The 56996-nt window shown below is 72.2% G+C and carries 52 protein-coding genes (1 of these 52 cut by a window edge); 27 read left to right on the top strand and 25 right to left on the bottom strand.

The genetic code is table 11. The features are described 5' to 3' along the window. Positions 1 to 624: RDD family protein (locus IEY91_RS09540; protein WP_229696827.1), on the bottom strand; the 624-nt coding region annotated here is incomplete at its 3' end. A gap of 614 nt (positions 625 to 1238) precedes the next feature. Between IEY91_RS09540 and IEY91_RS09545 the strand changes: the two genes are divergently transcribed. The 5 genes from IEY91_RS09545 (at position 1239) to IEY91_RS09565 (ending at position 8553) form a co-directional block, all read left to right on the top strand. Further along, positions 1239 to 3470: an MMPL family transporter gene (locus tag IEY91_RS09545; RefSeq protein ID WP_164326755.1), complete on the top strand. Its 2232-nt coding sequence runs from the start codon at positions 1239 to 1241 to the stop codon at positions 3468 to 3470. A gap of 109 nt (positions 3471 to 3579) precedes the next feature. Next, complete coding sequence (locus IEY91_RS09550) at positions 3580 to 4170, top strand: hypothetical protein (RefSeq protein ID WP_189173612.1); 591 nt, start codon at positions 3580 to 3582, stop codon at positions 4168 to 4170. A gap of 139 nt (positions 4171 to 4309) precedes the next feature. Next, complete coding sequence (locus IEY91_RS09555) at positions 4310 to 6697, top strand: PEP/pyruvate-binding domain-containing protein (RefSeq protein WP_189173613.1); 2388 nt, start codon at positions 4310 to 4312, stop codon at positions 6695 to 6697. Further along, positions 6694 to 7617 (top strand): hypothetical protein, encoded by a 924-nt coding sequence (locus IEY91_RS09560; RefSeq protein ID WP_189173614.1) that lies wholly within the window; start codon positions 6694 to 6696, stop codon positions 7615 to 7617. Before IEY91_RS09555 ends, IEY91_RS09560 begins: the two co-directional genes overlap by 4 nt. 201 nt (positions 7618 to 7818) lie before the next feature. Continuing rightward, positions 7819 to 8553 (top strand): fused DSP-PTPase phosphatase/NAD kinase-like protein, encoded by a 735-nt coding sequence (locus IEY91_RS09565; RefSeq protein WP_306309879.1) that lies wholly within the window; start codon positions 7819 to 7821, stop codon positions 8551 to 8553. Positions 8554 to 8641: 88 nt separating this feature from the next. Here the strand turns inward: IEY91_RS09565 and IEY91_RS09570 are convergent, their stop codons facing one another. The 4 genes from IEY91_RS09570 to IEY91_RS09585 form a co-directional block, all read right to left on the bottom strand. Beyond that, entirely contained in the window at positions 8642 to 9268 is a 627-nt protein-coding gene (locus IEY91_RS09570) for a GNAT family N-acetyltransferase (protein ID WP_229696828.1), read from the bottom strand. Continuing rightward, a complete protein-coding gene (locus IEY91_RS09575) occupies positions 9261 to 10007 on the bottom strand; it encodes a tyrosine-protein phosphatase (RefSeq protein ID WP_189173616.1) in 747 nt (248 codons plus the stop codon). Before IEY91_RS09575 ends, IEY91_RS09570 begins: the two co-directional genes overlap by 8 nt. A gap of 187 nt (positions 10008 to 10194) precedes the next feature. Continuing rightward, the gene (locus tag IEY91_RS09580) at positions 10195 to 10992 is read right to left on the bottom strand and encodes an arylamine N-acetyltransferase family protein (RefSeq protein ID WP_189173617.1); all 798 of its coding nucleotides are present in this window, start codon (positions 10990 to 10992) and stop codon (positions 10195 to 10197) included. A gap of 70 nt (positions 10993 to 11062) precedes the next feature. Further along, complete coding sequence (locus tag IEY91_RS09585; protein ID WP_373287913.1) at positions 11063 to 12013, bottom strand: helix-turn-helix domain-containing protein; 951 nt, start codon at positions 12011 to 12013, stop codon at positions 11063 to 11065. 101 nt (positions 12014 to 12114) lie between these two features. Here IEY91_RS09585 and IEY91_RS09590 point away from each other — a divergent pair, with 101 nt between their 5' ends. The 5 genes from IEY91_RS09590 (at position 12115) to IEY91_RS09610 (ending at position 17730) form a co-directional block, all read left to right on the top strand. Next, positions 12115 to 13080: an MBL fold metallo-hydrolase gene (locus tag IEY91_RS09590; RefSeq protein ID WP_189173618.1), complete on the top strand. Its 966-nt coding sequence runs from the start codon at positions 12115 to 12117 to the stop codon at positions 13078 to 13080. After that, the gene (locus tag IEY91_RS09595) at positions 13077 to 14639 is read left to right on the top strand and encodes a carboxylesterase/lipase family protein (protein ID WP_229696829.1); all 1563 of its coding nucleotides are present in this window, start codon (positions 13077 to 13079) and stop codon (positions 14637 to 14639) included. The genes IEY91_RS09590 and IEY91_RS09595 overlap by 4 nt, the downstream gene beginning before the upstream one ends. A 268-nt stretch (positions 14640 to 14907) precedes the next feature. Then, a complete protein-coding gene (locus tag IEY91_RS09600; protein WP_189173619.1) occupies positions 14908 to 16050 on the top strand; it encodes an epoxide hydrolase family protein in 1143 nt (380 codons plus the stop codon). Between the two features lie 130 nt (positions 16051 to 16180). Continuing rightward, positions 16181 to 17194 (top strand): hypothetical protein, encoded by a 1014-nt coding sequence (locus IEY91_RS09605; RefSeq protein ID WP_189173860.1) that lies wholly within the window; start codon positions 16181 to 16183, stop codon positions 17192 to 17194. A gap of 125 nt (positions 17195 to 17319) precedes the next feature. Then, on the top strand, positions 17320 to 17730 hold the full coding sequence (locus IEY91_RS09610; RefSeq protein WP_164326765.1) for a RidA family protein: 411 nt from the start codon (positions 17320 to 17322) through the stop codon (positions 17728 to 17730). Positions 17731 to 17751: 21 nt separating this feature from the next. Here IEY91_RS09610 and IEY91_RS09615 read toward each other — a convergent pair whose 3' ends face one another. Further along, on the bottom strand, positions 17752 to 18546 hold the full coding sequence (locus IEY91_RS09615; protein ID WP_189173620.1) for an SDR family NAD(P)-dependent oxidoreductase: 795 nt from the start codon (positions 18544 to 18546) through the stop codon (positions 17752 to 17754). Between the two features lie 44 nt (positions 18547 to 18590). After that, complete coding sequence (gene speB, locus IEY91_RS09620; protein ID WP_229696830.1) at positions 18591 to 19661, bottom strand: agmatinase; 1071 nt, start codon at positions 19659 to 19661, stop codon at positions 18591 to 18593. 433 nt (positions 19662 to 20094) lie between these two features. Here speB and IEY91_RS41690 point away from each other — a divergent pair, with 433 nt between their 5' ends. Genes IEY91_RS41690 through ulaA form a run of 3 tightly spaced genes read left to right on the top strand, consistent with a single transcriptional unit; the run spans position 20095 to position 22969 of the window. Further along, positions 20095 to 20565, top strand: coding sequence for an ArsR/SmtB family transcription factor (locus IEY91_RS41690; RefSeq protein WP_229696831.1), 471 nt, complete (start codon positions 20095 to 20097; stop codon positions 20563 to 20565). A 13-nt stretch (positions 20566 to 20578) separates the two neighbouring features. Further along, positions 20579 to 21382 (top strand): PTS sugar transporter subunit IIAB, encoded by an 804-nt coding sequence (locus IEY91_RS09630; protein WP_189173621.1) that lies wholly within the window; start codon positions 20579 to 20581, stop codon positions 21380 to 21382. 18 nt (positions 21383 to 21400) lie between these two features. Next, complete coding sequence (gene ulaA, locus IEY91_RS09635) at positions 21401 to 22969, top strand: PTS ascorbate transporter subunit IIC (RefSeq protein ID WP_189173622.1); 1569 nt, start codon at positions 21401 to 21403, stop codon at positions 22967 to 22969. A 31-nt stretch (positions 22970 to 23000) separates the two neighbouring features. Here the strand turns inward: ulaA and IEY91_RS09640 are convergent, their stop codons facing one another. The 6 genes from IEY91_RS09640 to IEY91_RS09665 are packed head-to-tail and all read right to left on the bottom strand — an operon-like array spanning position 23001 to position 28759. After that, positions 23001 to 23462, bottom strand: coding sequence for an ester cyclase (locus IEY91_RS09640; protein WP_189173623.1), 462 nt, complete (start codon positions 23460 to 23462; stop codon positions 23001 to 23003). A gap of 6 nt (positions 23463 to 23468) precedes the next feature. Further along, positions 23469 to 24467, bottom strand: coding sequence for an ABC transporter substrate-binding protein (locus IEY91_RS09645; protein WP_189173624.1), 999 nt, complete (start codon positions 24465 to 24467; stop codon positions 23469 to 23471). Between the two features lie 46 nt (positions 24468 to 24513). Then, on the bottom strand, positions 24514 to 25428 hold the full coding sequence (locus IEY91_RS09650; RefSeq protein WP_189173625.1) for an ABC transporter ATP-binding protein: 915 nt from the start codon (positions 25426 to 25428) through the stop codon (positions 24514 to 24516). A gap of 13 nt (positions 25429 to 25441) precedes the next feature. Further along, a complete protein-coding gene (locus IEY91_RS09655; RefSeq protein ID WP_189173626.1) occupies positions 25442 to 26296 on the bottom strand; it encodes an ABC transporter permease in 855 nt (284 codons plus the stop codon). Then, on the bottom strand, positions 26296 to 27687 hold the full coding sequence (locus tag IEY91_RS09660; protein ID WP_189173627.1) for a DoxX family membrane protein: 1392 nt from the start codon (positions 27685 to 27687) through the stop codon (positions 26296 to 26298). The genes IEY91_RS09655 and IEY91_RS09660 overlap by 1 nt, the downstream gene beginning before the upstream one ends. Before the next feature lies 1 nt (position 27688). Next, positions 27689 to 28759, bottom strand: a complete 1071-nt coding sequence (locus tag IEY91_RS09665; protein ID WP_189173628.1) for an LLM class flavin-dependent oxidoreductase — start codon at positions 28757 to 28759, stop codon at positions 27689 to 27691. Positions 28760 to 28939: 180 nt separating this feature from the next. Between IEY91_RS09665 and IEY91_RS09670 the strand changes: the two genes are divergently transcribed. Further along, positions 28940 to 29704: a Crp/Fnr family transcriptional regulator gene (locus IEY91_RS09670; protein WP_189173629.1), complete on the top strand. Its 765-nt coding sequence runs from the start codon at positions 28940 to 28942 to the stop codon at positions 29702 to 29704. Here IEY91_RS09670 and IEY91_RS09675 read toward each other — a convergent pair. The 5 genes from IEY91_RS09675 to IEY91_RS09695 all read right to left on the bottom strand — a co-directional run bounded on the left by IEY91_RS09675 (position 29632) and on the right by IEY91_RS09695 (position 35522). Continuing rightward, positions 29632 to 30159 (bottom strand): flavin reductase family protein, encoded by a 528-nt coding sequence (locus IEY91_RS09675; RefSeq protein WP_189173630.1) that lies wholly within the window; start codon positions 30157 to 30159, stop codon positions 29632 to 29634. The two genes, IEY91_RS09670 and IEY91_RS09675, sit on opposite strands and share 73 nt — an antisense overlap. Positions 30160 to 30400: 241 nt before the next feature. After that, a complete protein-coding gene (locus tag IEY91_RS09680) occupies positions 30401 to 31336 on the bottom strand; it encodes an AraC family transcriptional regulator (protein ID WP_189173862.1) in 936 nt (311 codons plus the stop codon). 110 nt (positions 31337 to 31446) lie between these two features. Beyond that, positions 31447 to 32373: an NADP-dependent oxidoreductase gene (locus IEY91_RS09685; protein WP_189173631.1), complete on the bottom strand. Its 927-nt coding sequence runs from the start codon at positions 32371 to 32373 to the stop codon at positions 31447 to 31449. Positions 32374 to 32521: 148 nt separating this feature from the next. Next, positions 32522 to 33337: a 2-oxo acid dehydrogenase subunit E2 gene (locus IEY91_RS09690; protein WP_189173632.1), complete on the bottom strand. Its 816-nt coding sequence runs from the start codon at positions 33335 to 33337 to the stop codon at positions 32522 to 32524. 1 nt (position 33338) lies between these two features. Further along, positions 33339 to 35522, bottom strand: a complete 2184-nt coding sequence (locus tag IEY91_RS09695; RefSeq protein ID WP_189173633.1) for an alpha-ketoacid dehydrogenase subunit alpha/beta — start codon at positions 35520 to 35522, stop codon at positions 33339 to 33341. Positions 35523 to 35636: 114 nt separating this feature from the next. Here IEY91_RS09695 and IEY91_RS09700 point away from each other — a divergent pair, with 114 nt between their 5' ends. Then, entirely contained in the window at positions 35637 to 36140 is a 504-nt protein-coding gene (locus IEY91_RS09700; protein WP_189173634.1) for a VOC family protein, read from the top strand. A gap of 30 nt (positions 36141 to 36170) precedes the next feature. Here IEY91_RS09700 and IEY91_RS09705 read toward each other — a convergent pair whose 3' ends face one another. The 3 genes from IEY91_RS09705 to IEY91_RS09715 are packed head-to-tail and all read right to left on the bottom strand — an operon-like array spanning position 36171 to position 39926. Beyond that, positions 36171 to 37628, bottom strand: a complete 1458-nt coding sequence (locus IEY91_RS09705) for an NAD-dependent succinate-semialdehyde dehydrogenase (protein ID WP_189173635.1) — start codon at positions 37626 to 37628, stop codon at positions 36171 to 36173. 16 nt (positions 37629 to 37644) lie between these two features. After that, the gene (locus IEY91_RS09710) at positions 37645 to 38883 is read right to left on the bottom strand and encodes a M24 family metallopeptidase (RefSeq protein WP_189173636.1); all 1239 of its coding nucleotides are present in this window, start codon (positions 38881 to 38883) and stop codon (positions 37645 to 37647) included. Then, entirely contained in the window at positions 38880 to 39926 is a 1047-nt protein-coding gene (locus IEY91_RS09715; RefSeq protein ID WP_268240856.1) for an NAD(P)-dependent oxidoreductase, read from the bottom strand. The genes IEY91_RS09710 and IEY91_RS09715 overlap by 4 nt, the downstream gene beginning before the upstream one ends. Before the next feature lie 158 nt (positions 39927 to 40084). Between IEY91_RS09715 and IEY91_RS09720 the strand changes: the two genes are divergently transcribed. The 4 genes from IEY91_RS09720 (at position 40085) to IEY91_RS09735 (ending at position 43899) form a co-directional block, all read left to right on the top strand. After that, a complete protein-coding gene (locus IEY91_RS09720) occupies positions 40085 to 41047 on the top strand; it encodes a substrate-binding domain-containing protein (RefSeq protein WP_189173638.1) in 963 nt (320 codons plus the stop codon). Then, complete coding sequence (locus IEY91_RS09725) at positions 41041 to 42069, top strand: LacI family DNA-binding transcriptional regulator (RefSeq protein WP_189173639.1); 1029 nt, start codon at positions 41041 to 41043, stop codon at positions 42067 to 42069. The genes IEY91_RS09720 and IEY91_RS09725 overlap by 7 nt, the downstream gene beginning before the upstream one ends. 30 nt (positions 42070 to 42099) lie before the next feature. After that, on the top strand, positions 42100 to 42969 hold the full coding sequence (locus IEY91_RS09730) for a Crp/Fnr family transcriptional regulator (RefSeq protein ID WP_189173640.1): 870 nt from the start codon (positions 42100 to 42102) through the stop codon (positions 42967 to 42969). A gap of 165 nt (positions 42970 to 43134) precedes the next feature. After that, entirely contained in the window at positions 43135 to 43899 is a 765-nt protein-coding gene (locus tag IEY91_RS09735) for a hypothetical protein (protein WP_189173641.1), read from the top strand. A gap of 25 nt (positions 43900 to 43924) precedes the next feature. Here the strand turns inward: IEY91_RS09735 and IEY91_RS09740 are convergent, their stop codons facing one another. Further along, a complete protein-coding gene (locus IEY91_RS09740; protein ID WP_189173642.1) occupies positions 43925 to 45295 on the bottom strand; it encodes an SLC13 family permease in 1371 nt (456 codons plus the stop codon). 308 nt (positions 45296 to 45603) lie between these two features. Further along, positions 45604 to 46371 carry an IclR family transcriptional regulator gene (locus IEY91_RS09745; RefSeq protein ID WP_189173643.1) on the bottom strand — a complete coding sequence of 256 codons (768 nt, stop codon included), beginning with the start codon at positions 46369 to 46371 and terminating at the stop codon, positions 45604 to 45606. Between the two features lie 99 nt (positions 46372 to 46470). On the opposite strand from IEY91_RS09745, the gene IEY91_RS09750 reads away from it, so the two are divergent. Together IEY91_RS09750 and IEY91_RS09755 are read left to right on the top strand one after the other, a co-directional pair. Further along, a complete protein-coding gene (locus tag IEY91_RS09750; RefSeq protein WP_189173644.1) occupies positions 46471 to 47637 on the top strand; it encodes a pyridoxal-phosphate-dependent aminotransferase family protein in 1167 nt (388 codons plus the stop codon). Positions 47638 to 47742: 105 nt separating this feature from the next. Further along, positions 47743 to 50667 (top strand): FAD-binding and (Fe-S)-binding domain-containing protein, encoded by a 2925-nt coding sequence (locus tag IEY91_RS09755; RefSeq protein ID WP_189173645.1) that lies wholly within the window; start codon positions 47743 to 47745, stop codon positions 50665 to 50667. A 77-nt stretch (positions 50668 to 50744) separates the two neighbouring features. Here the strand turns inward: IEY91_RS09755 and IEY91_RS09760 are convergent, their stop codons facing one another. After that, positions 50745 to 51365, bottom strand: a complete 621-nt coding sequence (locus tag IEY91_RS09760; protein ID WP_189173646.1) for a MarR family winged helix-turn-helix transcriptional regulator — start codon at positions 51363 to 51365, stop codon at positions 50745 to 50747. Between the two features lie 70 nt (positions 51366 to 51435). On the opposite strand from IEY91_RS09760, the gene IEY91_RS09765 reads away from it, so the two are divergent. Continuing rightward, the gene (locus IEY91_RS09765; protein ID WP_189173647.1) at positions 51436 to 52155 is read left to right on the top strand and encodes an SDR family NAD(P)-dependent oxidoreductase; all 720 of its coding nucleotides are present in this window, start codon (positions 51436 to 51438) and stop codon (positions 52153 to 52155) included. A 96-nt stretch (positions 52156 to 52251) separates the two neighbouring features. Here IEY91_RS09765 and IEY91_RS09770 read toward each other — a convergent pair whose 3' ends face one another. Further along, complete coding sequence (locus IEY91_RS09770; protein WP_373287921.1) at positions 52252 to 52929, bottom strand: TetR/AcrR family transcriptional regulator; 678 nt, start codon at positions 52927 to 52929, stop codon at positions 52252 to 52254. A 173-nt stretch (positions 52930 to 53102) separates the two neighbouring features. Here IEY91_RS09770 and IEY91_RS09775 point away from each other — a divergent pair, with 173 nt between their 5' ends. The 5 genes from IEY91_RS09775 to IEY91_RS09795 form a co-directional block, all read left to right on the top strand. After that, positions 53103 to 53669, top strand: a complete 567-nt coding sequence (locus tag IEY91_RS09775; RefSeq protein WP_189173648.1) for a GNAT family N-acetyltransferase — start codon at positions 53103 to 53105, stop codon at positions 53667 to 53669. 3 nt (positions 53670 to 53672) lie between these two features. Further along, a complete protein-coding gene (locus tag IEY91_RS09780) occupies positions 53673 to 54575 on the top strand; it encodes a LysR family transcriptional regulator (protein ID WP_189173649.1) in 903 nt (300 codons plus the stop codon). A gap of 108 nt (positions 54576 to 54683) precedes the next feature. Next, complete coding sequence (locus IEY91_RS09785; protein ID WP_189173650.1) at positions 54684 to 55517, top strand: SGNH/GDSL hydrolase family protein; 834 nt, start codon at positions 54684 to 54686, stop codon at positions 55515 to 55517. Then, positions 55507 to 56745: an acyltransferase family protein gene (locus tag IEY91_RS09790; RefSeq protein WP_229696833.1), complete on the top strand. Its 1239-nt coding sequence runs from the start codon at positions 55507 to 55509 to the stop codon at positions 56743 to 56745. Before IEY91_RS09785 ends, IEY91_RS09790 begins: the two co-directional genes overlap by 11 nt. 95 nt (positions 56746 to 56840) lie before the next feature. Then, positions 56841 to 56996, top strand: partial view of a response regulator transcription factor gene (locus IEY91_RS09795; RefSeq protein ID WP_189173651.1) — the 5' portion only. The gene runs 543 nt beyond the window's last position; only the first 156 of its 699 coding nucleotides appear in the window; its start codon is at positions 56841 to 56843; the stop codon falls past the right edge of the window.

Genomic DNA, 56996 nt, shown 5'->3' on the forward strand with positions numbered 1-56996 from the left:
TGTGAGGTCCCGTTGGGGCCGACCGGGCTCGCGCCGGGCCGACGGCAGCATTCCGGTGAAGCCGGGAGCGGTCACCGAGGTGCCGGCCACGCGGTCCGCGAGCGACCGCGACGAGCGCGAGAACACCGGGAGCGCGTTGAGCGTGAACAGGGCGACCGCCGCGATCCAGCAGATGACGGACAGGAAGATCCAGCCCTGTACGAGCATGCAGCACGCCAGTGAGTACACCGCCACGTCGGCGGCCGTGGTCACGGCGGCACGCAGCGCCGTGCGCGACCGCGTGTTCGGTGTGACGCGCAGTCCCATCACGGCCTTGCCCAGTGTGCGCCCGGTGAAGTTGAGCGTGAGCCACTGGTACAGGAACGTCACGAGGACCAGGGCCAGGAAGCCCTGCTGGATGTAGCCGACCGCGTCCCGCCACAGCGAGTCGACGAGGTCGTCGGTGGCACCCTGGGCATCGCCCCCGGACTTGACGAACTGCCAGCTGCCCTTGGTGACCAGCTCGGGCACGTCCGTGATGAGGGTGCCGATGCGGTTGAAGGTCAGGACCGCGAGCAGCCAGGCCGCCGCGACCACCAATGCGAAGTCAATGAGCCAGGCGCCGAAGCGCCGCAACTGCGGCACAGATGTTCCCCCAAGACTGCTACCCCCCGGTCTGACTGCGGTTCACGGTAGCAACAGCGGAGCCCGGTCACACACGTTCTCTTGAGACGATCTCGCGTTTTCGCCACCGCCAACTCCGGTGCAGGTTCCGGGAACCATCGGCTTCCGGGAACCACCGGCATCCGTGACCGGAAGAACACACTGCGTGACTGCTCATGTGTCGCGGGCGGGCGCGACCCGTAGGGGAGCCTGGCCCTGCTCCGTGGCGGCCCGAGCGTCAGCGGAATGGCACGTTCAGTGCAGGCGCCCTTCAGGTTCGGTGATCAACTACGGGGATTCTGTCGCGAATCGCCCCGTATTAGGGGTGAATTGACCCCCGCGAGACGCAGCTCACACGCGCCCTCTTCCCCCGGTACATGAGATCTACACCCATTCAGCCCGTCTCCTACCCGAGGATGAGGGGCCTCTCTCATGACTACACCGGTCGTGGGCCGATAGTCCGGCCCGCAGTCTGACTTCCGCGCCCCAACCGGACGGCACGATGGAGGGGATCCTGAAGACCTGTACCGACGAGCATCACCGTGCCGCCGGATGGTCACCCTTGCCTGCCAATCCCGACGGGGGTCTCTTTCGCCGTGGCTACGTTCCTCTACAAGCTAGGCCGTCTCGCCTTCAGACGACGCTGGTGGATGGCGCTCATATGGGTGCTGCTCTTCGTCGGCGCAGGCTTCGCCGCCTCGGCAGCCCCCGCAGCACCCGCCGACACGTTCTCCATGCCCGGCACGGAGTCGCAGAAGGCCTTCGACCTGCTCGACGAGCGGTTCCCGCAGACCAAGTCCGACGGTGCCACCGCCCGCGTGGTGGTCCGTGCCCCCGACGGCGAGAAGATCACCGCCTCGGAGAACAAGGCCAAGGTCGACAAGCTCGTCGGTGCCCTGGGCAAGGGCGCGAAGGTCTCCAAGGTCGACGACCCGTTCAAGTCGGGCACCGTCAGCAAGGACAAGACCACCGCTTACGCCACCGTGTCGTACAAGGTCACCGGCACGGAGCTGAGTGACAAGAACAAGGACGCGCTGGACAAGCTCCTCGAGGACACCCGCAAGGACGGCCTGACCGTCGAGGCGGGCGGTGACGCCGTTGCCACCGAGCAGTCGATGGGCGGCAGCGCCGAGATGATCGGCATCGCGATCTCCGCGGTGGTCCTGCTCATCACCTTCGGTTCGCTGATCGCCGCGGGCATGCCCATCCTCACCGCGCTCATCGGTGTCGGCATCGGCATCTCCAGCATCACGGCGCTCGCCAGCACCCTGGAGCTGTCCAGCACCACCTCGACGCTCGCCATGATGATCGGGCTCGCGGTCGGCATCGACTACGCGCTGTTCATCGTGTCGCGCTACCGGGCCGAGATCGCCGAAGGACGCGAACCGGAGGACGCGGTGGGTCGCGCGGTCGGCACGGCCGGGTCCGCCGTCGTCTTCGCCGGACTCACCGTCGTCATCGCACTCTCCGGACTCGCGGTCGTCAACATCCCGCTGCTCACCAAGATGGGCCTCGCCGCGGCCGGCACGGTCGTGATCGCCGTACTGATCGCGCTCACCCTGATCCCGGCGCTGCTCGGCTTCGGCCGCCGCAAGGTGCTGCGCCGCAAGGACCGCAAGAAGCCCTTCGGCACGTCGTTCGCCGACCCGCACGCCAAGCCGAAGCTCGGCACCCGCTGGGCCCGGTTCGTGCTGCGCCGCCCGCTGGTCGTGCTGCTCTTCGCCGTCGTCGGCCTCGGTGCCATCGCCGCCCCGGCCGCCAAGCTGGAGCTCGGCCTGCCCGACGAGGGCACGTTCGCGACGGACACCACCCAGCGCAAGGCGTACGACATGCTGTCGGACTCCTTCGGCAAGGGCTTCAACGGTCCGCTCACGGTCGTCGTCGACAAGGACGGCAAGGGCGCGGCGACCGCCGCGAAGGACGTCGGCGAGGCGCTCAAGAAGTTCAACGGCGTCGTCAGCGTCACCCCGGCCGCGCCGAACAAGGAAGACAACACGGCGACGATGACCGCCGTGCCGAAGACAGGACCGAGTGACGCCGACACCGAGAAGCTGGTCAAGCAGATCCGCTCGGACATCAGCGACGTCGAGTCCAAGACCGGGACCGAGGTCCTGATCACCGGCGCGACGGCCATGACGATCGACTTCTCGCAGACCCTCGACGACGCCCTGATCCCGTACCTGGCTCTCGTCGTCGGCCTGGCCTTCCTGCTCCTGATGCTGGTGTTCCGCTCCATCCTGGTTCCGCTGAAGGCGGCCCTGGGCTTCCTCCTCTCGGTGCTCGCGGCGCTCGGCGCGGTCGTGGCGGTCTTCCAGCAGGGCCACCTCGCGAGCGTCTTCGGTGTCGACCAGCCGGGTCCGATCATGAGCATGATGCCGATCTTCATGATCGGTGTGGTGTTCGGTCTCGCGATGGACTACGAGGTCTTCCTCGTCACGCGCATGCGTGAGGCGTACGTCCACGGGGCGCGCCCCGGCGAGGCCGTGGTCACCGGCTTCACCCACAGCGGTCGCGTCGTCGCCGCGGCGGCGGTCATCATGATCAGCGTCTTCTCCGGCTTCATCATGGAGAACGACGACATGATCAAGATGATGGGCTTCGGCCTCGCGTCGGCCGTCCTCTTCGACGCCTTCGTGGTCCGCATGGCGATCGTGCCCGCGGTGCTCGCGCTGCTCGGCAAGTCCGCCTGGTGGCTGCCGCGCTGGCTCAACGCGATCCTGCCCAACGTGGACGTGGAGGGCGAGAAGCTGCACAAGCAGCTCGGTGACGTGAACGGCGGAGCCGCGCCGTACTCCGACCCGGAGCGCGAGCTGCAGAACGTGCGCTGACCCGTCAGTGACAAGGCGGCCCGGTGACCTTCTCGGTCACCGGGCCGCCTTGCTGTGCGCCCGCGGCCCCGCTGGTGGAGACTGTCCTGGTCGCAACCTCGGAGGTGCCTTGCTGTTCACCCAGGACGCCCTGGCCCGGATCGCCGCGGGCGAAGTCGATCTGGCCTTCCGGCGCTGGCGCAGGCCCGCCGTCCGGCCCGGCACCGCGCTGCGTACCGCGGTCGGAGTACTCGCCGTCGAAGCGGTGGACGCCGTGGACGAGGTCGCCGTGAGCGACAAGGACGCGCGCCGCGCCGGATACCCCGACCGCGCGCACCTGCTCGCCGACCAGCGCCCCGGCGCCGACCGCACCCTCTACCGCGTCACCCTCCGCCCGGCGGGCGACGACCCCCGCGTCGGCCTCAGGCAGGACACGGACCTCTCCGCCGCCGAACTCGACGACATCGCCGCAGCCCTCGCCCGCATGGACGCCCGCAGCGGCCACGGCCCGTGGACCACCGCCACCCTCGAACTGATCGCCGCCCACCCCGCCGTCCGCGCCGCCGACCTGGCCGCCCGGATGGACCGCGAACGGCTCCCCTTCAAGGCGGACGTACGCAAGCTCAAGGAGCGCGGCCTTACCGAGAGCCTCGACGTGGGCTACCGGCTCTCGCCGCGCGGACGCCTGGTCCTTGACCATCTGCGCGGCCTGTCCGGCTGATCGCGCCTGTCCGGCTGATTCGGCCTATTTCGTACGTCGTCGGGCTCAACTTCAGCGCGATGTCACGCGTCCGTGCTAAGGGCTGGACGGTTTCAGGGCCCGATCGCCAGGTCCTCGTCCCGCGCGGAGGAGGTTGTCCATGACCGGATTCGACGCGGACGGGCACGCGGTGATCACCCTGGACGCCGGGCAGGCGCGGGACGCCCGGATCGCCGGCGCGAAGGCCGCCCACCTGGCACGGGCCGCGAGAGCGGGACTGCCCGTCCTGCCGGGATTCGTCGTGGTGCCGGCCGCGGTGGCGCCCGGGGCGCCACGCGGAGAGGTCGAACTCCGGCGCGCCTGGGGCGAGTTGAGCGGCGAAGGTGCCCTGTCGGTCGTCGTGCGGTCCTCCTCCGTGCACGAGGACGGCACCGAGTCGTCCATGGCGGGACTCTTCGAGACGGTCCTCGACGTCCGGGACTGGGAGGCGTTCACCGACGCCGTGCGGCGGGTGCTGCGTTCGGCGCGGCGCGTCCCCGTACGGCAGTTGGCGGGGAGTGCGAACGAAGCGGGCACGGAAGCGGGCGAGAGCGGCGCGTCCCCGTGGGAGGCGGGCGGTGACGGCATGGCCGTGCTCGTGCAGCCCATGGTGCGGGCCGTCGCGGGCGGGGTGATGTTCGGCGCCGACCCGCTCGCGGGGCGCCACGACCGGATGCTCGTCAGCGCCGTGCCCGGCGGCCCCGACCGCCTTGTCGACGGAAGCGTCCAGGGCGTGCGGTATCAACTCACGCGCCACGCCCGCCTGATGGGCACCGAACCCGCTGAGCCGCGCGGCACCCGCCTGCTCGACCGCGTACGGCTGCGCCGCCTCGCGCGTCTGGCGCGGCTCGCGCAGCGGGAGTTCGGCGGCCCGCAGGACATCGAGTTCGGCTTCGACGCCGACGACCGGCTGTGGCTGTTCCAGACCCGCCCCATCACGGCGATGCCCGCCGTGCCGCCGCGCCGCGCCCGGCTGCTCGGGCCGGGGCCGGTGGCCGAGACCTTCCCCGGCGTCCTGCAGCCGCTGGAGGAGGACCTCTGGCTGGCCCCCATGTCGTACGGCCTCACCCTCGCCCTGGACGTCACGGGCTCGGCCCCGCGCGGCAAGCTGCGGAACCTGCCCGTCGTCACCACCGTCGACGGCCGGGCGGCCGCCGACCTGGGGCTCCTCGGCGTGATACCCGTCCGCCGCCGCGGCGGTGCCTTCCTCGCCTTCCTCAACCCGGCTCCGGGCGCCCGGCGCGCCGCCGCGGCTTGGCGGACCGGACGCCTGCGGGCCGCCCTTCCGATGCTCGCCGTCGACCTCATGGCCGATGTGGACCGCCACTTGAGCGAACTGCCCGCCCCTGAGGACATGTTGACGGGGCGTCTGTTCGCCGCCGTGTCCTGGGGGCGCACGGTCCTGGCGCCGCTGCACGCACAGGAGTCCCTGGCCGGCGCCCTGTTGCCGCAGCGCTCGGGCGCCACGGCCGTCGGTGAGGCGCTGGCCGTGCTGTCCGAGGCGCGCGCCGCCGAACCCGACGACGGGCGCCTCATCGCCCGGCACCCCGTCCTGCTGTCCCTGCTGCCGCCGTCGCTCGGCCCGCGCGCACCGCTGCCCGCCCGCACGCCCTGGGCCGGGGTGGCGCGCGGCGCGGCCGCCCTGCCCGCCCGCGAGGGGCTGCGCCTGCGCATCCGCTGGGTGCAGGAGATGCAGACCGGCATGGTGTGCGAGATGGCCCGCCGTCTCACGGCGGCCGGGCTCGTCGACGATCCGTCCCGCGTCCCGCTGCTGCGCTGGGCCGAGTTGACGGCGGCGAGCGACGGCGCGGGCCTGCCCGCCGACCTGCCCGAGCGGCTGCCCCGGCCGCACCGCCCCGCCCTGCCCGCCGCGTTCCGCCTCGCGGCGGGGCGGCCGGTGCCCGAACCCGCCGGGCGCGCCACGAAAGGCGCCGGGCAGGGCGCGGGCGGCGGGTTCGGCTCGGGCACCGCGTGGCACGGCGCGGGCGAGCGCCCCCGATCCCCGGTCCTTGTCGTCCGCACCCTCGACCCGTCCCTCGCGTCCCTGCTGCCCGGACTCGCGGGCCTCGTCGCCGAGACCGGCAGCGTTCTGTCCCATCTCGCCGTGCTGGCGCGTGAGTTCGAGGTGCCGACGGCGGTCGGCGTTCCCGACGCGGTCGACCGGTTCCCGGAGGGGACGCGGATGTCCGTGGACGGGGGGACGGGGGCGGTGGAGGAGGTGCGGGTGACGGTTGTGGGGGAGGCGGCCGAGCGGGGCGAGGTCGTGGAGTACCCGAGGGCTTCCTCCGGGGACGGGGCGGGCGTGGACACCCTTGGACCCGCGGCCGGAACGCTGTCACCCGGGCCCGGATCCGGCCCCGACCCGCTCGGCCCCGGGACCAGGGGAGCCCCGAACGCGCCGTCCGGCCCCCGCGGCGGCGGCATCCCGCTGCCTTCCGACAGCCCGCTGCCGTCCAACTGTGTGCTGCCTTCCGACTGCCCCGACTACCGGGAGGGCATGGCGTCATGAGGTACGTGAACTATCTCTTCGGCGGCCTCACCGCCGCCGCGGCCGCCACCTACAGCGTCGTCTACCTCACCCGCTGGGAGTGGCAGCGCGCGCTCATCTGCGGGGTGCTGCTCCTGGTCGTCGAGGGCCTGCTCGTCTGCGCGGTGCTCCTGGGCCGGATCGGCCGCCTCGAACGGCAGGTGGCCGAGTCGGGCCTGCGCACCGAGGAGGTGTGGCGCAGGCTGCGCGAGTCCGGCGCCGAGCAGGGCTCCGTACGGTTCCGCTGGCTGGAGCCGCGCGGCTCCGACGGCGCCCACCGCACGTACGTCTTCGTGCCCGTCCTGATGGCGGCGGGCGTGCTGCTGTCCGGCGTCGCGTGGATCGTGCAGAAGATCTCGGCGGCCACCGCCCGGCCCGGAGCCGAGCGCAGGCTCGCCGGACGGCTCACGCGGCTGACCGCACCGCCGCCCTCCGAACTGGGCGGGCGAGCGCCGGAGTTGGAGGACACGCGCGCCGTGCCGCGCCCTCGTACCGTGCGGGCGGTCGTGGTGACCGCCGTGGTCGCGGCGTGCGGACTGCTCCTGGCCCTGCTCGTGGACACGCTGTCCGACGCCACGCAGACCCGCCCCGGCCAGTCGCGCGGCTCCGCCGCGACCATGGTCGTCTACCAGGTCGAGCTGCGCGGCACCGACAGCGCCGACGCCCGCGCCCTCGCCGCACGCGAGCTGTGGGAACGGTGCCGCCGCTCCACCGCCGCCCTCAACGTACAAGCACCGCTGACCCGTTTGGGAGAAGATGTCTGGGCCGGAGTGATACGTCCCGCGCTGTCCGAGCACGATGTGATGCGGCTCAGCGGATGTCTTGTCGACACGACAGCGCAGCGCACCCGGGCGAAGGTCCTCGGCGAGAGTCAGGTGGAGCCGGCCGACCGCGACGGGTGAGGTGCCGGGGGTGCCGAGGGTGTCCGTGCGTGCAAAGTGCCTGGTGGGGCGGCTGGAACTGGTCGGTGGGGGTCGCGGACGCCGGTAGCCTGAAAGGCGTGGGGGTCACCCCCGTGGGGGCCACCCCGCTTCCCCTCCCCGTCTCCTTCCGCCCCGCTCCGGCCTGCGCCCGTGCGTACGCCCTCAGGTGGTGACCGTTTGTTGTCCGCCGCAGCACCCGCCCGTGCCGCCGCCCTCCTCGACTCCGTGCGCACCGCCGGCACCCGGGCGCGTAAGAGACTGAAACCCAGGCGCCCGCTCACGCGGCGCACGCTGAAAGTCGTCGTCCTGTGCGTCCTCACCTACACGGTCTTCTGGCTCACCTCGGTCCTCGGGGTGCTCGCCGTCTCCGTATGGGCAGGTGAACACGGGCCCTCCGACGGCGAGTTGGCGGGCATCAAGCACTTCCAGCAGGTCGACGACCGGCTGTGGCGCGGCTCGGCGCCCACCCGGGACGGCTACCGCGCGCTCATGGCGCGCGGCATCCACACCGTGGTGGACCTGCGCGCGGAAGACCTGAGCGCCGCCGCGCTCGCGCAGCCGGGGCGCGCCGGGCTGCACGTCGTCCGCATGCCGATCCGTGACGGACAGACCCCCGACGGCCGTCAGGTGGACCAGTTCCTGCGCGTCGTCGCGGACGCCGCCGGGCCGGTCTTCGTGCACTGCGGCGCGGGCGTCGGCCGCACCGGATCGATGACCGCCGCCTACCTGGTCCGCACCGGCCAGGCCACGCCCCGCCAGGCGGCCCTGCGCACGGTCGCGGTGGGCCCGCCGTCCCTTGAGCAGATCTACTACGTGCTGAGCGCCGACCGGTACGCCAGCCGGCAGCCGCCCGGCGTCGTCTCGCTGATCAGCCGCCTCGCCGACGCGCCCCGCCGCATCAAGGCGTCGCTCTGACGGATCGGCGCGCCGCCCCGAGGGGGCAGCGCGCCGAACTGTCCGATCAGAGCGCTGAACTGTCCGATCAGAGCGTCGAACCGACCGCTCAGAGCGTCGCCCTGAGCCGCCGCTCCCCGCCGCACGCCGACCGCGCGTCACCGCCGACGAAGCGCTCGTCGCCGGTCCCACGCGCCTTCTCGGCGAGCCGCTGCCCGTCGTCGAGGACCCGCTTCTGCAGGAGCGTGGCCGCGAACCGCCGACCGACCCCGCCGTCCTTCCACGGGTGCTCGCCGACGACCTCGAACCCGGCGGAGGCGTAATACGCCCGCAGCCGCGGGTTGTTGGCGCGGCAGTCAAGGCGGCACAGGCTGCGCCCGGCGGCGCGCACGCGGCGCTCGGCGTGGGCGAGCATGCGCCGTCCGGTGCCCGCGGGGGCGACGAGACGGTCGGTCATGAGGCGGTGCACGTAGCCGGCGGTGGGCGGCTGCGGACCCCAGGCCGCGGGGTCGTCCCACCACAGCTCCCAGGCGCCCGCGACCGGCCCGTGCGGGCCGACCGTCGCCATCCAGATCTCGCTGTCCGCGAGGCGCGCGCGGAAGTGCTCCTCGCCCAGCTCGCCCGGCTTCCACTGCGCGATGCCCTGCGAGATCTGCCAGCGCGCCGCCTCGTCCCGCAGCCGTACGAGCACGGGGATGTCGGACTCACCGGCGGACCGGAACGACAGCTCATTCACGCCCGGCCTCCGGCTCAAGCAGGTTCCGGCGCAGCGCGGCGACCAACTCGTCGTCGGCGCCGAGGAGATGGGTGGCGTACGCGCGCAGCGAACCGTAGCGCTCGGCCATCGCGGCGAGGAAAAGCCGCATGACCTCGGCGGGCGCGTGCGGGTAGCTGGGCCAGATCTCGCCGCGGTCGGGGTTCGCGGCGCGCCAGTCCTCGAGGAGGCGGTCCGCGGCGAGCTCGGTGAGCGCGTAGTCCTCGACGATGTCGTCCTCGGCGACGTCGAGCAGGGCGAGCACGAGGGCGGCGAGCAGGCCCGTGCGGTCCTTGCCGGAGGCGCAGTGGAACACCACGGGTCCCGCGTCGTCGGCGGCGATCACTTCGAGGGCGCGGCGCAGCTCCTTGACGCCGTCCTCCGCGACCTCCAGGTACCGCTCGGTGAGGTACGGCCCGATCGCGACGTCCGGGTCCAACGAGGGCTGGTCGTAGTAGCGGTGCTCGATGCTCAGGTTGTGGTAGTCGAACGACGGGTGGCCGGGGACCCGGCCCTTCGCCTCGATCTCCCACGGGTAACGCAGGTCGATGACGGTGCGGACACCCAGGGCGAGGAAGTGGTCCCAGTCGGCGTCGCGCAGCTTGCTCAGCGAGTCGGCCCGGTACACCTGCCCCCACCGCACCCCACGGCCGTCCTCGGTGACATAGCCGCCCAGGTCACGGAAGTTGTGCAGCCGTTGGAAAGGTATGTGTCTCTTCACAGTGCGCGAGCCTACGTCCGCGAGGGCCGCGCGCGCCGCGATGAACATCACCGCCTGACTCCGCGTGCGATTCCCGCCAAGAGGTCTGGACAAAGCGGTCCACGCGTGCTCCGTCCCGGTGCCCGCGCCGTGTCTTGTCGCAAGGACGCCGGGCGGGCCCGGCACCCGCCCGCGCCCCCGTGCACGGCTACCGTCCGCCCACCCTGACAGGCTTCGCGACCTGCGGGACCTCCTCCAGCGAGATGCCGAAGTGCGTCTCGTACGCCGTCAGGACCTCGGCGTCCGTGGCGAGTTCGGTGACCTCGCGCTCGCCGCCGGTGGTGACGGTGAGTTTCCGGCCGCTCAGCGTGACCCGGCCCGTCCCGGTGATCAAGGTGCACACCAGCGACCGCGTGAAGTGCGACTTGGGCGACGTGCGGTGGTACCAGGCGCCCGCGGTGAAGTCCTCCAGGGCGCGCGGGCGTTGGTCGATCACGTACTGCGGCTTGCCGTCCTTGAGGACGTCCAGGTCGCCGCCGGGCGCCTCCGCGATGGAGAACGTGCCACCGGGGTCCTTCTGCTCACCGCGCTCGGTGAGGTCGAGCGGCAGGTGGCTGTGCGTGCCGAAGCCGATGTCGGCGAGCCAGTCGCCGCCGTCCTCGGTCCGCACCCGCAGCGCCAGATGGTCGTACGGGATGCCCGGCCGGCCGCTGTCGCCGTACACCCGGGCCTGCAGCAGCGTGACCTCGAAGCCGAGCGCGGCGAGCAGCGCCGCGAAGAGGCCGTTGAGTTCGTAGCAGAACCCGCCGCGCCCCCGCTCGACGATCTTCGCGAACAGGTCCTGCTCCGTGAGGTCGACCTCCTCTCCCTGGTGAAGGGAGAGGTTCTCGAAGGGGACGCTGCGCAGATGAGCGAGGTGCAGCTCACGCAGAGCCGCCGTGGTGGGGGCGGCGGGGCGCTCGACGCCGATGCGCCGCAGATAGGCGGCTGTCTGTGCGGTATCCATGGGGCAAGTCTCGTCGCCCGTGCGGGGTGGGGCCACCGGCCACGGAAGGGGCGGGTCCCGTTCCCCGGTCCTAGGACTTCGGCCGCACCGGGGCGTTCCGGTCGGCGAGCAGGTCGGCGCGATCGGCGAGCAGGTCGGCGAGCAGCGTCAGGGCCGCGCGCGACGCCGACCCGGGGGCCGTGTGGGCGACCACGACGGTCTGGTCGTCGGCGGTGCGCAGGGCCTGCTGGGTGAGGGTGACGGCGCCGATCAGCGGATGGTCCATGGTGTGCGGCGTCGCGTCGCAGGGGCGCACCTGGTGGTCGGCCCACATGGCGCCGAACTCGGCGCTCCTCATCGTCAGTTCGCCGATGAGGGAGGCGAGCCGGGCGTCGTCGGGATGCCGCCCCGCCACCTCGCGGAGGTTGGCGACCACAGTCCGCGCCTTCGTCTCCCAGTCGGCGTACAGCGCACGCGTGTCGGGGTCCAGGAAGACGAGCGTGGCCATGTTGGGGCGCCTCGGGGCGTGGTCGGGGCCGTCGGCGGGGAGGTGCGCGGCGAACAGGGCGTGGCCGAGGGCGTTCCAGCCGAGGACGTCGGTGCGGCGGCCGAGGACCACGGCGGGCACGTCCGTGAGGGCGTCCAGGAGGTGCCGGGTGGCGTCGGAGAGGTGTTCTTCGGGCGGACGGCGCAGGCCCTTGTGCCCGCGTGCGCCGCTCGCCGCCAGGTCGTGCACGTGGCGCCGCTCGGACTCGTCCAGGCCGAGGGCGCGGGCGAGGGCGTCCAGGATCTCCGGTGACGCGTTGTGGGACTGGCCCTGTTCAAGACGGGTGTAGTACGAGGCGCTGACTCCCGCGAGCAGGGCCAGCTCCTCGCGGCGCAGACCCGGTACGCGGCGCCGCTCGCCGTACGTCTTCAGCCCGATGTCGTCGGGGCGCAGCCGTGACCTGCGGGCCTGTAGGAACGCGCCGAGCCTGCCCGGTCCGTCGTTCATGCCGCCCATGCCGCCGCCGATGCCGTCCATGCCGTCCACGCCGTTCATGAGGCCCAGTATCGGTGCGCGGCGGCCCGGGAGCCTGACCCTGCGAGGGCTAGGCAGCGGCGGGTGTGGCTGCGCCGCGTCGGCCGCCACACGCTGGCGCCATGAGCCCGACAACGAATCAGACAGTTGAAGTCGACCGCATCGAGCTGGGCGACGTCTCCGTCACCCGCGTCATCGAGTACTGCGGACCGGTCGACCTGACCCCCGAGACCTTCTTCCCCGGCATCCCCGCCGACACCTGGGAGGGCGAGGAGGCCGCCTGGCTGCGGCCGGACTTCCTGAACGGCGAGACCGGCGTCGTCCGCTCCGCCATCCAGACCTGGGTGGTGCGCAGCGAGGGCAGGACCATCCTGATCGACACCGGGGTCGGCAACCACAAGGAACGGCCCTACAGCCCGGTGTGGAGCCACCGCGACACCGGCTACCTGGCCCGCCTCGCCGCCGCGGGCGTCACCCCGCAGGACGTGGACGTCGTCGTCAACACCCACCTCCACGTGGATCACGTCGGCTGGAACACCCGCCTCGAAGACCGGAGTTGGGTCCCCACGTTCCCCCGTGCCGTCTACCTGATGGCCAGGGACGACTTCGATTTCTGGAACCCGGCGAACGAGCGCCGCTCCGTCCTTGGGCGCGGCAACCAGAACGTGTTCGAGGACAGCGTCGCCCCCGTCCACCAGGCGGGCCAGACCCTCCTCTGGGAGGGCAGCCACCGGATCGACTCCCACCTGCGCCTCGACCTCGCTCCCGGCCACACCCCCGGCTCGGCCGTGGTGACGCTGGAGTCGGGCGGGGACCGGGCGCTGTTCGTCGGGGACCTCCTGCACAGCCCGGCGCAGGTGCTGCGCCCCGACTGCAACAGCTGTTTCTGCGAGGACCCCGCGGCCGCGCGCACCGCCCGCCGACGCCTCCTCGGCTGGGCCGCCGACCACAACGCCCTGGTCGTCCCCGCCCACTTCGGCGGACACGGCGCCCTTGAAGTCGCCCGCACACCCAGCGCGTTCGCCGTCAAGGAATGGGCGCCCCTGAGCCGGGCGACCGTCACGGAGCGGATTGGTGTCGCCGCATGAACAGCGCGCACCGCATGCACCGTACGCACGCAGAGGCGACCACAAGCCCGGTGATCACCACGACGAACGGCCCGGTACGCGGTTTCGTACGCGGCGACGTCGCCGCCTACCTCGGCATCCCGTACGCCGCACCGCCCCTCGGCGCCGCCCGGTTCGCCGCGCCGGAGCCGCCCGCGCCGTGGACCTCCGTACGCGACGCGACCACGCCGGGCCCGACCGCCCCGCAGGCCGAACGCCGGCTCGGCGACCTCGACATGTCGCCCTACTTCGGCCCCGGTTGGGTGCGCGGCGACGACTACCTCACCGTCGACGTACGCACCCCGGCGGCACCCGCCGAACGGCCCCTTCCCGTCCTGGTGTTCGTGCACGGCGGCGGCTTCGTCGCCGGTTCCACGAGGGCGCCGCTGTACGACGGCTCGGCGCTCGCCCGGGTCGGGGTCGTCCTGGTGACCCTCAACTACCGGCTTGGCGTGCAGGGGTTCCTCGACCTGGCGGGGGCGCCCGCGAACCGCGGTCTCCTGGACGTGCGGGCCGCCCTGCGCTGGGTGCGGGACGAGATCGCCGCGTTCGGCGGCGACCCGAGCACGGTGACCGTCTTCGGGCAGTCCGCCGGGGCCACCCTCGTGGCCGCGCTCCTCGCGGATCCCGCGGCCGCGGGGCTGTTCCGGCGGGCCGTCGTACAGAGCGGCAGCGGCCTCGGCGCGTTCAGCCGCGAGCAGGCCGCCCGGGTCACCCGGGCGGCGGCGGACGCGCTCGGCGTCGAAGCCCGCGCCGAGGCCTTCGCCGCCGTCCCCGACGAACGCCTCGTCGGCATCACACCGGCACTGGCGGGCATCGACCTGCGCACGGCGACCCACACCGACCCGCTCATGGGCCTCAGCCCGCTCGGCCCGGTCCTCGACGAACAGCCCGCCCACACGCTGGCCGCCGCACGCGCCGGCACCCCCGACGTCGACCTCCTCGTCGGCACCACCGCGCAGGAAGGCAACCTCTATCTCGTGCCCCAGGGCGCGTACGCCACCTCCACCGCCGCCGACGTCGAGGCCACCGCGGCCCGCGCGCACGCACGCCCGGCCGAGCTCATCGCCGCCCACCGCGCGGCCCGGCCCGACGCATCCCTCGGCGAACTGCGGTCCGCCGTCCTCGGCGAGGCCCTGTTCGGCGCGGGGAGCCGCGCCCTGGCCGACGCGCACGCCGCCAAGTCCCCTTCCCGCACCCACCGTTACGTGTTCGCCTGGCCGTCGCCCGCCCTCGGCGGAACACTCGGCGCCGCCCACACCGTCGAGTTGCCCTTCGTCTTCGGTACGACCGGGCTGCCCGCGCTGTACGGCGACGGCGGCGTCCTCGGTCCGGTGAGGTCACCGGCCGCCGCGGCCGAAGCGGCGGAGCTGTCCGCGCGGATGCGCCGGGCCTGGGTCCGGTTCGCCGCGACGGGCGACCCGGGCTGGGACGCGTACGACGCCGAACGGCGGGCGACGATGCGCATCGACAGTGACTGGGCGCTCGTCGACGATCCCGACGCCGCCGAGCGGGCCGCCTGGGGACCGGGATATGTATAGTCGCCGTACGCCGCGCGGCACCCGTCCGCGCGAGCCCCACGAAGGAGGTGAGCCCGATGCGCACGACTCCACCGCGTACGACTCCGTCTCGTACCACCGCAGCCGACCGCACCGTCCGGGCCCTCCTGGCCGCCGCCCGCGTCTGAAACGCACGGCAGTCCGCACAGGAGCGCACCGCTCGGCCCTCCAACCAGAGACCTTTTCCGAGTTCTTCTCCGAGCTCTCTTCCGAGCACCGCGGCATTCCCGCTCTCCTCAGCGAAGGAACCATGACTGTCACGCCCTTCCGCATCGCCGTGTCCGACGACGTCCTCGGCGACCTGCGCGCACGACTGACCCGCACCCGATTCGCCACCGCGTCCGACACCGCCCCCTGGGCGGCCGGCACCGACCCGGCCCAACTGCGTGACCTCGTCGCGTACTGGGCCGACGGCTTCGACTGGCGCGCCGCCGAAGCCGCGCTCAACGAACTCCCGCACCACCTGGCCGAAGTGGCGGGAAGCAGCGTGCACTTCGTGCATCTGCGCGGCCGCCGCCCCGAGGGCGCGCCCGCGCCGCTGCCGCTGGTCCTCACCCACGGCTGGCCGAGCAGCTTCGTCGAGATGCTGCGCGCGGCCCGCCGCCTGGCCGACCCGGCCGCGTACGGCGGCGACCCCGCCGACGCCTTCGACGTGGTCGTGCCGTCCCTGCCCGGATTCCTCCACTCCGCCCTGCCCCAAGGGCCGTTCACCCGCCGGGGCGTCGCCGAGATGTGGCACTCCCTCATGACGGAGACGCTCGGCTACGAGCGCTACGGGGCGTTCGGCGGCGACATCGGCGGCGGTGTCACGCAGTGGCTCGGCGCGCTGTACCCCGACCAGGTCGCGGGCGTGCACATCACGTCCGCCGTCGTCGGCGCGGACTTCGAGAAGGAGCCGCTGACGCCCGCCGAGCAGACATACCTGGACGCACTCGCCGCGTACGACATCGGGGACCAGGGCTACAGCGAGATCATGTGCACCCGTCCCGACACCGTCGCGGCCGCCCTGATCGACTCGCCCGCCGGGCTGCTCGCCTGGATCGTCGACAAGTACCGCGACTGGAGCGACTGCGACGGCGATGTCGGCCGCCGCTGGGACAGGGACACCCTGCTGACCGTCGCCACGCTCTACTGGGCCACCGAAAGCATCGGCACGTCCTTCCGGCAGTACTACGACTACCACCTCAACAAGCCGCTGCCGCCGATCACCGTCCCCGCCGCCGTCACCCTCAGCCACGAACCGGCGTACGCCGGCTACCCCAAGTCCCTCGCCGAACGCGTCTTCACCGACCTGCGCCACTGGAGCACCCCGCGCCGCGGCGGCCACTTCATGGCCCACGAGGAGCCGGACCAGGTGGCCGCCGAACTGCGGGCGTTCTTCGGGTCGATATAGGCTGTACGTTCTGTTTCTTTCTGCTTCCGTGCAGCTTGTGACCCACCCCGGAGAGTAATCAGTGACCGTAGCCATCGTCGCGCCCGAAGCCGCCGAACCGGACGACACGCGGGCAGCGGACCCGGCCGCCATGCCGGAAGCGGACCCGGCCGCCACCCGGGAACTCCTGGAGCGCGACGCCCGCGAGTTCGGTGCCTACGCGCGCACCGGCGCCTGGACCTTCGGCCTGAAGGTGGCCCGCAGCGTGCGGCCCGGCGGACAGGCCGCCGGCGAGTCGCCGAAGCTCTCGGCGAAGGAGTTCGCCGAGCTCGCCGGGTGCTCCGCCGAGCGCGTCATGCGCTACTACAAGGCCTGGGACAAGGCCGCCGACGACGGCCTCGTGCCGCACTTCGAGGCGCTCGCGCCCGGCCAGGACGTCGAACTCCCCGACGCCGACGTCTGGTTGACGTACTACGTACCGCGCTCCAGCGCCACCTCCGCGCGCGGCACCGCGATCACCGCCGCCGCCGAGGCCGAGGGCATCCGCCCCACCAAGGCCCTGGAGGTCGCCGAGAACCCCACCGCGCTGCGCGCCGCGATCCTCGCCGACCCCTCCACCGCCCAGGCCGCCCGGCACGCGCTGCTCGACCGCCTCAAGGAGGACCCGGCCCTGCAGACCGAGCTGGCCCGCGACATCGCCCGCACCGACGACCTGAAGAAGGCCGTCGCGGGCGAGGCCAGGAACGCGGACCGCATCGAGTACGTCCGCAAGGTCGCCGAGGAGGGCCAGATCCGCACGCCCGCCGGGCAGAAGCTCGACGCCCCCGCCGAACTGCGCGCCGAGGCCGAGCGGCACCTGTCCCTCCTGGACGAGCTGGACGACTCCGAAGAGGCCGGCGAGTGGGCCGCGGAGGCGTACGACACGGTGAAGACCCTCGTGGTCGAGACCGTCGAGGCGAACCCCGAGCTGCGCGTCCAGGAGCGGCGCACGAAGTTCTACAGCAGCCTGCAGAAGGCCACCAAGGTCTTCGAGGAGCTGACCCTCGACGACGCCGTCGACTTCGACGACATCTACGAGGACGACATGGTCCAGCGCCTGGAGGAACTCCAGCAGGCCATCAACACCTGCATCACCGCGCTGCGGAAGGCGTCGGAGACGCGCTGAACCGACCGGTCCCGGCCGGGGCCCCTCGGGGTCTTCCCGGCCGGGAATGCGGAACCGGCCGCGCGGATTGTGATCAATGAGCTGCCTCGTACGGCGGGGCAGGCACGCTTCTTGAGGAGATCCGCATGACTTCATCCCCTGTCGGCGCCGAGCGAGTCCGCGTCACCGCCGACCCCGACTGGTACGACGGCGTCGGCATCTCGCTCGGCGTCCGGGTGGGGAACCTGGTGTTCACCTCCGGACAGGCCCCCATCGACGACACGGGCGCCACCGTGGGCACCGGCGACTTCGAGGCCCAGGCCCGCCAGGCGCTCGCCAACCTGTCGACGGTCCTCACCAACGCGGGCTCGAGCCTCGCCGAGGTGGTCAAGGCGACGGTGTACGTCACCGACATCACGCAGCAGGACGTCTTCGGCAAGCTGCGCGCCGAGTACTTCACCGGCACGCCGCCGCTCGCCGAGTCCTTCGTCGAGGTGTCGGCGCTTGCGAAGCCGGAGTGGATGATCGAGATCGAGGCGATCGGGTCCGTGCGGTAGCGGGGGCCGGGTGGGTTCGGCTCAGGGCAGGATCGAGTCGACGTACCCACCGTCCACGCGTACCGCACCGCCTGTGGTCGCGGAGGCGAGGGGCGAACTCAGGTAGACCACCATGTTCGCGATTTCCTCGGGCTCGATGAGCCGCTGGATCAGCGACTGGGGCCGGTGCAGACGCATGAACTCGCGCTGTGCCTCGTCCCATGCGAGGCCGCGGTCGACCAGCTCGTACACGAAGTCCTCCACACCGCCGGTGTGGGTCGGTCCCGCGATGACGGAGTTGACGGTCACGCCGGTGCCCGCGGCTTCCTTGGCGAAGCCGCGGGAGACCGAGAGCAGCGCGGTCTTGGACATGCCGTAGTGGATCATTTCGGCGGGGATGACGACGGCCGAGTCGCTGGCGATGTTCTGGATCCGGCCCCAGCCGCGCTCCTTCATCCCCGGCAGATACGCACGTGTCGTCCGCACTGCGGCGAGCACGTTGACCTCGAAGTACCGGCGCCATTCGGCGTCGGGGATGTCCATGGCGGGCATGGCTCCGAAGATGCCCAGGTTGTTGATGAGGATGTCCGTCCGCGGAAGGGCGGCGAGCACCTGCTCCAGGCCGTCGTCGGTGGTGATGTCGCCAGGTGCTGCCACCAGCTCCGCGTCGGGGGCCGCGCCGCGCAGCCGCTGGATGGCGGCGTCGACGGAGTCCTTCGTGCGCCCGTTCACCGAAACGCGCGCTCCGGCGCGGGCCAGACCCGCGGCGATCGCCGCTCCGATTCCCTGGGTCGAGCCCGTGACCAGGGCCGACTTTCCGTCGAGGTCGATCTGCACGTGGTGCCCCTTCTCTGCCGTCGTGGTGTCGAGCGGTGTTCTTGTCAGTCTCGTGGTCGGGCACGTTTGTGGGCCAGTCCGGCGAGCGTCTCCCAGATCAGCCGATGGGCGTTGTTGACCGTCAGGTCGGCGTGGTCGTACGGCGGGCAGACCTCGGTGACGTCGAGCGCGACCACGTTGGTCTCCAGGGCGATCCGGCGCACTGCTCTGAGCAGGTCGACCGGCGCGAGACCACCGGGCTCGGGTGTCCCCGTACCCGGCGCGAATCCCGGGTCAAGCACGTCGATGTCAATCGAGAGGTAGACACCGTCCGTGCCGTCGAGCGCTTCGGCGATGACATCGTTCATCACCTCCTTGATACCGCGCTCCCAGATCTCCTGCATCGTGTGATGGCGCATTCCCTGCTCGCGCAGCCACTCCTGTACGTCGGCCGGTGGCCAGTAGCCCCGAAGCCCGACCTGGACGAAGTGCCGTCCGGCGATCGCTCCGGACTCGATCAAGCGCCTCATCGGCGTGCCGTGACTGGCGAGGTTGCCGCGCAGAATGTCGGCCGTGTCGGCGTGCGCGTCAAAATGGATCATCCCGATTCGACCGTGCCCGTAGTGCGCGCCGACCGCCGTCCCGCTCGGCCACGTCACGGAGTGGTCGCCTCCCACCACGACGGGCACTATGCCGCGGCCGACCACGTCGGACACCCGGCGCTGGATGGCGGCGCGCGACGGTTCCCACATGCCGGGCGAGACGATCGCGTCGCCGTAGTCGACGACGTCGAGGTGGTCGAAGATCTCGATCTGCAGATCGAGGTGGTAACTGCCCGCGTCGTAGGCATTGGCACGCAGCGCCCGGGGGCCGAAACGAGCGCCTGGGCGGTTGGTCGTGTTGTCGTCCCACGGCGCGCCGATCACGGCCACGTCAGGCTTCCACTCGTCGAGTTGCTCCGGTTCGGTCAGGTGGGGGCGCAGTCCGAACGTCGGCACACCCATGTACGAGGACGAATCGAGCTGGGCCCGCATGCCGGGCGGAAGAGCCGGACGATGATCGGTCGGCGCGGCGTCGACGTCACGAGCCGCGCCCGTGCCGATCGCCGTGTGCCGGCTCTGGGTTTCGTGTGTCATGCGGTGAAGTCCACTGCGGCGCCGTGGTGGCGGGCAATCGATGTAGCGTATGGCTTAATGATCAGCTTTGTGCTCGGTGTCGAGGACCTGGCCGACACCCGCTTCCCGACTTCCTGACCCCGCGCCCCACCCGATTCGCCCCGGCCTTCGAGGACGAACTGGCCGTCGCCCGCCAGGCTTCCCCCGATCTGATCCGCCGCGACCTGCTGGCCACCCACGCGCCGGGCCCGCTCCCCGAGGCTCTGCACGACGCCACCGCCATCGACGACGCGAGGGTCGTCGGACTCTGCGACACCATCTGCGAACTCCTGGCTCGGTACTGGGAACTGGCCATCAAGCCGATGTGGCCGCGGATGCGACTCACGCTGGAACCGACACGACCTACCGCGCGCGGCAACTGGCCACAGGAGGCGCACGCCTGCTCTTCACCGACATGCATGCGAACATGCGCTGGCACGACGGTGTGCTGCACATCGACGGGGTGATCAGCGCGCACCGCACCATGGCCTCCGGCCGGGGGCTGCTGCTGATCCCGTCCGTGTTCGCCCACAAGCCGGCACCCCCCATTCACCAGGACGATCCACCGGTGCTCGCGTACCCCAGCCGTGCGGTGGGGACCCTCTGGACCCCGCCGCCGGCGCCCGACGCGACGGCTCTGGCCGATCTGCTCGGCGCACCCAGAGCCACACTGCTGCGCGTCCTCGAAGAGCCGCTGGCGACGACGGAGCTTGCCCGCCGCCTCGGCGTCACCCCCAGCGCCGTGTCCCAGCACCTTCGCGTGCTGTACGCCACGGGCCTGGTCACCCGGGCGCGCCATGGTCGGCAGGTCCTCTACCGCCGTAGTTCTCTCGGCGACCAACTGGCCCACCGGCCGGCAGAAGCGGCCGTGTCCCGCGGCCTGTGAAACGATCAAGCGCATGGTGTCTGTGAGCGATCTCCTGCCCGTCGAGGCGATCCGCCTCGACGTGTCCGCCGAGGACTGGCGTGCCGCGATCGGCGCCGCGGGCGAGCTGCTCGTGGCGACGGGCAGCAGCACGGACACGTACACCGCGGAGATGATCCGGACCGTGGTGGACAGCGGTCCCTATATCGTCGTCGCGCCCGGTTTCGCGTTCGCGCACGCGCGGCCCTCGCCCGCGGTGCTGCGGACCGGCATGTCCTGGGTGCGGCTCGCGCGGCCTGTGGAGTTCGGGCACGAGACGAACGACCCGGTCGACCTGGTCGTGGCGCTCGCCGCGAAGGACGCCTCCGCGCACACCGAGGCGATGGCGTCCCTGGCCCGGCTGCTTGCCGACCCCGAGACGGGGCGGGCGCTGCGCGAGGCGTCGACGCCGGCGGCGGTGCATGCGCTGTTGGCGGGGGAGCGGCCGCCCGCCGGGGCAGCGGAGCCGGCGGGGTCGGCCGGGGAGGCCGGGCCCGCGGCCGCCGGGCCCGCCGTGCACAAGATCCTGACCGTGTGCGGCAACGGCCTCGGCACCAGCCTCTTCCTCAAGAACACCCTGGAGCAGGTCCTCGACCGCTGGGGCTGGAGCCGGTACGTGACCGTCGAGGCCACGGACACCATCTCCGCCAAGGGCAAGGCCTCCGAGGCCGTCGCCATCCTCACGTCCCGGGAGATCGCCAAGACCCTCGGTGACGTCGGCGTACCCGTGAAAGTGGTCGACGACTTCACCTCCACCACCGAGGCCGACCGTGTCCTGCGGGACACGTACGACGTCTAGAAAGAGGGGGCAGAGCCCGTGGACTGGCTGGTATCCGCAGCGAAGTTCCTGGTCAACGAAATCCTCAGCCAGCCCGCGTATCTGATCGGGCTCATCACGGCCGCGGGCCTGATCGCGCTGCGCAAGTCGGCGGGCCAGGTCCTCGGCGGCGCGATCAAGGCGACGCTCGGGTTCCTGCTCATCGGCGCGGGCGCCGGCCTCGTCGTGGCCGCGCTCGCCCCGCTCGGCGAGATGATCCAGGGCGCCACGGGCGCGCACGGCGTGATCCCGACGAACGAGGCCATCGTCGGCATCGCCCAGGCCGAGTACGGCTCGCGCGTCGCCTGGCTGATGATCCTCGGCTTCGCCGTGAGCCTGGTCCTCGCCCGCTTCACACCGCTGCGCTACGTCTTCCTGACCGGCCACCACATGCTGTTCATGGCCACGCTCCTCACGATGGTGCTCGCGACGGCCGGGCAGCGCTCGTGGGTCGTGGTCGTCGTCGGCGGTGTCCTGCTCGGGATCATGCTGGTGGCGATGCCCGCGTTCGCGCACCCCTGGACGAAGCGCGTCACCGGCAACAACACCGTGGCGATCGGTCACTTCGGCACGGCGGGGTACGTCGTCGCGGGCGCGACCGGGCAGGTGGTGGGCCGCCGCAGCCGCTCCACGGAGGACATGAAGCTCCCCGAGGGCCTGCGCTTCCTGCGGGACTCGATGGTGGCCACGGCCTTGTCCATGGTCCTCATCTACCTGATCATGTCGCTCGTGTTCCTCGCCAAGGTCGGCAAGGAGAGCGCGTTCAAGGCGTTCGCCGTCGACGGGGGTCCCGCGGCGCCCGACGTCGGCGCGTACGTCATGCAATCGGTCATGCAGGGACTGCAGTTCGGCATCGCCGTCGCGGTGATCCTCTTCGGCGTCCGTACGATCCTCGGCGAGCTGGTGCCCGCGTTCCAGGGCATCGCGAACCGCGTCGTGCCCGGCGCGGTGCCGTCCCTGGACGCGCCCATCGTCTTCCCGTACGCCCAGAACGCCGTCCTCATCGGCTTCATCTCGAGCTTCATCGGCGGCCTGGTCAGCCTCGGCCTGCTCGCCTGGATCTTCGAGCCCGCCTTCGGCCTCGCGCTCGTCCTGCCCGGCCTCGTGCCCCACTTCTTCACGGGCGGCGCGGCCGGGGTCTACGGGAACGCGACGGGTGGCCGTCGCGGCGCCGTGCTCGGCGCGTTCCTCAACGGCGTGCTCATCACCTTCCTGCCCGCCCTGCTCCTGAAGGTCCTCGGCGCCTTCGGCAAGGAGAACACGACGTTCGGCGACGCGGACTTCGGCTGGTTCGGCTCCCTCGTCGGCAACGCCGCGAAGGCGGGCGCCGTGGGCGGCGCCGTCCTCATGCTCCTCATCGGCGCCGTGATCCTGGCCGCCGCGATCGTCGTGCAGAAGCGCGTCGTGGAGACGGGCTGGGACCCGGGCGCCCGCCGCGACGCCCTGATGCCGCGTACGGACGGGCCGTCCCCCGCCGACTCCGACGCCGCCCCTTCCGGCACACACGCGAAGATCGCCCCGCCACCGGGCGCGCCGACGCCTCCGCCGCCGCCCGACGAGAACGGCTGACACCGCCGCGGCCGGATCTGTGAGGGCCGTGTCAAGTGCCCCCGAAAACGCCGAGCCCCAGCGTCTCCGCCAGGCCGTACTCGTCGGCGAAGAACCAGGCCTCGACGACCTTGCCGTCCGTGAGGCGCCAGATGCCCAGCTCCAGGGTTTCCAGAGGCTTTCCTGTGGGGGCGATGCCGAAGAGGGGGCCCGTGTGGGTGCCCCGGATCGTCCAGATCGCCCAGACGCGGTCGTGCTTGGCGACGATGTCCTCGATGTGGTCGTGGCGGTCGGCGATGGAGTCCGCGGTGTAGCCGCTGCCGTCGGTGAAGCCGCCGCGGGACGCCAGGTGGGCCATGCCGTGGCGGTGCACCCGGCAGCCGGGGGCCAGGAACGCGCGGCGGCCCTCGACCGTGGCGCGTCTGAGGGCGAGGATCGTCGCGAGGTTGCGGCGCTCCTCGGGGGTGTGGATGGGGGCCGGGCCGGCGGCCGTGCGGCTGACGAGTGAGGGCATGCGGGGCTACCTTCCGTCGGCGAAGTAGCCGGAGACGTCGATCGGTTCGTCGGCCAGGCCGTACGCGCGCATCGCCTTGGCGACCCGGCCGACCAGCGGGCGGACGGTGGCCGCGTCCTGGTTCTCCAGGTAGCGGTTGATGACGACGTCGGCGGCGACGTCGGCGTCCGTGCCGGTGAAGGTGGGGAGCAGTTCGCGGACCTCTTCGGGGTGGGTGTTGGCGTACCGCGTCGCCTTGGAGAGGGCCGTGCGGAAGGCGGTGATCTCCTTGGGGTGGGCCTTGGCGAAGGCGGAGGTGACCAGGTAGCCGCCCACGGGGTAGCCCTTCAGGTCGCCGCTGTCGGTGTCGAAGACGGAGCGGGCGCCGAGTTTCTGGATCATCTGGGTGCGGAAGGGCTCGCTGGTGCAGGTCGCCGCGACCTCGCCGGACGACAGCACGTTGGCGTGCTCGGGCGGCGAGACGGGCGTGAACGTGATGGTGTCGGTGGGCAGCCCCTGCGCCTTCAGCGCCGAGCGGACGTTGAGGATGCAGACCGTGGTCGGGGCGAGGACGGCGAGCTTCTTGCCCTTGAGGTCGGCGAGTTCGCGGGCGGAGGACTTCTTGGAGACGAGGACCTGCTGATTGCCGTGCCTCGCGGTGTCGGTGATGGCGACCAGGCTGACGCCCATGCCTTTGCTGTACGCGGTGAGGCCGCCGACCGTGTTCGCCCACGCCATGTTCACCTGCCCGCCGACGATCGCCTCGATGGTGCTGCCCGAACCGAGGTCGGGCTCGGCCTTCACGCTCAGGCCCGCCTCCTTGAAGTAGCCCTTCTTGAGGGCGATGTGGAGCGGGACGTTGCTGACGTTGGTGGGGTAGGTGACGCTGATCTCGGACCGTCCTGCGCTGTCCTTCGCGACCTTGGCCCCGGTGTCCCCGGAGCCGCCGCACGCGGCGAGCAGGCCGAGCGCGCACGCCGCGGCCGTACCGGAGAGGGCGGGGGTCGAGCGGTGGTGCGGGGGCATGGGTGTCCCTTTCTGCGGTCGGCCCGTCGGCCGCCGCGGGTCTGCGTCAGCCGTTCGCCGTGGCGGGCTGGGGGCTGGGGGCGTCGGAGTCGGAGGGGCCGGGCCGGGCGTCGGCCGGAGTGTTCGCGTCGGGACCCGCGGCCCCGCCGACCCCGTCCGCCTCGCCCGACGCCGCGCGGATGTGCTGCGCGACCAGGCTCCGCTGCCGCACGAACTCCGGCAGCGACCGCGTCGTGATCTGGTCGCGTACGACGGGCAGTTCGACGTCCATCTCGGTGAGGACACCGCCGGGGGAGCGGCGCAGCACGAGGACCCGGTCCGCGAGGTACACGGACTCGTCGATGTCGTGCGTGACGAACAGGATCGTCATCCCGGACTCCTGGTGGACCCGCCGGGTCAGGTCCTCCAGGCCCGCCCGGGTCTGCGCGTCCACGGAGGCGAACGGCTCGTCCATCAGCAGGACCCGCGGCCGGTACGCCAGCGCGCGGGCGATCGCCACGCGCTGCTGCATGCCGCCGGAAAGCTGCCACGGATACCGGTCGGCCTTGTCCGCGAGCCCCACCGACTCCAGGGCCCGGGCCACCCGCTCCCTGCGCTCGGCCGTGCGCAGGCCAAGGGAGCGCAGCGGGAAGTCGACGTTGCGGCCCACCCGCATCCACGGGAACAGGGACCGGCTGTAGTCCTGGAAGACGACGGCGAGCCCGTCCGGAACGCCGTCGGCCACCTGCCCGAGCACCCGCGCCGTCCCGGAGGTCGCGGGCATCAGCCCGGCGACGCACTTCAGCAGGGTGGTCTTGCCGCAGCCCGACGGGCCCACGACGGAGAGCAGTTCGCCCTCCGCCACTTCGAAGGAGACCCCGCGCAGGGCGGTCTGCGCCGACGCCCCCTTTCCGTACTCCTTGGTGAGGTCCCTGACTTCGACTGCGCTCACGGTCGTCCCTTCTGTCGGACCCGGGGGCATGGCGGGCACCGGCTCAGCCGCGTGCGGAGAGATGACGGTGCCAGCGCAGCAGCCGCTTCTCGGCCGCCACGAACAGCAGGTTGAGCAGATAGCCGACGAGGCCGAGCAGCACGATGGCCGCCCACATGTCGAGGATGTCGAAGGTGCGCTGCGCGGTGATCAGGAAGTTCCCGAGACCGCTGTCGGCCAGCAGCCACTCGGACAGGACCATGAGGATCAGGGAGAGCGACAGCGTGATGCGCAGCCCCGCGGCGATCTTGGGCAGCGTGGCCGGGATGATGATGCGGACCAGTTGGACGCGCACCGGAATGTGGAAGGCGCGGGCGGTCTCGCGCTGCACCGGCTCGACGGTCCGTACGCCCTGCAGGGTGTTGAGCAGTACCGGCCAGGTGCAGCCGAACGCGATGAGCCCGACCCTCATCAGGTCGCCCGCGCCGAAGACCAGCAGGAACACCGGCACGATCGCCGGTTTCGGCAGGGAGCGCAGGAAGTCGACGGGCGGGTCGATGTATCCGGCGGCCCGCTTCCACTGCCCGGCCACCAGACCGAGCAGCACACCGGCGGCCCCGCCGAGCGCCCAGCCGCCGAGCGCCCGTAGCAGACTGGGCCCGGCGTCCCGCAGGAACCGATCGGTGAGCACACCGTCGCCGAGCGGCGCGGAGAACCACAACTCCCTTACGCGTACGGCGATGTCGAAGGGCGTGGGGAAGTAGGGCGACTGCTCGGCGGCCGCGGCCCACTGCCACAGCAGCACGGCGACCAGGGCCGGGACGACGCGGATCAGTACCCCGCCGACGATGCCCATGACGCGGCGTACGACGTGCTCGGGAAGGCGGGCCGCAGCGGCGGCCGAGGACAGGACAGCCATCACGACGCCTCCCTGGTGCCCCAGCCCGTCAGGCGCCTGGAGGCGGCGCTCGTCAGGGAGTTGAGCAGGAAGCCGAGGAGGCCCGCGACGGTCACGGCCGCGAAGACCCGGTCCGCGTGGAAGCCCGCGTGGGTCGCGGCGAGGACGGTGTGCCCGATGCCGTGCTGCGTGCCCACGGCGATCTCCGAGGCCACGGCCACGGTAAGGCCGGTGGACAGGGCCAGGCGCAGGCCGGTGAGGATCAGCGGCAGCGCGCCGGGCAGGACCACGCGCCACCAGGTGGCGAGCGTTCCGACGCGGAAGCTGCGGGCGGTCTCCACGGCCACCCGGTCCGCGCCCCGTACGCCGTACATGGTGTTGAAGAGCATCGGCCACGTGGTGACGAAGGCGACGAGCGTCGCCTCCATGCGCAGGCCCTGGCCGAGGACCAGAACGAGCAGCGGGATGATGGCGATCCCCGGCACCGAGCGCAGCGACTCCACGATGGGCGTCAACGCCTTGGTGAGCAGCGCGTACGAGCCGAGCAGCAGCCCCGCGGGCACGGCGACCGCGCAGGCCAGACCGACGCCGGTGAGCACGGCGCGCAGCGTGTGTGCCACCTCGCCGAGGAACTCCGGATCGACCAGCATGCGCGCGGCCTCCGGCAGGATCACGCTGGACGGCGGCAGGAGTTGACGGTCGATCAGGCCGAGCCGCGCGAAGCCCTCGAAGCCCAGGGCGAGGACGGCGGCGCCGACGAGGCCGCGCCCGAAGGGGGCGAGACGCCTGCGCGCGGCGGAGACCAGGCGGGCCGAGGCGCCCCCGTCCGGCCGTTGTTGTGGCGCGGCGGAGGCATCCTCGCGTTCGTTCACCGCTCGCGTACCACCGATGTCGCCCGGGGAGCCTGCTCCTCCGCCCCGCCGCCGGGACGCCGACACGGCCACCCCGCACAACACCCCCGCCGCGACCGAACCCCACCCCCACCCGCTGAAGTCCCCTCGTATGCCGAAGAGTTCATCGAAGGACCAGGCGCCGGGCCCCGCCAGCGCGACGCAACACGCGGCCGCGAGGAGCACCAGCTCGTACTCGAATCCACCGTGCTTGCGCGAGAGGCCGCCGCGCATATGCAGCAGCAGGATGTTGACGAACGTGCCGATGAGCGCGGCGGTGGCGAGCGGGGTGAGGGCGCCGAGGGCGAGGAGCACGCCGCCCGCCGTCTCCGACAGGCCCGCGACCGCGGCCATCACGCGCGGCGGCCGGTAGCCGACGCGGGCGAAGAACGCGGCCGCACCGTCCAGGCCTTCGGCTCCCCACCAGCCGAAGAGCTTCTCGGTGCCGTGATAGACGATGATCACGGCGACGGCGAGGCGGAGGGCGAGCAGCCCCGCGTCGACGGCGGACGACGAGTCCATGTCAGCCCCGGCCTGCGGTGAACGCGGGCAGGACCTCGTCGATGAACAGGCGCAAGGACCGGTCGGACGTATCGGCGTCCATGAAGCCGTAGTTGAACAGCAGGCCCATGTGCCGGACACCGGCGTCCTCGTACGTACGGATCTGCGCGCGCACCGAATCCGGGTCGCCGACGAGCATGGCGTGTTCGAGGAAGGCGTCGGGGGCCTGCGGGGACACGCCGACCACGCTCTTCATGTGCTCGGCGTCGCGCGGATTCCGTACCGCGCCGAAGCTGCGGCGCTGGCTCTCGCCCATGAGGACGAGCCGGTCACGGGTCTCGCGCTCGGCGCCCTCGGCGGAGGCGGTGACGTACACCTGCTTCTGGACCATGCTCCAGTCGAGCCGCTCCCGCACCTCGGCCTCGGTGAGGGCGGTCCCGCGCAGCGCCTCCTCGTACAGCCGCCAGCGGGCGGCGAGCCGTTCGGGCTTCTCGCGGGCGGAGAACAGGTACCAGCCCCTGCGCCCGGTCCACCGCGCGCCGTCGTCGCTCTGGGTGGCGCGGGCGAAGGGCGGCGCGGCGCGGTGGTACGCGGACGGCATGATCCGGGTGTGCAGGGTGCCGTGCTCGAAGGCGCTCTTCCACTCCAGGGGCGGATCGTCGGGGCGTTTGGCGAGGGCCGCCTCGAGGATGTCCAGGTTCTGCGTGAGCTGCGCGTGTCGCTCGCCCGGGTCGCGCCCCATGCCCGCGTACTCCACGGGCGAGCCGCCCGCCGCGAACCCGACGATCAGCTCGCCCCGGGTGAGGATGTCGAGCAGATTGCACTGCTGCGCGAGCCGCAGCGGGTTGTGCAGCGGCGGCACGGCCACGGCCAGGCTGAACTTGACGCCCTCGCGGACCCGGGGCGCGAGATGCGCCGCGTACATGAAGTTGTCGCCGTAGGTGTTGTAGCCGGAGAAGTGGTGCTCGGTGAGGACCACGCCGTCGAAGCCGGCGTCGGTGGCCTCCACGGCCTGGCGGGTCAGGGTCTCGATGATGCCCACGTCCTCGTGCGGGCCGCGGGTCTGGGCGTTGAGGTAGATCGAGAAGCGCATGCGGGGCTCCTTCGGAGCGGTCGGGCCGCCTGCCTACTGGGGCCACTGGGCCCCCGGGTCCGCCGGACCTGCCGAGTGACGAGCAGTTTTGTGAGGGTGTCCGGTGGCGGTCAATGTGGTTGTGGAGTTCGTAACGTGGGGGCGCGGCGGGGTGGTGGGGCGGGCAGAGGAGGGGTGACGATGCGGGATGTGGCGGAGGCGGAAACACCGGTGTGGGCGGGCGAGTTGAGGATTTCCGGCCTGTCGTCGGGCGCTTCGCGCCGCCTCGCCGCTGCCGCGCGGCGCCTCCAAGTACCCCGGGACGCCGTGGTGTTCGGGCCGGGCGATCCCGGTGACGCGCTGTTCGTTGTCGTACGTGGCCGAGTGCGGCTCGAACGCCGGGCCGAGGGTGCCCGGGAGTTCGCCCCGGCGCTCCTTGGACCCGGCGACGTGTTCGGCGAGCTGACGGTGTTCGACCCCTCGCCGCGCGGCGCCACGGCCCGCGCCCTGACCGGGACGGAGCTGCTGTGCGTCGGCTCGGCGCGGCTGCGCGCCGTCCTCGCCGCGGAGCCGGACGCGGCCTGGCAACTGCTCGGGCTGCTGGCCCGCAGACTGCGCGGCGCGCACGCCGCGACCGAGACGCTCCTTGCCGCCGACCTGCCGACCCGCCTGGCCAGAACCCTCCTGGAACTCTCGGCCCGCTTCGGCGAGCGGACGGAGGCCGGGCTCCTCGTACGGCACGGGCTCACCCAGTCCCAGCTCGCTCTGCATGCCGGGGTCTCGCGGGGAAGCGTGAACCGGGTGCTGACCGGGTTCGCCGAGCGGCGCCTTGTGCGGGTGGAGAGCCGGGCGGTGCTGATCACCGATGAGGGAGGGCTGCGGGCGCAGGCCCGTCAAGGGCCGGGCGGATCCGGCTGGTCGGGTGCGGAGAGTGGCTCCTCGGGCTCCGGGGGGAAGCCCGCGTAGCGCCTGCGGTGGTAGAGGAGCGGCGCGGTGCCGGGCCGGTGGTCGCCTTCGACGACCAGGCCGATGGCGACGGTGTGGTCGCCTCCGTCCACGGTGCGCAACAGCTCGCACGAGACGTACGCGACCGTGCCCTCGGTCAGGACCGGCGTGCCGTTGTGCGCGGGCCTCCAGGCGACGCCGGTGAACTTGTCCGGGCCCTGCCGCGAGAAGCGGCGGGACAGGGCCGTGGCGTCGGCCGCGAGGACGTTCACGCAGAACGCGCCATGCACGAGGACGGCGGCCAGCGTGTGGGACTCCTTGCCCATGCAGACCAGCATCAGCGGCGGCTCGCACGACAGGGAGCAGACCGCGCCGGACGTCATGCCCGCCGGTGCGCCACTGACGCCCAGGCTGGTGACGACGCAGACTCCGGTGGGGAGCGCGGCGGCGAGCGGGCGGAACAGGTCGGGGGGCACGGGGGGTACGCCGCGGCGCCCGTCGTGCGCTGCGGTCGGCGGAGGCTGGGAGGGGGCGTTCGGCACCGGGGCCTCCAGGGAGGGGCGGGGAGCGGGTGGGTGCCTTCAGCGTGCTGGGGTGAGCGGGGTCGGGGGTCGGGGGTGTGGAACACGCAACAGCCCGCGGGCGTGAACTGTGCGTGAGCGCACGGGAGTTCGTCCTGCGGGCGGGTCCTCACGCGGCGCTGCTGCGGGCGGGTCCTCACGCGGCGCGGGACCGGCGGCGATAGCCGCCGGGGGCCTGCCCGTACTCGCGCTTGAAGGCCTTCGCGAAGGCGTACTCGGAGCCGTAGCCGGTGTGCGCGGCGACCGTGGTCAGCGGGGCCTCGGACTCGCGCAGGAGCTTGGCGGCGCTGGTCATGCGCCAGCGGGTCAGGTAGGCCATGGGCGGTTCGCCGACGAGGGTGGTGAAGCGGCGGGCGAAGGCCGCACGCGAAAGACCCGCCCGGTCGGCGAGCGACTCCACGGTCCACTGGGCCGAGGGGGCCTCGTGAATGGCGGCAAGGGCCGGCGCGACCGCGGAGTCACCCAGCGCGGCGGCCCAGCCCGCGGCGGCTGCCTGAGGCTGGTCGTCGAGCCAGGCGCGCAGGATGTAGAGGAGCAGGGAGTCGATGAGCGCCGGGACGATGCCGGCCGAGCCGACGCGGGGGTTGTCCAGCTCCGCGCGGAGGAGCTGGACCGCCGCGCTCAGCTCGGGGTGCCTGCCCTGTCCGGTGGGCAGGTGGATGACCTCGGGGAGCTGGCGCACGAGCGGGTGCGGGCGGCCCTGGTCGAGGTGGTAGTTGCCGCACAACAGGCTGGTGCGGGCGCCGTCGCCGCCGAGGGTGACGGTGCCGATCGGTGAACTCGGCCGGTACTGCTCGGGCTGCTCCTCCTCGGCCGGGGTGGAGGGGTGGTCGGCGAGGATGTGGCCCCGGCCGTCACGCAGGAAGATCACGTCGCCGGGGCTCAGCGCGACCGGCTCCGCGTCGGGCGCTTCCTCCAGCGGGATGAGCCAGCACGTTCCGTGCAGCACCACGTGGAATCCGGCGCCCGCGACCGGAGGGAGGCGCAGGCCCCAGGGGGCGCGGCCCTCGGTGCGGACGGACGTGGGGTGCCCCGTCCGCATCGAGCCCAGCGCCTCGGTCAGGATGTCCAACACCCTCGCCTCCCCCGTGTGGCCAACGCCTTCCCCCTCTTCCCGCACTTCCGGTTCCCGGCTTCCGGGTCCTCCGGTCCGGGTCCCCGCCCGCAACCCTAAGCCGCCGCTCAGGCGACGGTGAGGACGACCTTGCCCCGGACGTTGCCGGTCCCGACCAGCTCGTGGGCCTTGGCGGCGTCGGCGAGCGGGAACGTCTCGGCGACGTGCGGACGGATGCGGCCCGCGTCGACAAGCGCGGCGATGGCCTCGAGGGAGGCGTAGTCGGGCTCGACGGAGACCCCGGCGAAGTGCCGCCCCGCGGCCTCCACCTGGGCGGCGAGCTCCTGGTTCCCGTGCTCCATGATGCTGACGAGGACACCGCCGGGCCGCAGTACCTGAAGGGAACGCGTGCCCTCGGAGGAGGAGTCGAAGACGGCGTCGACGTCGCGTACCGCCTCGGTGTAGTCGGTGGTCCGGTAGTCGATGACCTCGTCGGCGCCCAAGCCGCGTACGAAGTCGTGCTTCGGCTCGCTCGCCAGGGCGATGACGTGGGCTCCCCGGGCCTTCGCGATCTGGACGGCGAAGTGGCCGACGCCGCCTGCCGCGCGGTGGATCAACACCCGCTGCCCCTCGGTGAGCCGGGCCGCGTCGACCAGGCCCTGCCAGGCGGTGAGGGCGGCGAGGGGGACGGCGGCGGCGTGCACGTGATCGAGCGTGGCGGGCTTGCGGGCCACCTGCCGTGAGGGAACAGCGACGTAATCGGCGTACCCGGTGGCGGCGCGGGGGAAGAACGGCATGCCGTAGACCTCGTCGCCCGGCTTGAACCGGGCTCCGGGGCCGGCTTCCTCGACGACGCCGGAGATGTCCCAGCCGACACCGAACGGCGGCTCGCCGAGCAGTGGGTACGCACCCGAACGCACGGCCACGTCCACCGGGTTGACCCCGCTCGCATGGACACGGACGAGTACTTCGCCGCCGAGCGGGCTCGGACGCTCGGCCTCCACGGTCTCGAGGACCTCGGGCCCGCCGAAGGACTTCTGGATGACAGCACGCATGGGAGGACTTCCTCTCGGTTCGTCCGGCTCCTCGTCGGGCCGGTTCTTGATGCCTCAACCCTAGGAAGATCCAACGAGCCGATGAATATCCTTCAGTCTCCAAAAGATGTCTCAGCGTCTTGTCGGCGGTGCGGCGGTGCGGCGGTGGTCACAGGAGGAGACGCGTCGGCTGCTCCAGGAGCGAGGTGAACTCCCGCATCCACCGGGCCGCCACCGCCCCGTCCACCAGGCGGTGGTCCACGGACAGAGTCGCGCGGAGTACCGGCTCGGCCCGCACTTGGCCGTCCACGACGACGGCCTCGTCCCGGGAGGCGCCCACAGCGAGGCTCGCCGCGTGCGGAGGATTGACGACGGCGGCGAACTCCTCGGTGCCGTACGCGCCGAGGTTGATCAACGCCAGGGTGCCGCCCACGAGTTCCTGCGGGTCCAGCCGACCGGTGCGGGCGCGGGCGGCGAGGTCGGCGGCGGTCTCGGCGAGGGCGGTCAGCGACAGCCGGTCGGCCGCGCGCAGCACGGGCGTGACGAGTCCGCGCTCCGTCGCCACGGCGATCGCCACGTCCACGCTGTCGTACGCGGGCACCGCGCGGTGGGCCAGAGCGGCCGCCTTGAGGAGGAGATCGTTGACGGTGATGTGTGCGGTGCCCTCCCGGCCGGTGTACTCGTTCAGGCGGCGTCGCAGCGCGAGGAGTTCGCCGACGCGGGCGGAGCCGCGCAAGTGGAAATGGGGTACGAAGTGCTTGCTGTCGATGGACTCCCCGCGCCCGACCGCCCCCTCTCCACGTGCGACAGCCGCCACCACATCACGCCGTACGACCCGCCCTCCCGGCCCCGTGCCGGGAATCCCCTCGGGCGAGAGCCCGGCCTCGCGGGCGAGGCGCCGGGCGAGCGGACTGCTGAAGACCCTGCGGTCCGCGGCGGCGCCGGGCACATCCGCCACCGCGGCAGCACCGTACGCGCGTGTCATCTCAGTACCCCGCCATCTCGGTGAGCTTCGCGGCGACCTCCGGCTCGCCCGCGAGGGCCGCGCGCTCCAGGGCCGCGCTGATGCTGGGGGAGGCCTCGCCGCCGGTGAGGCGCTGCACGGGATGGTCGAGCCAGTCGAAGAAGCGGCGCTGGATCTCGTCCGCGAGCCAGCCCCCGTACGACGTGCCCGCGGCACCCTGCTCGGCGATGAGCACGGTGCCGGTCTTGCGTACGCTCTCGCCGACGGTGTCCCAGTCGAGGCTCGCCCGGTCGAGCCAGCGCAGGTCGACCACCTCCGCGTCCACGGCACCGGCCAGCGAGTCCACGGCACGCAGCACGCACCCCGTCATCGCCAGATAGCTGAGCACGGTCACCTGCGCGCCCACGCGCCGGACGGCGGCCCTGCCGACGGGCACGCAGTAGTCCCAGTCGTCGACGGGCGCGGGACCCCGGGCCCCGTACAGGTCGACGTGTTCGAGGACCACCACCGGGTCCTGGCAGCGCAGCGCGCTGTTCATCATGCCGACGTAGTCGAAGGGCGTGGAGGGCGCGGCGACGCGCCAGCCGGGGGCGGTGGCGAGGATGCCCGCCGGGTCCATGGAGTGCTGGGAGCCGTACCCGGTGCCGGTGGCGACCTTGCTGCGCAGGACCAGGGGCACGGCCGCGGTGCCGCCGAACATGTGCCGGACCTTGCCGATCTGGTTGAAGAGCTGGTCCGCCGCGACCCACATGAAGTCCGCGTACATGAACTCGACGACGGGCTTGAAGCGCCCGTCGAGCGCGATGCCGCCCGCGGCGCCGCTGAAGGCGTTCTCGCAGATGGGGGTCCCGAGGACCCGGTCGGGGAACGCCTCCTTGAGGCCGCGCGTCGCGCCGTTCGTGCCTCCTTTGAGGCGGTGCACGTCCTCGCCGAGCACCACGACGGACGCGTCGTCACGCATGCGGCGGGCCATGACCGTGGCGACCGCGTCGACGAACCGCGTCTCGGCGAGGGCGCCGGTGAACGTGCCGGCCTCCGCGTACCGCGCGCCCTCGAACTCCGACAGGTCCCCGCGCACGCCCACGTCGGCGAAGGACGCGGCGGGCCACTCGGCGGGCCGTATGCGCCGCTTCCCCGCGCGGCCCCCGGGCACCGGCTCCAGGAGCGTGTCGCCGAGCTCCGCCATCAGCGCGGCGGCGCGCGCACCGCACTCCTTCAACTCCTCGCCGCCGAAAAGGCCGCGCCGCTCAAGGTGCCCCGCCACCCGCGCGATCGGATCCCGCTCCCGCCACCCCCGCTCCTCCTCCTTGCTCCGGTAGCCGAAGGCGCTCCCCGGGAAGGCGCCGTTCTGGTGGAAGTAGCGGTACACGTCCGCCTCGATGAGCGTCGGACCGAGCCCGGCCCGCATGTGGTCGAGGGCCGCACGCATCGTGAGCCGCACCGCGAGCGGATCCATGCCGTCCACTTTCCAGCTGGGAATGCCGAAGCCGGGCCCGCGCGCGGACAGGCGCGGCTCGCCGGTGGCCTCCTCGACCGAGGTGGACACCGCGTACCGGTTGTTCTCGACGAAGAAGCAGAGGGGCAGTCGCCAGGCCGCCGAGAGATTGAAAGTCTCCAGCGTGGAGCCGATGTTGACCGCCCCGTCGCCGAAGTACGTCACCGCCACCGCGTCCGTCCCCGCCTGCCGGTGCGCCCACGCGGAGCCCGCCGCGACCGGCACGCCGCCGCCGACGATGGCGTTGGTGCCGATCGCCCCCGCCTCCGCCCAGCGCAGATGCATCGACCCGCCGCGCCCGTGGCTGAAGCCCCGGTCGAGTCCGCAGATCTCGGCGAGGGTGCGAAGGAGCAGCGTCCGTACGTCCGCGGAGACCTCCGCGCGCGGATCGATGCCCTTGGGTTCGAGGTGGCCGAGAGTCTTGGCCAGGAACTGATGATGCCCCCGATGCGAGCCGTTCACCGTGTCCTGGCTGGTCAGAGGCAGCACGGAGCCGACGGCGCCGCCCTCCTGGCCGATGCTGGAGTGGGCCGGGCCGTGCACGAGTCCGGCTCCGGCCAGTTCGAGGACGTACTCCTCGAAGGCGCGGATGAGAAGCAGCTGCCCGTACATGGCGGTGAGCAGGGCCGGTTCGGCCGCGTCCCAGTCGGCGTCGGTCGTCGTGATCTCGGTCCAGGGTGCCGTCTGTTCCAGGCGGCGCTGAGCGGTCATGGCATTCTCCACAGTCGATTGCGGTGAGCGGGGTCCTTCGATCAACGTGACGTTCGGCAGCGGGAGTTGAGCGCCCGGCCAGAGCTTTCGCGAGTGTCTTGAGGAGCGTGCGAGATGAGCGACGGGATCCCGGGCCTCGCCCGGCTGGACCACATCGGCTTCACCGTCCCCGACCTCGACGAGGCCCGGGAGTTCCTCGTCGGTGTCCTGGGGTGCGAGTACCTGTACTCGCTCGGGCCGTTCCACGACGACGAGGGCGACTGGATGAGCCGACACCTGAACGTCCACCCGCGCGCCGTGATGCGGCGGCTGCACTTCTTCCGCTGCGGCGAACAGGCCGTCTTCGAGGTCTTCGCGTACGAGGCCCCGGACCGCCGTGGGACGGTGCCGCGCAACAGCGACGTGGGCGGCCACCACGTGGCTCTGTACGTCGACGACCTGGACGCCGCCGTCGCGTATCTGCACGGCAGGGGAGTGCGGGTGCTCGGCGAACCGACGGTCAGCCGGGGACCGAGCGAGGGCCAGCGCTGGGTCTACTTCCTCGCGCCGTGGGGCATGCAGTTCGAGCTGGTGTCGTACCCGGGCGGGAAGGCGTTCTTCCGTGCCGGGGAGGGGTGAACGGGCGGGTGCGTGGGCAGGCGGGTCGGTTCACCAGTCGACGGCCACATACTTCGCCTCCAGGTAGTCGAGCAGGCCCTCGTGCCCGCCCTCCCGGCCGATGCCGCTCTGTTTGATCCCGCCGAAGGGTGCGGCCGGATCGCTCACCAGGCCCCGGTTCACGCCGACCATGCCTGATTCGAGGCGCTCGCCGAGCCGCAGTCCGCGGGCGAGATCGCCGGTGTACACGTACGAAACCAGGCCCATGTCAGTGGAGTTGGCGCAGTCGACGGCCTCCTCCTCGGAGTCGAAGGCGACGATCGGGGCGACGGGACCGAAGAGTTCCTCGCGCAGGATGGGGTCGTCCGGGCGGATGTCCGACAGGACGGTCGGCGGATAGAAGCAGCCTGCTCCGCCCGAATGGGCGCCACCCGTAAGGGCTTTGGCTCCTCGCTCCAGCGCTGCCCACACGAGGCGGTCCACCTTGTCGACGGCCGCCGCGTTGATCAGCGGCCCCACCTCCGTGCCCGGAGCGGCTCCGGGGCCCACGGTCAGCGCGGACATCCGCGCGGCGAGGCGGCGGCCGAACTCCTCGGCGACCGGCGCCTGGACGTAGAACCGGTTGGCCGCGGTGCAGGCCGCACCGGCGTTCCGCATCTTCGCGACCAGGGCACCCTCGACGGCGGCGTCCAGGTCGGCGTCCGCGAAGACCAGGAAGGGGGCATTGCCGCCCAGCTCCATCGAGACGTTGACGACGCGGTCCGCCGCCTCGCGCAGCAGCACCCGGCCGACCTCGGTCGAGCCCGTGAAGGAGAGCTTGCGGACCCGCGGATCGTGCAGCAGCGCGGAGACGACCGTCCCCGAACGGCGCGCGGGCACCACGTTGACGACGCCCGGCGGGACCCCGGCCTCTTCGAGCAGCGTGGCGACGTACAGAGCGGTGAGAGGCGTGTCACTGGCCGGTTTGAGTACCACCGTGCAGCCCGCCGCGAGCGCCGGGGCGATCTTGCGGGTGGCCATGGCGGCCGGGAAGTTCCACGGCGTCACGAGCACGCACACGCCGACGGGTTGGTGCCTCACGAGGATGTGGTGACCGCCGGACGGGGCGGTCGTCAGGGACCCGGTGGCGCGGACCGCCTCCTCGGCGTACCAGCGGAAGAACTCGGCGGCGTAGGCGACTTCGGCACGGGCGTCGGGCAGGGCCTTGCCGCTCTCGGCCGTGATGAGGTGGGCGAGTTCCTCTCCCTGATTCTTCATCAAGTCGAAGGCTTTGCACAGGAGTTCGGAGCGGGTGCGGGGTGGCGTCGCTGCCCAGCGGTCGGCCGCTTCGTACGCCGCGTCCACTGCCCGCAGCGCGTCGTCGACGCCCGCGTCGGCGACCTCGGCGATGGCGGCGCCGGTGGCGGGGTCGTGCACGGGGAAGCGGCTTCCGTCGGCGGCCGGGGCGGGGCGGCCGGCTATGTGGAGGTCGGTGTGCGTGGGAATGGGGGTGGTCGTGGCGTTGTGCATGGGGCCTCCTTCTGGGTCAGTACGCGTTGGCGACCACGAGGTCGTCCGCCGGGAACAGCGTCAGGACGCGCGCCCCGTCCTCCGTGACCACGACCTCCTCCTCGATGCGCGCCGCGGAGAAGCCGTCGTCGGCCGGGCAGTATGTCTCCAGCGCGAAGACCATGCCGGGCTTCAGCTCCAGCGGCTCGCGCGGGCTGTTGAGTCGCGAGATCACCGGCCGCTCGTGCAGGCCGAGGCCGAGCCCGTGCCCGAACTGCAGCCCGAACGCGGCCATTTCGTCCTCGAAGCCGAACTCCGTCGCCGCCGGCCAGAGCCGCGCGATCTCATCGGTGCCGACGCCCGGCTTCACGGCCGCGATCGCACGGTCCATCCACTCGCGCGCACGGGCGTAGGCGTCGCGCTGCGAGGCCGTGGAGGTGCCCACCGCGAACGTGCGGTAGTAGCAGGTCCGATAGCCGTTGTAGGAGTGGATGATGTCGAAGAAGGCCTGGTCGCCGGGGCGTATGAGGCGGTCGGAGAAATTGTGCGGATGAGGGTTGCAGCGTTCGCCGCTGACCGCGTTGACCGCCTCGACCTGGTCCGAACCCCTCGCGTACAGACGCTGGTTGACCAGCGCGACGATCTCGTTCTCACGCACGCCGGGCTTGAGCGCCTCCACCACGTCCTGGTAGACGCCGTCCACCATGGCCGCGGCCTGGGTGAGCAGAGTGATCTCGTCGGGCGACTTGATCTCCCGTGCGTCGAGCATGTGCTGCTGGGCATCGGTGACGCGCAGCCCTTGTCGTTCCATCTCGAAGAGGAAGGGCGGCTCGACGAGGTCCACGCCCACCGGCTCCCCGGCCAGGCCCGCGTCCTCCAGGAGCCCCTTGATCTCCCGCACGGCGGCGCGCATCAGCCCGGCGCTCGGGGCGATGGCGCCGCGCAGGCCCAGCATGCCGGCGTGGCAGTGGTCCGGGGCGAGCCAGGGGCTGTGCAGGCGGTGATGGCGGGCGGCGGACCCGAAGTCCCACAGGCGCGGTTCGCCGCCGCGGGTCAGAAGGGCGTACCGCGTCATCTTGTCCCCGAGGGCTCCGCCGATCCAAGTCGACGTCGTATAGCGGATGTTGTAGAAGTCGAAGAGGAGGAACGCGCCGCAGCCGGAGGCGTCGAGTGCCGCTCGGGCGCGGCCGAGGCGGTGGCGGCGCAGGCGGTCGAAGTCGACGCGTTGTTCGTAGTCGACGCTCATGTGGCCGGGGGCGGCGAGGGGGGCGGTCATGCGTCGGCGCTCGCGCTCGTGCCGGTGCTGGTGCCAGTGTCGGAGCCGGTGCCGGTGCCGGTGTCCGTGTCCGAAAGGCCGTCGTCGACCGCACCTGTCTCCGGCTTGATCTCCAGACCCGAGGCTGCTGCCTGAAGATCAAGAAGTACGGAGAAGTCCTCCGCCTCCCGGCCGGAACTCACACACGCCTGCACGAGCTGTGCGGTCGCCGAAGCGAGCGGCAGCGGCACGCCAAGATCGCGCCCCGCCGTCAGCCCCAGGTCGAAGTCCTTGCGCAGGAGCACCGGCGTGAACGTCGGCGTGTAGTCAAGGCGTACAAGCGCCGGAGTCTTGTACCTGGTGAACGCCGAGCCGAGCACGCTGTCGTTGAGGAACTCCAGGTAGGCGCGGCGCGAGACGCCGCCCTTCTCGGCGAGCACCGCCGTCTCGGCGAGCGCCTGGGCGAGGATGCCGAGCACCAGATTGTGCGCGACCTTCACCAGGCGCGCGCCCTCGCCCTCCCCGGCGTACGTCACGGAGCGCCCGATCAGCCCGAGCAGTGGGGCCACTTGACGGTACGTCGCCTCGGGACCGGACGCGACGAGGCTGAGGCGGCCCGCCTCGACCACCTTCGCGTTGCCGCTGACCGGCGCGGCCAGGAACGCGGTGCCGCGTTCCGCGCAGGCCGCCCGCAGCGTCGCCGACGCCTCGGGGGAGACGGTGGAACAGTCCACGACGGTGCCGGGCGCCCGACCGGGTTCGGTGAGGAGTCCGCCGTCGCCCAACAGGACCTGGTCCAGGACGTGTTCGGTGGAGACCATGGTGAAGACCACGTCGCGGCCGCGGAGTTCGGCGACCGAGTCGACGACGGTCGCCCCGTGCTCGGTGAGTGGCGCGGCCCGCGCGGCCGTGCGGTTCCAGACGGCCAGGTCCACGCCCGCCCCGGCCAGTCGGCGGGCCATGGCGAAGCCCATGCGGCCGGTGCCGATCCAGCCCGCGGTGGGGCGCGCTGCTGCGATGGTGTCCACGGTCCACTCCCTTTTCCATGTCATCGACCGGAGCAATCGATTGTGGGAAGTTCAGCCTCATCTCGCCCCCTCCCCTTGTCACGGAGGAGTTGAACTCACCACAATCGATTGCACACGTACGGACCCCGCCTTGGACTGGGGCGCCCATCCCAGCCCCTCCTTCTCCAGTCCTTCTCCAGAGTTCAGGAGCGCAGATGCGCGATCGCTCTCTCACCGTCGGCGTCTTCAGCCCGTCCGTCCTGCTGCGCGTGGCGCGCGCGGCCGGACTGCTCGACCGGCACGGTCTGGCCGTCGTCGAAGTGCCCGTCAGCTCCTCGACGGACCAGTTCCGCGGCCTGTTCGACGGCGACCTCGACGCCGCGTTCACCAGCCCCGACAACGTCATCGCCTACCGCTTCGTCCGCGACAACCCGCTCGGCCGCACCGGCGACGCCCGCATCCTCACGGCCCTCGACCGCGGACTCGGCCTCGCTGTGTACGCCAGGCCCGGCAGCACCGGCGCCGACACCCTGCACGGCACCGCGGTCGGCGTCGACGTACCCGATTCGGGGTTCGCCTTCGGCCTGTACGCCGTGCTGGAATCCCTGGGCCTGAAGGCACCCGTGATCGGGGTGCCCGCCGCCGGGACATCCGGCATCGGGGCGTCCGCCGGCGACGGCGACTACGAGATCCGCTCCCTCGGCGCGACCCCTCGCCGACTCACCGCACTCCTCGACGGCCGCTGCGCCGCGACCGTACTGGGCGCCGGCAGCGACCTGCGCGCGGAGGCCGCCGGAGCGGTGCGCCTGGCCGGGATCGCGGAGGTCTGCGGGCCCTACCTCGGTACCGTGCTCACGGCCGTGGGCCCGGTGCGCGCCCAGGCCGCCCACGCGCTGTCCTCCGCCCTGGCGCAGACCTCCCGCCTCATCGTGTCGCGGGTGCTCGACCCCCTCGTACTGCAAGAGACGCGGGCGGCCCTCGACCTGCCCGCCGATCTCGCCGCCCGGTACGCCGCCCGGCTCAGCGACCCCGCCGAGGGCCTGGTGCCCGACGGCGTCGCGGACCGGGCAGCCCTGGAGACCGTGCTTGGACTGCGCCTGCGCCACCGGCCGGGCAACGGCTCCCTCGGCACCGCCCTGGACCCGGCCCGCGGCCTGCTGGACCCGCAGGCATGCTGAGGCCCCGCCCCGTCCGCCTGCGCGACGTCGCCGACACGGCGGGCGTCCACCCGGCGACCGCCTCGCGCGCCCTCAACCCGGCGACCCGCGCCCAGGTGGGCGCCGACACCGCGCGCCGCGTGCTGCGCGTCGCCAAGGACCTCGGCTACCGGCCGAATCCGATAGCCCGCAGCCTGAGGACGGCCCGCTCCCACACCGTCGGCCTGATCGTCCCCGACCTGGCCAACCCCTACTTCCCGCCCATCGTGCGCGGCGTCGAGAGCGTGCTCGAACCGGCGGGCCACCACGCGTGGATCGTCGACACCCGGGGCGACCCGGAGCGTGAGCGCGCGCAGATCGAGTCGTTGCGCTCGCGACAGGTGGACGGTCTGATCGTGGCCACCGCCCTGCGCGAGCACCCCTACCTGCGCGCGCTGCACGCCGAAGGCGTCCCCATGGTCCTGGTCAACCGGTCCGTCGAAGGCCTCGACGTCCCGTGCGTCTCGCCCGACGACACCTCCGGGATCACCCAGGCCGTCCGCCACCTCCTGGGCCTCGGCCACACCCGGCTCGCTCTGCTCGGCGGCCCCTCGCGCACGTCCACCGGCGCCGCGAGGACCCGCGCCTTCCGGCACGCGGTACGCGACGCGGGCCTCGCCGACGATCCGGCCCTGCTGGCGGAGGCGGCGGAGTGGAGCGAGGAGTCCGGTGCGCGGGCCATGCGCCAACTCCTGGACACTCGCTCGGAGTTCACCGCCGTGGTGGCGGGCAACGACCTGCTGGCGCTCGGCTGCTACGACGTCCTCGCCGAGCACGGCATCGACTGTCCCGGCGCCATCAGCGTCGTCGGCTTCAACGACATGCCGTTCCTGTCGCGCCTGCGCCCCGCGCTCACCACGGTGCGGGTGCCGCACCACGCGGTGGGTGCCGAGGCCGCCCGCATGCTCTTCGACTGCATGGCCGAACCGGCGCGGCCCGCCCGCTCGTTGCTGCTGCCGGTCTCCTTGGTGGTACGCGAGTCCACCGCGCCGCCGCGCGGATAGCGCCCATTGGTCCGACCCGGGAGGTGGCCCATGCGTCCGACGCACGCTGCGTACGAAGGCGCGACGCACGCCGCGTACGCAGGCACGGCGCACAGCGTGAACCCAGGCCTGGCGCACGGTACGAGCCCAGGCGTGGCGCACGATACGTACGCGGGCGCGGCCGTTCCGCTCCTGGCGGGGCTGCCCGCCCCCGCCCTCGCGGACTTCGACCGGATCGCCGTGCACGGCACGTTCCGCCGTGAGGTGCCGGTGTTCGTCGAGGGCGAGGACGGCGACTGTGTCTTCCTGATCCTGCGCGGCAAGGTCAAGGTGACGCGGCCCGGCCCCGAGGGCAAGGACGTGCTGTTCACCATGGTCGGCCCGGGCCAACTCCTCGGCGAGCTCTGCGTGTTCGACGGCGGACCGCGGCACTCGACCGCCACCGCCGTCCAGGAGACCGACCTGTGCTGGATCCCCGTGCCCGCCATGCGCGGCTGGCTCGCCCGCCACCCTGAGGCCTCGCTGCGGATGATGCACCTGCTTGCGACCCGGATCAGGAACGTCAACGACCGCCTGGAGGACGTCACCGGCGTCGACGTGGCCACGCGCGTCGCGCGCGCCCTCGTGGAGCAGGCGAGCCGCTTCGGCCGTCGCACACCGCTCGGCCTGCGCTTCAGCCTCGACCTCAGCCAGGACGAACTGGCACGCCATGTCCGGGCGTCGCGCGAACGCGTCAACCAGGTGCTCATGGACTTCTCCCGACGCGGCTGGCTGCTGCGCGAGGGCAACGAGTGGATCGTCCTCGACCCACCGGGCCTCACCCGCCGCGCCCGCTACCGCGCGGAGACGGCGTCCCGCCGCCCGTCGATCACGACCACGCGTGCTCCGGGGGGCGCTTGGGCCCTCATGCGCCGCAGTTGAGCTTGACCTCACCGAGGACGAGGTGGCGGAGACAGGGGCAGTAGGCCACTGCTGTCTCTCCTGCGTCGGCGGCGTACTGCCGCAGGAAGCGTCCGATTCGCGCGCTTGCCGACACCCGGCCCCCGTCCCGACGCTGTGCACTTCAACCAAGACACAGGGGGGAACGTGGCGATCTTCAACAAGGGGAACGACGCGCTGATCCACCAGGTACTCCGAGAACTCGGCGAGCTCCGCCAGCAGGTCAGCGATCAGCAGCACGGCATGGACCAGGCTCGCCAGGAAGCCACCGCGGCCATCAACGACGGCCTCAGGGAGATCCGCTCCGCCGTCCGCGGCGGGCTCGACCGCGGCAGCGACAACCTCCGCGAGCCGCTCGCCACCATCAGCACCGAGCTCGTCGGCATCAGGGCCGCACTCAACAACCTCAACCGCGGCCGACCGGCGGCCGCAGGCCCGCCGCCCGCCCAGGGCAACCCGGAACCGGCCCCGGCCCACACCGAGCAACCCGCCCACGCACACGCCCTCGACGGCGAGCACGTGGCGCTCCTGCGCAAGGCCGCAGGCATCTCCGCCGCCGAACTCGAAGTGCACCGCGACACCTGGGCCTTCCTTGTCGAGCACGCGGTCCAGGACCGGCACTTCCACATCCCCGGCGCCGTCGACGAACACGAAGGCACCGTCACCGTGAACGTCTCCGGCCTCAGCCTCGTCGCCGCCCTCACCAGTCTCCGCGGCACCCAGCACGCACCAGCGGTCGAACCCGGCACCGCGGCCATCGCGGAACATCTCTACGACCGCGTCGCCGACACCGTGCGCTCCCTCAGCGCCTCACCACGCCCCGACGCAGAACCCGTCCGCATCGTCATCGACGACCGCGCAGCGGCCGACAACGACGAAGACCAGCCACCCCAGGACAGCGATCGGGAGTGAGGAACGCAAGCGAGTTGACGACGCGTCACCCCTGCCCCGGCACCACGAACAACGCCCAAGTCGCCAGCGGTGCGATCAGGGCCATGGACATGCCCCACTTCATGAGGGCGCCGAACACCTGCGGGCGCAGCTCCTCGGGGGCGTTGGCCGTGACGAGTGCCCCGCTCGTGGACAGCGGGGAGGAGTCGACGACCGACGAGGAGACGGCGAGGGCGATGATCAGGCCGACCGCGCCGACCTGACCGTCCATCAAGAACGGTACGGCGAGCGGGATCAGGGCGCCGAGGATGCCGGTGGTGGAGGCGAACGCGGAGACCACGGCGCCGATCAGGCAGATCAACAGGGCGCCCAGGAGCGGGGAGTCGATCTTCGCGACGCTGTCGCCGAGCCAGTCGATCGTGCCCATGCGTTCCATCACGCCCACGAAGGTGACGACGCCGCAGACGAGCAGCACCGTCGACCAGGCGCAGCGGTCCACGGCGCCCTGCGACGCGTCGGGGTCGACGAGGGTGAGCACGGCGACCACCGTGAACGCCATCAGGCCGACGTTGTAGTCGAGGAAGAGCGCCCCGGCGACCATGCCGAGCAAGCCGATGAGGGTCAGGGCGCGGGGGCGGTCCAGGCGCAGTTCGAGGGCTTCGGTGGTTGCGGGTGCGACGGTTGCGGTGGCTGCGTGGGCGGGGGCGGAGGGGCGGCCGTGGCGCGCGCCGGTGGGGGCGGGGCCCGAGGCGCCGCCGTCGGGTCCGGTGCCGTCGGGCACTTCCTCCTCCACTGTGTCGGACGCCCGCCGCCCGATCAGATGCCGACCCCCGAACATGAAGTACGCGACCACGCTGAGCGCCACGTTGAACAGGAACGACATGAGGAACAGCAGGCCCGGGTTGCCCGGCAGGTCGTTGCGTTCGACGACGCCGTTGGTGATGCTGCCGAAGACGCTGGCGGGCGAGAAGCCGCCCGCACTCGCCCCGTTGATGACGAGCAGGCCCATGAGCAGCGGGCTGATCCGGTAGCGGGCGCAGAAGCTCATGCCGATGGGCGCGATCACGCCGACCGCCGCGGGCACCACCGCGCCCACCGCGGTGAGGGCCGCCGTGATGAGGAACATGACCCAGGGGATGAGTGCGATACGGCCGCGGACGGCGCGCGTCGCGGCGTGTACGAGCCAATCGATGGTGCCGTTGTTCTTCGCTATGGCGAAGAGGAACGTGACGCCCACGAGGACGACGAAGAGGTCGCCGGGGAAGCCGCCGAACACGTCGTCCGCGTTCTCGCCGGCGACCGCGGAGCCGACGGCGAAGGCGGCGACGAGCGCGAGGGCGCCCATGTGGACGGAGGTGAACGTGGAGATCGTGAAGATGAGTACCAGTGCGCCGATCGCGATGAGATGGTCTGCCATGTGACACGTCCTCGCCTTCGGACTTCGGCCGGTGCGCATGCTGCGGCCGAGTGTGGGGCATGCGGGAGGGACCCGTGGCGGCGTCCGGGGCAGAGGGGCACAGTGGGCCGCACCCCCGCCATGAGCGGGCAGCCGCGACGGCCCGACTGTCCGCAGAGTGGATTCGGAGTTCCGTCATGCGGAACTCCTGTGCAACGTTGGCGAGTATGTGACGGCGGTCACGGCCCGTCAAGGGGGCGCGGACACATCCGATTTGTAGGCGCGCGGGACAGGTTCAGCCCGTAAGGGCGTGAGCGGCCCCGGCGAATTCACCCCGTACGAGCCCTCCGCGGAGCCTCGTACCCCAGCGCCGTGCTGATCTCCCGCGCCGCCGCCCGCACATGCTCGCCCAGCGAGTCGAGCCGCTCGCGATCGCAGCGGCTGGTGGGCATGTTGATGCTGACGCTGGCCACCGGGCTGCCGTCGGGGCCGAGCACGGGCGCGGCGACCGCGGACACGTCCTCGCGCCATTCGCCCTGGTTGAGGGCGTAACCCCGGGCGCGGACCGTGTCCAGCTCGGTGCGCAGCGCGGCCGCGTCGTCGATCGTCGTCGCGGTGAAGCGCGTCAAGTCCTGGGCGAGGTACCGCTCGATGGCCTCGGGGGAGCGGGCGGCCAGGATCGCCTTGCCGTTGGCGGAGGCGTGACCGGACAGGTTCTGGCCGAGCGGCAGCACGATCCGTACCGGCTGCGTGGTCTCCAGGCGCTCGACGAGCACGACCCGCTCGCCCTCCGGCACGGCCAGGTGCACGGTCTCGTCCACGCTGCGGCGCAGCTCCTCCATCACCGGCACCGCCACGTCCCGCAGGCCCAGCTCGCCGGTGGCCTGGCGCCCGATGAGCAGCGCTTTCGTGGTGAGCGTCCAACGGGTGGGCGTGGCGCCGGTCTGCTTGATCCAGCCCGCCGTGTGCAGGGTGCCGAGCGCCCGCTGGACGGTGCTCTTCGGCAGCTCCATGGCGCGGGCCAGCTCGGCGACGCCGACCGGCTGCCGCGCCGCCAACTCTTCGAGCACACGCAAGGTGTTCAGGACGTTCTGCACCGTTGACCCCCTCCGGGTGACAGCCCTATGCTCCACCGTGCCGCATCACGATACGCTGTGCCGTCATACGGCACAAGCGTGGAGGGGAGATCAAGCGCAATGACCTTCAGGACCGGCCGCCACTTCCTCCAGATCCCCGGACCGACGAACGTCCCCGACCGGGTCCTTCGCGCCATGTCCGCCCCGACCCTCGACCACCGCGGACCCGAGTTCGCGGACCTCGCCCGGCGCGTGCTCGAAGCTCTGAAGCCGGTGTTCGGCACCTCGGGCCCCGTCGTCGTCTATCCGTCGTCGGGCACCGGCGCCTGGGAGGCGGCGCTGGTGAACACGCTCAGCCCGGGTGACCGCGTGCTCTGCTTCGAGACCGGGCACTTCGCCTCGCTGTGGCGGGACATGGCCCAATCCCTCGGCCTGGAGGTGGAGTTCGTGCCCGGCGACTGGCGGCACGGCGCCTCGCCCGAGGCCGCCGCCCAGCGCCTCGACGCCGACATCGCCCACCGGATCAAGGCCGTGTGTGTGGTGCACAACGAGACGTCCACCGGCGTCACCAGCCGCATCCCGGAGATCCGCGCCGCCCTCGACGCGGCAGGACACCCCGCCCTGCTCCTGGTCGACACGGTGTCCTCGCTGGGCTCCATCGAGTACCGGCACGACGACTGGGGCGTCGACGTGACCGTCACCGGCTCCCAGAAGGGGCTGATGCTGCCGCCCGGACTCGGCTTCAACGCCGTCAGCGACAAGGCGCTCGCCGCCTCCAGCGCCGCCCGACTCCCCAGGTCCTACTGGGACTGGACCCCGATCATCGACGCGAACGAGGCCGGATTCTTCCCCTACACCCCGGCCACCAACCTGCTGTACGGCCTCGACGAAGCCCTGAACATGCTCGCCGAGGAAGGCCTCGAACAGGTCTGGGCCCGGCACGCCCGGCACGCCGCCGCCACCCGCGCGGCCGTGCGCGGCTGGGGCCTGGAGGTGCTGTGCGCCGACGAGCGCGAGCACTCCGGTTCGCTGACCGCCGTGCTCCTCGCGGACGGCCAGGACGCCGACGCCGTACGGAAGATCGTCCTGGAGCGGTTCGACATGTCGCTCGGCACCGGGCTCGGCCGGCTCGCGGGCAAGGTCTTCCGCATCGGCCATCTCGGCCACTTCAACGACCTCACGCTCGCCGGGACCCTCGCGGGTGTGCAGATGGGGCTCGAACTCGCGGGGCTGCCCGTCCGCCCGGACGGCCTCACGGCGGCGCTCGACCACCTCCGCACGAACTGACGCCACGGCCCGACGAGCTGACGCTACCTCAGTTGGCTCCGCTGAACTGACTGACCATCAACTCCCTTTTCTCGTACGCCCCTTCAGCACCCAGGAGCGTGTCGCATGACCACCAGCACGGAGTCCACGGAAGTCGAGCGCGACGAGGTCGGCGGCGACCTCGCGCGGCGGCTGCGCGCCGACCTCGACGGCGAGGTCAACTTCGACGACTACAGCCGCCACCTCTTCGCACGCGACGCCAGCATGTACGCCATCACGCCGCTGGGCGTCGTCTTCCCCCGGCACGCCGAGGACGTGCAGGCCACGGTGGCCGCCGCCGCCGAGCACGGCGTGTCCGTCGTGCCGCGCGGCGCGGGGACCAGCCTCGCCGGGCAGACCACAGGACCCGGCATCATCCTCGACCTGTCCCGGCACATGCGGCGCATCGTCGCCCTCGAACCCGAGGGCCGCACCGCCCTGGTCGAAACGGGAGTCGTCCAGGACCAGTTGAACCGCGCCGCCGCACCGCACGGCCTGATGTTCGGCCCCGACACCTCCACCAGCAACCGCGCCACCATCGGCGGCATGGTCGGCAACAACTCGGCGGGCAGCGGCTCGTTGCGGTACGGCATGACCATCGACCACGTACGCGCCCTCGACGTCGTGCTCGCCGACGCGAGCACCGCGCACCTGTCGCCGCTGACCGCGCGCGAACACGCGGACCGCGCCCGCGGCACCGGCCTGGACGGCCGCATCCACCGCGAACTGCCCGCGCTCGTCGCGGCGAACGCCGACGCCATCGCCACCGGATTCCCCGGCCACTGGCGGCGGGCGGGCGGCTACCGCCTGGACCGGCTCGCCCGCGAGGACACGCCGTTCGACCTGGCGAAGTTCCTCGTCGGCTCGGAGGGCACCCTCGCCATCAGCACCCGCGCCCTGGTGGACCTCGTACCGAAACCGGCGCACACCGTGTTCGCCGTGGGCCACTTCACCTCGGTGGCCGGAGCCATCGAAGCCACCCAGGACGCACTCGCCTGCGACCCGGCCGCCGTCGAGCTGATGGACCGCACGATCCTCGACCTGTCCCGGCAGAAGATCGAGTACGCCTCGCTCGCCACCGTCCTCGAAGGCGACCCGGACGCGCTCCTGTTCGTCTCCTTCACCGGCGACGACGAACGTGAACTCATCGCCAACGTAGAGAGGTTGAAGAAGCTGTGGCAGCGGCACGGCCACGGCTATCACACCCTCGCCGCGCTCTCCCGGGCCGACCAGACGGCGCTGCTCAAGGTCCGCAAGTCCAGCCTCGGCCTGCTCATGGCCGCCAGTGAGGGCACGCTCCGGCCGCTGGCGTTCATCGAGGACACCGCCGTCGACCCGGTCCATCTGCCCGCGTACACCGCCAGGTTGAAGAAGGTCCTGGACCGCCACGGCCTCACCGCCGGGTTCTACGGCCACTGCTCGGTGGGCTGTCTGCACATCCGCCCGTTCCTCGACGTCACCGATCCCGCGCAGCGGCAGACCATGCGCGAGGTCGCCGAGGAGATCAAGGACCTGGTCACCGAGTACGGCGGCGTCAACTCCAGCGAACACGGCGACGGCCTCGCCCGCAGCGAGTTCAACCGCGAGCTGTTCGGCGACGAGCTGTACGAGGCGATGCGGCGCGTGAAGGGCCTCTTCGACCCGGACAACCGGCTCAACCCCGGCAAGATCGTCGACGCGCCCGCGATGACCGAGCACCTGCGGGACCCCGCGCTGCCGCCCGCGCCGGGCCTGCGCACGCGGCTCGACTTCGAGATATCCGGCGGCATGCGGGCCGCCGCCGACCGCTGCATGAACATCGGCCTGTGCCGCAAGAGCGAGACCGGCACGATGTGCCCCTCCTATATGGCGACCCGCAACGAGGAGGACTCCACGCGCGGCCGCGCGGGCGCCCTCGTCAAAGCCCTCTCCGCACCCGACCCGCACAAGGCGCTCGGCGACGAGCGGCTGCACGAGGTCCTCGACCTGTGCCTGATGTGCAAGGCCTGCAAGAGCGAGTGCCCGCTGGGCGTCGACATGGCATCACTGAAGGCGGAGGCGCTCGCCCACCACCACGACGAGCACGGCACACCGTTGCGCTCCCGGATCTTCGGCGCCATCCGCCTGCTCAACCGCCTCGGCTCGGCCACCGCCCCCCTGTCCAACCTGCCCGGCCGCATCCCCCTCCTACGCCGACTCCTGCACCGCACCGTCGGCATCACCCCGCACCGCCCGCTGCCGCGCTACGCCCGCCGCAACCTGGTCCGCTGGTTCGGCCGCCGCCCGTCCGCCGTCGTCGCGGCGCCCCGGGGCACGGTCGTCATGCTCGCCGACTCCTTCACCACGTACACCGAACCGGAAATAGGCCAGGCCGCAGTCGAACTGCTCGAACGCGCCGGATGGGCCGTGCAGTTGGAGAGCGGCGGCTGCTGCGGCCGCGCCGCGCTGTCGAAGGGACTCCTCGACGAGGCGAGCGACAAGGCCTTCCAACTCGTCCACCGCATCACGGAGACCTCGCCCCCCGACGCCCCCATCACCGGCTGTGAGCCGTCCTGCCTGATGACGCTGCGCGACGAACACAAGGCCCTGCTGCCCCTCGACTCCGCCCGCGAGGCCGTCACGGGCCGCGTCCGCCAGCTCGAAGAACTCCTCACCGAAGCCATCGACGACGGCGCCCTCTCTCTGCGCCCCGACTCCTGGCTCCACGGCCGCACCCTGCTCTACCACGGCCACTGCCACCAGAAAGCCGAGGTCGGCACGGCGGCGACCGTCGCCCTGCTGCGCCGCATCCCCGGCGTCGAGGTCCAGGAACTCGACGCGGGCTGCTGCGGCATGGCGGGCTCCTTCGGCTTCGAATCGGAGCACTACGACGTGTCGATGACCGTGGGCGAGGACCGCCTGTTCCCCGCGGTCCGCGCCGCGTCCGACGACACGGTCGTCGTCGCCACGGGCGCGTCGTGCCGCCAGCAGATCTTCCACGGCACGGAACGGAACGCCTGGCATCCGGTGCAGTTGGTGCGGGAGGCGCTGTGAGGGGGACCGGCACCCATGGTGCTGGGCCCTGGGTGCCGGTCCCCCAGGGCGCTGGGCCCGTGGTGCCGGGCCCCGCCTCACTCCCCGCCGACCTGGCTGAGCCGGTCGTCGCCCACCCGGCTCTGTACGTCCGTGAGCAGGACGTGCAGGAGTTCCGTGAGGCCGGCCTGCTGCTCGGGAGTGAGGCCGGCGACCAAGTCGGCCTCGCGGTGGAGCACTTGGTCGACCGTGGCCTCGACGAGGTCGTGCCCGGCCGGGGTCAGGGTGACGAGCACCGTGCGGGGGCGGCCCCCGGCCGCCTCGCGGGTCACCAGGCCCTCCTGTTCGGCGCGGGCGACGCGCTGCGAGACGGCACCCGCCGTCACCAGTGAACGGCGCCCGAGTTCGCGGGTGCTCAGGGCGTACGGGGGGCCGCTGCGGCGCAGCACGCTCAGCAGGTCGAGCGTGGCGGTGTCCACCCCGGCCCGTGCCAGGACCCGGCGGCGGTCGTCGCCGAACAGCTTGGCCAACTGCCAGATCGGTGTGACGATCCCGATCGAGGAGACCGGGGTGCCGGGGCGCTCGCGCTCCCATGCGGCGGCGATCTCCCGGGCGGAGTGGGCGCGCTCGGGGTCCTGCGGCGCGGCGGGGCCCGGGGTGCGCGCCCCGTCGCGGTCTCCGCCGTCGCCGTCCCGCCCCGTCTGCGGATTCCTTGCCACCGTGACCCTCCCGAGTGATATATTCAGGTCTAAATTTAGCCCTAAACGGATCTGATTCGGAGCTCAGCATATGGCACGCACCATCCTGGTCACCGGTGGCGGCACGGGCATCGGCCGCGCGATCGCGAGGCACTTCGCAGCCGAGGGCGAGAGCGTGATCGTCACCGGCCGGCGCCCCGGCCCGCTCAAGGAAGTGGCCGCCGAGACCGGTGCCCGCACGGCGATCTGCGACCACACCGACCCCGCCGCGCTCACCCGCCTCCTCGACGAACTGCCCGAACGGATCGACGTTCTGGTCAACAACGCGGGCGGGAACATCGCGTTCGACACCGACGGCAAGACCGACCTCGCCTCCTACGCCCGGGACTTCCGCGCCAACCTCGACGCCAACCTCGTCGGCGCGGCGCTCACCACGAAGGCGCTGGAGGACCGGCTCGCCGCCGGCGGCGCCGTCGTCCACATCGGCTCGATCGCCGCCGAGCAGCCGGCCGGTTCCTACGGCGCGGCCAAGGCGGGCCTCGCCAACTGGAACATCGACCTGGCGCACGCGCTCGGCCGCCGTGGCATCACGGCCAACGTCGTCGCGCCCGGCTACATCGCCGACACCGAGTTCTTCCGCGACCGGCTCTCGCACGAGCGGCGCGAGCAGCTGGTGGCGGCCACCGCGACCGGCCGCGCCGGCGCGCCCTCCGACATCGCGGGCACCGTCGCCTTCCTCGCCTCCCCGGCGGCCCGCCACATCACCGGCCAGGTGCTGCACGTCAACGGAGGGGCGCGCGCCACGCGTTGAGGCGCCGCCGCCCGTCACGGGTTGAGGCGCCCGCCCGTCACACGCGGAGACACGCTGCCGGGACCGGCCGGCAGTCGGTGGCCGGGGGCCAGAGCGTCAGCCCTTCGCCGGATCCGGCAGCAACTCCCGCAGCAGTTCCTCGAACTCGTCCGCCGTGGGCGGCTCGTCGTCGAGCAGGCCCTGGAGGAGCAGGCCGTCGTAGGCCTGCGTGAACAGCTTGACGCGCAGCGGGTCGTCCGTGAACGCGCGGGCGAAGGCGGCCAGGGCCTCCTTCCAGCGACGGGTCGCCGCGCGCTGCTCCGGGCGGCGCACCGCGAGCAGGCACAGCTCGAACTCGGCGAGCAGATGTCCGGGCGGCGTCAGGATCCCCGCCATCAGCAGCGCCAGCGCCCGGCGCTTGTCGACGCCGTCGTCCGGCGCCTCGACCAGCGCCTCGATGCGCGCGGAGTCCTCCTCCATGCACTGCGTCAGCGCCGCGGTGAGCAGCGCGTCGATACTGCTGAAGTAGTACGTCGTCGCGGTCGTCGGCAGCTGCGCCTCACGGGCCACCGTGCGATGCGTGACGCCCCCGGCGCCGTCGCGCGCGATGACGCGTACGGTCGCCTCTATCAGCGCCCGGCGGCGCCGCTCGCCCTTGACGCGGCGGCCGTCCGTGGCGGCCGCGCCTTCCGCCCGCTTGAGGTCCGGGATGGCTCTCGTGCCGCTCCCGGCCGTGCCTTCCGGCCCGGCTTCCGTTCCCGTGCTGGTGTCGGTGCCCGTCTCGTTCAGGGTGATCTCCGCTGCTCACATGCTGCCGCTCATGAACCGTTCGCGCCGACGTTACCCGGTCGCCGGGCAGACTCTGCCGACCGGTGTCCAGGCCACCCCTGCCGCCCCTGCCGCACCGCCTGAGACGGCCGTCCGCATATTGGTTTGCGCAGGTCAGCCAGGTCGGATAGGAACCTTGCATGCTAAGGGGAGGCAAGGTCGGGCTCAGGGCCCGGCACATGGACGACATCCCGGTCCTGCGGACCGAGCTCTACGACGACGTGGTGAACGGCTCGCGGGCCGACGGCCGTCCGTGGCGTCCGATCACACCCGGCCAGGAGGACTCGCGGCTCGCGGTGGACGACAAGGAGCAGAGCCACGTCCCGTTCTCCGTGGTGGAGCTGGACGGCGGCGCGCTCGTCGGCACCGCGACGCTGTGGAGCATCGACAACCACAACCGGTCCGCCCACATCGGCCTCGGCCTGCTGCCGTCCGCCCGCGGCAAGGGCTACGGCACCGATGTGGTCGCGGTCCTCTGCCACTACGGCTTCGTCGTACGCGGCATGCAGCGCCTGCAGATCGAGACGCTCTCGGACAACGCCGCCATGCTGCGCTCCGCCGAACGCAACGGCTTCGTCCGCGAGGGCGTGCTGCGCTCCTCGGCCTGGGTTCTGGGAGAGTTCCTGGACGAGGTGCTGCTCGGGCTCCTCGTCCAGGACTGGAAGCCGGATTCGAAGCCGGACCTGAAGCCGGACTTGAAGGGCTAGCCGATGAGCCTTCGTCAGTACGAGTACGCCCTGGCCGTCGCCGAGGAGGGCTCGGTGACCGCGGCGGCCGAGCTGCTGCACGTCGCTCAGCCGTCGGTGTCCCAGCAGATCCGAGGCCTGGAACGGGACCTCGGCGTGCAGCTGTTCGACCGTACGCCGACCGGCCTTGTGCCCACCGCGGTCGGCCGCGCGTTCCTGCGGGAGGCGGAGGTCGCGGTGCGGGCGGCACGGCGGGCGACGGCGACGGCGCGGGCCGGGTCCGACGATCTGGTGGGCGAGTTGGTGGTCGCGGTGCAGATGGGCTTCGGTACGCGGCAGCTTCCGGGAGCCCTTGGCGCGCTGCGTCGCCGCTTCCCGCGCCTTGAGGTCACCGTCTTCGAGGAGCCGAGCTCCGCCGAGCTGGAGCGGCTGTGCCGTCGGGGCGTGCTCGACCTCGCCCTGATGGCGGCGTGCGAGCGCAGCCCCGCCAACGCGCACCACCTCGGCGACGAGGCGTTCGCCGTGGTCCTTGCCGCCGGGCACCGGCTGCTCGCCGCGGACCGGGTCGAGTTGCGCGAACTGGAGCGGGAGGCGTGGGTGCGGTTCGACCGCGACAGCGCGCTCGACGGCGTGCTCCTGAGCGTGCTGCGGGACAACGAACTGCCCCCGACCACCGTCGCCCGCGTGTCCCAGACGGCGACGGCCGTGCGCTGGGCCGCCCTCGGCCTCGGGGCCACGCTCGTTCCGTCCTCCGCGGTGCCCCAGGGCCAGGAGCACCTCGCGCGCCCGGTGTCCCCGGCCGTGACCCAGCCCGTCATCGCCGTACTCCGGCAGAGCCCGGGCCCGGCGGAGACGGCTCTGCTGGAACTCCTGCGTCGGGAGACCTGGTCCGGGCCTGAATTCGAGTCCGAGTCCGCTTTCGGCTGAACTCGCTCAGCTCGTGCGGCGTCGGGCTTCATGAGCGCTTCTTGCCCGGAGTATGAGCAAACGATGACGGCGGCCGGTCGGGCGCCCGGGGACTGTTGTGCTGGGCGCATGAACAGCAAGCGCAAGTCCCGTTCCCGTTCTCCTCGCCGCCCGGCCCGCCACGCCCTGGGCGCGGTCGCCGCGGTCGCCGCCCTCGGCCTCACCTTGGTCGCATGCGGCGACAACGGCTCCGGCGCCAGGGACGAAGGGAAGAGCAAGACGGCGAGCAAGACGCCCAGCACCGGTACGAAGGTGCTCTGGCTGGGCGATTCCATCGCGGGCGCCGAGGCCCCCGCCCTGGGCGCGGCCCTGAAGGCCAGTGGTGTGGAGTTCAAGGACTCCTCTTCGGACGGCGGCGGCACGGTCGTCGACAGTGGCGAGAAGATCACGCAGATGATCTCCGGCGACTCGTGGAAGCGCCTCGCCAAGGACATCGAGTCGTTCCGGCCCACCGTGGTCGCGTACCAGATCACGACGTACGACTGGGGAAGCCGGGACCAGCAGCGCGCCGCCTACGAGAAGGTCGTCGACACGGCCAAGGACGCCGGGGCCGACGTCGTGTTCGTACCGTCCCCGCCCATCAAGATCGACGGGTTCTACAAGCAGCACGAGGCGCAGATGCGTACCGCGCCCAAGGTGGCCGCGGAGGTCGCCGGGAAGAGCGGCGGCGCGGCGACGTTCCTCGACGCCTCGAAGGTGTGGGGCACGGACGCCACGGCGAAGCAGGCGCTGCGCGCCCCGGACGGGATCCACAACTGCCAGCAGGGGGCGGCCGCCTTCGCCAAGTGGTTCAGCGGGGAGCTCGGCAAGCAGCAGAGCTTCACGCCGGCGCCGGTGGACTCCTGGGCGCAGAAGTCCTGGACCGGCGACGAGCGCTACGGCAAGCTCCGCTGTGCCGCGTGACGGAAGCGCCGCGGGCCGTTCGCACATCACCGCCCTCGACGGGCTCCGCGGTTTCGCCGTCGGGGCCGTGCTGCTCTTCCACGCCGGGCACCTGCGCGGCGGATTCCTCGGCGTCGACCTGTTCTTCGTGCTCTCCGGGTTCCTGATCACCGGGCTGCTGCTCGGCGAGGCGAAGGCGAAACCGAAGGCGAAGGCGAAGGCGCGTGGCGCGAAGCGCCGGGCGCGCGGCCGGATCGACCTGGCCGCGTTCTGGGGTCGCCGTGCCCGCCGCCTGCTGCCCGCTCTCCTCTGCGTGGTGGTCGTGACCGTCCCGGCCACGTGGGCGTGGGGCAGCCCGGAGCAACTCCGCTTCGCGCTCGACGACATGCCCTGGGTCGGCGCCCAAGCGGTCAACTGGCATTACATCACCGAGCAGATCGGCTACTGGAACGCCTCCGACACCCGTGTCTTCGCGCACCTGTGGAGCATCGGGGTGGAGTGGCAGTTCTATCTGGCCTGGCCGCTGGTGGTGGCGGTGGCCGCTCGGGCGCGGTGCGGCGAGCGGATCGTGGCCGCGCTCGCCGGGGCGGGCGCCCTGGTCTCCCTCGCCCTGACCGTCTCGCTCGGCGCCGCGGTGGACACCACCCGCGCCTACGAGGGCACCGACACGCGTGCCGCCGCCCTGCTGCTCGGGGCGCTCGTGGCGACCGCGCCGGTACGGAACCTCGTACGCCGGGTGCCGCCCCGCGTAGCCGACCCGGTGTGCCTGGCCCTGGCGTGCGGCCTCGCGGTGGCGTGGGCGGTGACCGAGGGCGAGAAGGCGCCCCTGCTCTTCCAGGGCGGGCTCTTCCTGCACTCCCTGACCGCGGCCGTGCTGATCGTCCTGATGGCCCAGGTGCCCGGCACCCGGGCGGCACGGATCGCGGGCAGCCGCCTGCCGCGTGGCCTGGGCAGGCTGTCGTACAGCCTGTATCTGTGGCACTGGCCGGTGTACCTGCTGCTGTTGCCGCGGCTCACGGCGCTGGGGGACTGGGGCGGGACGGCCGTCGCGATCGGGGTCTCACTGGCGGCCGCCGCGGTGACGACGCGGTGCGTCGAGGATCCCGTGCGGTTCCGGGCGGGGTGGGCGCGTGGCGGGCGCGGGCCGATCGTGGTGGGCGCGGTGGCCCTGGCGGGAGCCGTGCTGTGGGTGGCGGTGCCCGAGCCGGTGACGGGGGTGGGCACGGTCGACGTCGATCAGTTGAGGTGACCCCCACGCCCCCACCCGTACAGTGGGCGATCCACCCCACCACCCAATAGCTCACGTAACGCCGCAAAACGCGCACCCCGTGGAAGGACCCGTACATGACCCGTGTCCTGCTGATCGAGGACGATCCGGCCGTACGCCGCGGTGTCGTCCTCGGCCTGTCCCGCAACGGGCACGAGACCGAGGCCGTCGGCACCGGCGAGGACGGCCTCGACGCCCTGGCCGCCTTCAAGCCCGACCTCGTGCTCCTCGAT

The sequence above is a fragment of the Streptomyces lasiicapitis genome, from assembly GCF_014646335.1.
GTDB classification, from domain to species: domain Bacteria; phylum Actinomycetota; class Actinomycetes; order Streptomycetales; family Streptomycetaceae; genus Streptomyces; species Streptomyces lasiicapitis.

Coding starts and splice junctions, on each gene's coding strand:
- IEY91_RS09555 (WP_189173613.1), top strand. CDS start 4,310: ATGACCGGATTCGACGCGGACGGGCACGCGGTGATCACCCTGGACGCC.
- IEY91_RS09560 (WP_189173614.1), top strand. CDS start 6,694: ATGAGGTACGTGAACTATCTCTTCGGCGGCCTCACCGCCGCCGCGGCC.
- IEY91_RS09580 (WP_189173617.1), bottom strand. CDS start 10,992: ATGGATACCGCACAGACAGCCGCCTATCTGCGGCGCATCGGCGTCGAG.
- IEY91_RS09585 (WP_373287913.1), bottom strand. CDS start 12,013: ATGAACGGCGTGGACGGCATGGACGGCATCGGCGGCGGCATGGGCGGC.
- IEY91_RS09590 (WP_189173618.1), top strand. CDS start 12,115: ATGAGCCCGACAACGAATCAGACAGTTGAAGTCGACCGCATCGAGCTG.
- IEY91_RS09595 (WP_229696829.1), top strand. CDS start 13,077: ATGAACAGCGCGCACCGCATGCACCGTACGCACGCAGAGGCGACCACA.
- IEY91_RS09600 (WP_189173619.1), top strand. CDS start 14,908: ATGACTGTCACGCCCTTCCGCATCGCCGTGTCCGACGACGTCCTCGGC.
- IEY91_RS09605 (WP_189173860.1), top strand. CDS start 16,181: ATGCCGGAAGCGGACCCGGCCGCCACCCGGGAACTCCTGGAGCGCGAC.
- IEY91_RS09610 (WP_164326765.1), top strand. CDS start 17,320: ATGACTTCATCCCCTGTCGGCGCCGAGCGAGTCCGCGTCACCGCCGAC.
- speB (WP_229696830.1), bottom strand. CDS start 19,661: ATGACACACGAAACCCAGAGCCGGCACACGGCGATCGGCACGGGCGCG.
- IEY91_RS41690 (WP_229696831.1), top strand. CDS start 20,095: ATGCATGCGAACATGCGCTGGCACGACGGTGTGCTGCACATCGACGGG.
- IEY91_RS09630 (WP_189173621.1), top strand. CDS start 20,579: ATGGTGTCTGTGAGCGATCTCCTGCCCGTCGAGGCGATCCGCCTCGAC.
- IEY91_RS09640 (WP_189173623.1), bottom strand. CDS start 23,462: ATGCCCTCACTCGTCAGCCGCACGGCCGCCGGCCCGGCCCCCATCCAC.
- IEY91_RS09645 (WP_189173624.1), bottom strand. CDS start 24,467: ATGCCCCCGCACCACCGCTCGACCCCCGCCCTCTCCGGTACGGCCGCG.
- IEY91_RS09650 (WP_189173625.1), bottom strand. CDS start 25,428: ATGCCCCCGGGTCCGACAGAAGGGACGACCGTGAGCGCAGTCGAAGTC.
- IEY91_RS09655 (WP_189173626.1), bottom strand. CDS start 26,296: ATGGCTGTCCTGTCCTCGGCCGCCGCTGCGGCCCGCCTTCCCGAGCAC.
- IEY91_RS09660 (WP_189173627.1), bottom strand. CDS start 27,687: ATGGACTCGTCGTCCGCCGTCGACGCGGGGCTGCTCGCCCTCCGCCTC.
- IEY91_RS09665 (WP_189173628.1), bottom strand. CDS start 28,759: ATGCGCTTCTCGATCTACCTCAACGCCCAGACCCGCGGCCCGCACGAG.
- IEY91_RS09670 (WP_189173629.1), top strand. CDS start 28,940: ATGCGGGATGTGGCGGAGGCGGAAACACCGGTGTGGGCGGGCGAGTTG.
- IEY91_RS09685 (WP_189173631.1), bottom strand. CDS start 32,373: ATGCGTGCTGTCATCCAGAAGTCCTTCGGCGGGCCCGAGGTCCTCGAG.
- IEY91_RS09690 (WP_189173632.1), bottom strand. CDS start 33,337: ATGACACGCGCGTACGGTGCTGCCGCGGTGGCGGATGTGCCCGGCGCC.
- IEY91_RS09695 (WP_189173633.1), bottom strand. CDS start 35,522: ATGACCGCTCAGCGCCGCCTGGAACAGACGGCACCCTGGACCGAGATC.
- IEY91_RS09700 (WP_189173634.1), top strand. CDS start 35,637: ATGAGCGACGGGATCCCGGGCCTCGCCCGGCTGGACCACATCGGCTTC.
- IEY91_RS09705 (WP_189173635.1), bottom strand. CDS start 37,628: ATGCACAACGCCACGACCACCCCCATTCCCACGCACACCGACCTCCAC.
- IEY91_RS09710 (WP_189173636.1), bottom strand. CDS start 38,883: ATGACCGCCCCCCTCGCCGCCCCCGGCCACATGAGCGTCGACTACGAA.
- IEY91_RS09720 (WP_189173638.1), top strand. CDS start 40,085: ATGCGCGATCGCTCTCTCACCGTCGGCGTCTTCAGCCCGTCCGTCCTG.
- IEY91_RS09725 (WP_189173639.1), top strand. CDS start 41,041: ATGCTGAGGCCCCGCCCCGTCCGCCTGCGCGACGTCGCCGACACGGCG.
- IEY91_RS09730 (WP_189173640.1), top strand. CDS start 42,100: ATGCGTCCGACGCACGCTGCGTACGAAGGCGCGACGCACGCCGCGTAC.
- IEY91_RS09740 (WP_189173642.1), bottom strand. CDS start 45,295: ATGGCAGACCATCTCATCGCGATCGGCGCACTGGTACTCATCTTCACG.
- IEY91_RS09750 (WP_189173644.1), top strand. CDS start 46,471: ATGACCTTCAGGACCGGCCGCCACTTCCTCCAGATCCCCGGACCGACG.
- IEY91_RS09755 (WP_189173645.1), top strand. CDS start 47,743: ATGACCACCAGCACGGAGTCCACGGAAGTCGAGCGCGACGAGGTCGGC.
- IEY91_RS09765 (WP_189173647.1), top strand. CDS start 51,436: ATGGCACGCACCATCCTGGTCACCGGTGGCGGCACGGGCATCGGCCGC.
- IEY91_RS09775 (WP_189173648.1), top strand. CDS start 53,103: ATGCTAAGGGGAGGCAAGGTCGGGCTCAGGGCCCGGCACATGGACGAC.
- IEY91_RS09780 (WP_189173649.1), top strand. CDS start 53,673: ATGAGCCTTCGTCAGTACGAGTACGCCCTGGCCGTCGCCGAGGAGGGC.
- IEY91_RS09785 (WP_189173650.1), top strand. CDS start 54,684: ATGAACAGCAAGCGCAAGTCCCGTTCCCGTTCTCCTCGCCGCCCGGCC.